This window comes from Bdellovibrio bacteriovorus (genome assembly GCF_001592755.1).
In the GTDB taxonomy this organism is placed as follows: domain Bacteria; phylum Bdellovibrionota; class Bdellovibrionia; order Bdellovibrionales; family Bdellovibrionaceae; genus Bdellovibrio; species Bdellovibrio bacteriovorus_E.
Genome location: NZ_LUKF01000019.1, coordinates 115,344 through 172,641 on the forward strand (window position 1 = coordinate 115,344; position 57,298 = coordinate 172,641).

Annotated in this window: 57 protein-coding genes and 2 pseudogenes (1 of these 59 running past the window's edge); 24 read left to right on the top strand and 35 right to left on the bottom strand. The window is 44.9% G+C overall.

The features are described 5' to 3' along the window. Positions 1-61, bottom strand: the start of a protein-coding gene (locus AZI85_RS15215) for a phosphate/phosphite/phosphonate ABC transporter substrate-binding protein (protein WP_172795345.1). It extends 833 nt beyond the left edge of the window; 61 of the gene's 894 nt are visible here — the first part of the coding sequence; it begins with the start codon at positions 59-61; its stop codon lies beyond the left edge, outside the window. 123 nt (positions 62-184) lie between these two features. Here AZI85_RS15215 and AZI85_RS15220 point away from each other — a divergent pair, with 123 nt between their 5' ends. From AZI85_RS15220 to AZI85_RS15235, 4 genes are read left to right on the top strand one after another with little or no spacing between them, the layout of a single operon-like run. Next, entirely contained in the window at positions 185-490 is a 306-nt protein-coding gene (locus AZI85_RS15220; protein WP_253721025.1) for an Hpt domain-containing protein, read from the top strand. Between the two features lie 5 nt (positions 491-495). Next, positions 496-3,897: an ATP-binding protein gene (locus AZI85_RS15225; protein ID WP_063244872.1), complete on the top strand. Its 3,402-nt coding sequence runs from the start codon at positions 496-498 to the stop codon at positions 3,895-3,897. An 11-nt stretch (positions 3,898-3,908) separates the two neighbouring features. Further along, on the top strand, positions 3,909-4,406 hold the full coding sequence (locus AZI85_RS15230; protein ID WP_063206104.1) for a response regulator: 498 nt from the start codon (positions 3,909-3,911) through the stop codon (positions 4,404-4,406). 9 nt (positions 4,407-4,415) lie between these two features. Then, a complete protein-coding gene (locus AZI85_RS15235; protein ID WP_063244873.1) occupies positions 4,416-4,823 on the top strand; it encodes an OsmC family protein in 408 nt (135 codons plus the stop codon). Between the two features lies 1 nt (position 4,824). On the opposite strand, the gene pbpC is transcribed toward AZI85_RS15235, so the two are convergent. Together pbpC and AZI85_RS15245 are read right to left on the bottom strand one after the other, a co-directional pair. Continuing rightward, positions 4,825-6,840 (bottom strand): penicillin-binding protein 1C, encoded by a 2,016-nt coding sequence (gene pbpC / locus AZI85_RS15240; protein ID WP_063245069.1) that lies wholly within the window; start codon positions 6,838-6,840, stop codon positions 4,825-4,827. Further along, entirely contained in the window at positions 6,837-12,287 is a 5,451-nt protein-coding gene (locus AZI85_RS15245) for an alpha-2-macroglobulin family protein (protein WP_063244874.1), read from the bottom strand. The genes pbpC and AZI85_RS15245 overlap by 4 nt, the downstream gene beginning before the upstream one ends. Before the next feature lie 190 nt (positions 12,288-12,477). On the opposite strand from AZI85_RS15245, the gene AZI85_RS17970 reads away from it, so the two are divergent. After that, on the top strand, positions 12,478-12,600 hold the full coding sequence (locus tag AZI85_RS17970) for a hypothetical protein (protein ID WP_301335693.1): 123 nt from the start codon (positions 12,478-12,480) through the stop codon (positions 12,598-12,600). Positions 12,601-12,659: 59 nt separating this feature from the next. Beyond that, on the top strand, positions 12,660-13,241 hold the full coding sequence (locus AZI85_RS15250; RefSeq protein WP_063244875.1) for a superoxide dismutase family protein: 582 nt from the start codon (positions 12,660-12,662) through the stop codon (positions 13,239-13,241). An 8-nt stretch (positions 13,242-13,249) separates the two neighbouring features. Here AZI85_RS15250 and AZI85_RS15255 read toward each other — a convergent pair whose 3' ends face one another. The 3 genes from AZI85_RS15255 to AZI85_RS15265 are packed head-to-tail and all read right to left on the bottom strand — an operon-like array spanning position 13,250 to position 15,520. Continuing rightward, positions 13,250-14,230 (bottom strand): fumarylacetoacetate hydrolase family protein, encoded by a 981-nt coding sequence (locus AZI85_RS15255; protein ID WP_063244876.1) that lies wholly within the window; start codon positions 14,228-14,230, stop codon positions 13,250-13,252. A gap of 9 nt (positions 14,231-14,239) precedes the next feature. Continuing rightward, positions 14,240-14,785, bottom strand: coding sequence for an outer membrane beta-barrel protein (locus tag AZI85_RS15260; RefSeq protein ID WP_063244877.1), 546 nt, complete (start codon positions 14,783-14,785; stop codon positions 14,240-14,242). A 57-nt stretch (positions 14,786-14,842) separates the two neighbouring features. Next, positions 14,843-15,520 (bottom strand): hypothetical protein, encoded by a 678-nt coding sequence (locus tag AZI85_RS15265; protein ID WP_253721026.1) that lies wholly within the window; start codon positions 15,518-15,520, stop codon positions 14,843-14,845. A 113-nt stretch (positions 15,521-15,633) separates the two neighbouring features. Between AZI85_RS15265 and maiA the strand changes: the two genes are divergently transcribed. After that, on the top strand, positions 15,634-16,293 hold the full coding sequence (gene maiA / locus AZI85_RS15270) for a maleylacetoacetate isomerase (RefSeq protein WP_063244879.1): 660 nt from the start codon (positions 15,634-15,636) through the stop codon (positions 16,291-16,293). Between the two features lie 310 nt (positions 16,294-16,603). On the opposite strand, the gene AZI85_RS15275 is transcribed toward maiA, so the two are convergent. The 10 genes from AZI85_RS15275 to fabG form a co-directional block, all read right to left on the bottom strand. After that, positions 16,604-17,482, bottom strand: coding sequence for a protoheme IX farnesyltransferase (locus AZI85_RS15275; protein ID WP_063244880.1), 879 nt, complete (start codon positions 17,480-17,482; stop codon positions 16,604-16,606). Positions 17,483-17,486: 4 nt separating this feature from the next. Beyond that, positions 17,487-17,822 (bottom strand): cytochrome C oxidase subunit IV family protein, encoded by a 336-nt coding sequence (locus tag AZI85_RS15280; protein ID WP_063244881.1) that lies wholly within the window; start codon positions 17,820-17,822, stop codon positions 17,487-17,489. 6 nt (positions 17,823-17,828) lie between these two features. Further along, entirely contained in the window at positions 17,829-18,497 is a 669-nt protein-coding gene (locus AZI85_RS15285) for a cytochrome c oxidase subunit 3 family protein (protein WP_063206094.1), read from the bottom strand. Beyond that, positions 18,484-20,094, bottom strand: a complete 1,611-nt coding sequence (ctaD, locus tag AZI85_RS15290) for a cytochrome c oxidase subunit I (protein WP_063244882.1) — start codon at positions 20,092-20,094, stop codon at positions 18,484-18,486. The genes AZI85_RS15285 and ctaD overlap by 14 nt, the downstream gene beginning before the upstream one ends. 11 nt (positions 20,095-20,105) lie before the next feature. Continuing rightward, positions 20,106-21,062 (bottom strand): cytochrome c oxidase subunit II, encoded by a 957-nt coding sequence (gene coxB / locus AZI85_RS15295; protein WP_063244883.1) that lies wholly within the window; start codon positions 21,060-21,062, stop codon positions 20,106-20,108. A 6-nt stretch (positions 21,063-21,068) separates the two neighbouring features. Beyond that, complete coding sequence (locus AZI85_RS15300) at positions 21,069-21,944, bottom strand: SCO family protein (protein ID WP_063244884.1); 876 nt, start codon at positions 21,942-21,944, stop codon at positions 21,069-21,071. A gap of 14 nt (positions 21,945-21,958) precedes the next feature. Continuing rightward, complete coding sequence (locus AZI85_RS15305) at positions 21,959-22,495, bottom strand: c-type cytochrome (RefSeq protein ID WP_063206090.1); 537 nt, start codon at positions 22,493-22,495, stop codon at positions 21,959-21,961. A gap of 136 nt (positions 22,496-22,631) precedes the next feature. Continuing rightward, a complete protein-coding gene (locus tag AZI85_RS15310; RefSeq protein WP_063244885.1) occupies positions 22,632-23,417 on the bottom strand; it encodes an alpha/beta fold hydrolase in 786 nt (261 codons plus the stop codon). After that, positions 23,414-24,415, bottom strand: coding sequence for an alpha/beta hydrolase (locus AZI85_RS15315; protein WP_063244886.1), 1,002 nt, complete (start codon positions 24,413-24,415; stop codon positions 23,414-23,416). The genes AZI85_RS15310 and AZI85_RS15315 overlap by 4 nt, the downstream gene beginning before the upstream one ends. A 48-nt stretch (positions 24,416-24,463) precedes the next feature. Continuing rightward, positions 24,464-25,213: a 3-oxoacyl-ACP reductase FabG gene (fabG, locus tag AZI85_RS15320; RefSeq protein WP_063244887.1), complete on the bottom strand. Its 750-nt coding sequence runs from the start codon at positions 25,211-25,213 to the stop codon at positions 24,464-24,466. 145 nt (positions 25,214-25,358) lie between these two features. Here fabG and AZI85_RS15325 point away from each other — a divergent pair, with 145 nt between their 5' ends. From AZI85_RS15325 to AZI85_RS15350, 6 genes are all read left to right on the top strand, one after another. Further along, positions 25,359-26,363 carry a ketoacyl-ACP synthase III gene (locus tag AZI85_RS15325; RefSeq protein ID WP_063244888.1) on the top strand — a complete coding sequence of 335 codons (1,005 nt, stop codon included), beginning with the start codon at positions 25,359-25,361 and terminating at the stop codon, positions 26,361-26,363. Beyond that, the gene (gene menE / locus AZI85_RS15330) at positions 26,363-27,862 is read left to right on the top strand and encodes an o-succinylbenzoate--CoA ligase (RefSeq protein ID WP_081111040.1); all 1,500 of its coding nucleotides are present in this window, start codon (positions 26,363-26,365) and stop codon (positions 27,860-27,862) included. The genes AZI85_RS15325 and menE overlap by 1 nt, the downstream gene beginning before the upstream one ends. An 82-nt stretch (positions 27,863-27,944) precedes the next feature. Then, positions 27,945-28,466 (top strand): hypothetical protein, encoded by a 522-nt coding sequence (locus AZI85_RS15335; RefSeq protein ID WP_063244890.1) that lies wholly within the window; start codon positions 27,945-27,947, stop codon positions 28,464-28,466. Positions 28,467-28,609: 143 nt separating this feature from the next. Continuing rightward, on the top strand, positions 28,610-30,820 hold the full coding sequence (locus AZI85_RS15340; protein WP_063244891.1) for a phospholipase D-like domain-containing protein: 2,211 nt from the start codon (positions 28,610-28,612) through the stop codon (positions 30,818-30,820). Between the two features lie 94 nt (positions 30,821-30,914). Continuing rightward, entirely contained in the window at positions 30,915-31,553 is a 639-nt protein-coding gene (locus AZI85_RS15345) for a matrixin family metalloprotease (RefSeq protein ID WP_063244892.1), read from the top strand. A 1-nt stretch (position 31,554) separates the two neighbouring features. After that, on the top strand, positions 31,555-32,247 hold the full coding sequence (locus AZI85_RS15350; RefSeq protein WP_063244893.1) for a hypothetical protein: 693 nt from the start codon (positions 31,555-31,557) through the stop codon (positions 32,245-32,247). On the opposite strand, the gene bamE is transcribed toward AZI85_RS15350, so the two are convergent. From bamE to AZI85_RS15390, 8 genes and pseudogenes are all read right to left on the bottom strand, one after another. Then, positions 32,237-32,680: an outer membrane protein assembly factor BamE domain-containing protein gene (gene bamE / locus AZI85_RS15355; protein ID WP_063244894.1), complete on the bottom strand. Its 444-nt coding sequence runs from the start codon at positions 32,678-32,680 to the stop codon at positions 32,237-32,239. The two genes, AZI85_RS15350 and bamE, sit on opposite strands and share 11 nt — an antisense overlap. Positions 32,681-32,783: 103 nt before the next feature. Further along, entirely contained in the window at positions 32,784-33,872 is a 1,089-nt protein-coding gene (rsgA, locus tag AZI85_RS15360) for a ribosome small subunit-dependent GTPase A (RefSeq protein WP_063244895.1), read from the bottom strand. Between the two features lie 214 nt (positions 33,873-34,086). Beyond that, positions 34,087-35,049 (bottom strand): hypothetical protein, encoded by a 963-nt coding sequence (locus tag AZI85_RS15365; RefSeq protein WP_063244896.1) that lies wholly within the window; start codon positions 35,047-35,049, stop codon positions 34,087-34,089. Positions 35,050-35,115: 66 nt separating this feature from the next. Then, positions 35,116-35,715, bottom strand: a complete 600-nt coding sequence (locus AZI85_RS15370; RefSeq protein WP_063244897.1) for a hypothetical protein — start codon at positions 35,713-35,715, stop codon at positions 35,116-35,118. Further along, a complete protein-coding gene (locus AZI85_RS15375) occupies positions 35,696-36,451 on the bottom strand; it encodes a hypothetical protein (protein ID WP_253721027.1) in 756 nt (251 codons plus the stop codon). The genes AZI85_RS15370 and AZI85_RS15375 overlap by 20 nt, the downstream gene beginning before the upstream one ends. 327 nt (positions 36,452-36,778) lie before the next feature. Further along, a pseudogene (gene secA, locus AZI85_RS15380) lies at positions 36,779-39,247 on the bottom strand (preprotein translocase subunit SecA); the annotation flags it as partial. Positions 39,248-39,988: 741 nt separating this feature from the next. Beyond that, on the bottom strand, positions 39,989-40,474 hold the full coding sequence (locus tag AZI85_RS15385; protein ID WP_063244899.1) for a tRNA (cytidine(34)-2'-O)-methyltransferase: 486 nt from the start codon (positions 40,472-40,474) through the stop codon (positions 39,989-39,991). Then, complete coding sequence (locus AZI85_RS15390; RefSeq protein ID WP_081111041.1) at positions 40,467-41,069, bottom strand: gamma-glutamylcyclotransferase family protein; 603 nt, start codon at positions 41,067-41,069, stop codon at positions 40,467-40,469. Before AZI85_RS15390 ends, AZI85_RS15385 begins: the two co-directional genes overlap by 8 nt. 234 nt (positions 41,070-41,303) lie before the next feature. Between AZI85_RS15390 and AZI85_RS15395 the strand changes: the two genes are divergently transcribed. The 3 genes from AZI85_RS15395 to AZI85_RS15405 all read left to right on the top strand — a co-directional run bounded on the left by AZI85_RS15395 (position 41,304) and on the right by AZI85_RS15405 (position 43,605). Continuing rightward, complete coding sequence (locus AZI85_RS15395) at positions 41,304-41,642, top strand: P-II family nitrogen regulator (RefSeq protein WP_063206617.1); 339 nt, start codon at positions 41,304-41,306, stop codon at positions 41,640-41,642. Positions 41,643-41,684: 42 nt separating this feature from the next. Continuing rightward, positions 41,685-43,100: a type I glutamate--ammonia ligase gene (gene glnA, locus AZI85_RS15400; protein ID WP_063245071.1), complete on the top strand. Its 1,416-nt coding sequence runs from the start codon at positions 41,685-41,687 to the stop codon at positions 43,098-43,100. Between the two features lie 103 nt (positions 43,101-43,203). Then, the gene (locus tag AZI85_RS15405; RefSeq protein ID WP_063244900.1) at positions 43,204-43,605 is read left to right on the top strand and encodes a glycine cleavage system protein H; all 402 of its coding nucleotides are present in this window, start codon (positions 43,204-43,206) and stop codon (positions 43,603-43,605) included. A 66-nt stretch (positions 43,606-43,671) separates the two neighbouring features. Here AZI85_RS15405 and AZI85_RS17565 read toward each other — a convergent pair whose 3' ends face one another. Then, positions 43,672-43,848 (bottom strand): DUF1328 family protein, encoded by a 177-nt coding sequence (locus tag AZI85_RS17565; RefSeq protein ID WP_081111042.1) that lies wholly within the window; start codon positions 43,846-43,848, stop codon positions 43,672-43,674. A gap of 143 nt (positions 43,849-43,991) precedes the next feature. Here AZI85_RS17565 and AZI85_RS15410 point away from each other — a divergent pair, with 143 nt between their 5' ends. Continuing rightward, positions 43,992-44,882, top strand: coding sequence for a DMT family transporter (locus AZI85_RS15410; RefSeq protein WP_063206075.1), 891 nt, complete (start codon positions 43,992-43,994; stop codon positions 44,880-44,882). Here the strand turns inward: AZI85_RS15410 and AZI85_RS15415 are convergent. From AZI85_RS15415 to AZI85_RS15430, 5 genes and pseudogenes are all read right to left on the bottom strand, one after another. Then, positions 44,857-46,056, bottom strand: a complete 1,200-nt coding sequence (locus AZI85_RS15415) for a hypothetical protein (RefSeq protein WP_063244901.1) — start codon at positions 46,054-46,056, stop codon at positions 44,857-44,859. The genes AZI85_RS15410 and AZI85_RS15415 overlap by 26 nt on opposite strands. 75 nt (positions 46,057-46,131) lie before the next feature. Further along, complete coding sequence (locus AZI85_RS18015) at positions 46,132-47,001, bottom strand: methyl-accepting chemotaxis protein (protein ID WP_437435143.1); 870 nt, start codon at positions 46,999-47,001, stop codon at positions 46,132-46,134. Positions 47,002-47,025: 24 nt separating this feature from the next. Continuing rightward, positions 47,026-47,550, bottom strand: a pseudogene (locus AZI85_RS18020) (MCP four helix bundle domain-containing protein); the annotation flags it as partial. A 7-nt stretch (positions 47,551-47,557) separates the two neighbouring features. Then, a complete protein-coding gene (locus AZI85_RS15425; protein WP_063244903.1) occupies positions 47,558-48,364 on the bottom strand; it encodes a transporter in 807 nt (268 codons plus the stop codon). 102 nt (positions 48,365-48,466) lie between these two features. Continuing rightward, positions 48,467-48,739, bottom strand: coding sequence for a peptidylprolyl isomerase (locus AZI85_RS15430; RefSeq protein WP_063244904.1), 273 nt, complete (start codon positions 48,737-48,739; stop codon positions 48,467-48,469). 205 nt (positions 48,740-48,944) lie between these two features. On the opposite strand from AZI85_RS15430, the gene AZI85_RS15435 reads away from it, so the two are divergent. Continuing rightward, a complete protein-coding gene (locus AZI85_RS15435; protein ID WP_063244905.1) occupies positions 48,945-49,559 on the top strand; it encodes an ATP-dependent Clp protease proteolytic subunit in 615 nt (204 codons plus the stop codon). Positions 49,560-49,721: 162 nt separating this feature from the next. Beyond that, entirely contained in the window at positions 49,722-50,570 is an 849-nt protein-coding gene (locus tag AZI85_RS15440; RefSeq protein WP_063244906.1) for a PilZ domain-containing protein, read from the top strand. Here the strand turns inward: AZI85_RS15440 and AZI85_RS15445 are convergent, their stop codons facing one another. After that, positions 50,571-52,241 (bottom strand): PQQ-dependent sugar dehydrogenase, encoded by a 1,671-nt coding sequence (locus AZI85_RS15445; protein WP_063244907.1) that lies wholly within the window; start codon positions 52,239-52,241, stop codon positions 50,571-50,573. Between the two features lie 308 nt (positions 52,242-52,549). Here AZI85_RS15445 and AZI85_RS15450 point away from each other — a divergent pair, with 308 nt between their 5' ends. The 3 genes from AZI85_RS15450 (at position 52,550) to AZI85_RS17975 (ending at position 53,738) form a co-directional block, all read left to right on the top strand. Then, positions 52,550-53,002, top strand: a complete 453-nt coding sequence (locus tag AZI85_RS15450; protein WP_063244908.1) for a nuclear transport factor 2 family protein — start codon at positions 52,550-52,552, stop codon at positions 53,000-53,002. A gap of 20 nt (positions 53,003-53,022) precedes the next feature. After that, positions 53,023-53,421, top strand: a complete 399-nt coding sequence (locus tag AZI85_RS15455; protein WP_081111043.1) for a winged helix-turn-helix transcriptional regulator — start codon at positions 53,023-53,025, stop codon at positions 53,419-53,421. 182 nt (positions 53,422-53,603) lie between these two features. After that, positions 53,604-53,738, top strand: a complete 135-nt coding sequence (locus tag AZI85_RS17975; protein ID WP_301335611.1) for a hypothetical protein — start codon at positions 53,604-53,606, stop codon at positions 53,736-53,738. Positions 53,739-53,748: 10 nt separating this feature from the next. Here AZI85_RS17975 and infA read toward each other — a convergent pair whose 3' ends face one another. Beyond that, a complete protein-coding gene (infA, locus tag AZI85_RS15460) occupies positions 53,749-53,970 on the bottom strand; it encodes a translation initiation factor IF-1 (RefSeq protein ID WP_063206066.1) in 222 nt (73 codons plus the stop codon). A gap of 74 nt (positions 53,971-54,044) precedes the next feature. Next, positions 54,045-54,350, bottom strand: coding sequence for an RNA recognition motif domain-containing protein (locus AZI85_RS15465; protein WP_063206065.1), 306 nt, complete (start codon positions 54,348-54,350; stop codon positions 54,045-54,047). 296 nt (positions 54,351-54,646) lie between these two features. On the opposite strand from AZI85_RS15465, the gene AZI85_RS15470 reads away from it, so the two are divergent. Next, positions 54,647-55,759, top strand: a complete 1,113-nt coding sequence (locus AZI85_RS15470; protein WP_155724057.1) for a sensor histidine kinase — start codon at positions 54,647-54,649, stop codon at positions 55,757-55,759. Positions 55,760-55,869: 110 nt separating this feature from the next. After that, positions 55,870-56,109: a hypothetical protein gene (locus AZI85_RS15475; protein ID WP_063244910.1), complete on the top strand. Its 240-nt coding sequence runs from the start codon at positions 55,870-55,872 to the stop codon at positions 56,107-56,109. 56 nt (positions 56,110-56,165) lie between these two features. Here the strand turns inward: AZI85_RS15475 and AZI85_RS15480 are convergent, their stop codons facing one another. Next, positions 56,166-56,726 (bottom strand): YdeI/OmpD-associated family protein, encoded by a 561-nt coding sequence (locus tag AZI85_RS15480; protein ID WP_063244911.1) that lies wholly within the window; start codon positions 56,724-56,726, stop codon positions 56,166-56,168. Positions 56,727-56,731: 5 nt separating this feature from the next. Further along, entirely contained in the window at positions 56,732-57,271 is a 540-nt protein-coding gene (locus AZI85_RS15485) for a DUF1697 domain-containing protein (protein WP_063244912.1), read from the bottom strand. Between the last annotated feature and the right edge of the window lie 27 nt (positions 57,272-57,298).

Genomic DNA, 57,298 nt, shown 5'->3' on the forward strand with positions numbered 1-57,298 from the left:
CACGCGCAGTGCAAGAAAGTAAAAAGAATGAGAGGATGAGGGCGAAGATATTCTTCAACACAAGCTTTCTCCGTGAGGATTTCCAACGAAATTCCTCTCGTTATTAAATGTATGCAATAAACACTATTCTAAACTAAAATGCATTGTAAAGCAGAGTTCATTTCGGGATAAGGAGTGCATGGAAATGTCTAAAGTAACTGTCGAAATCGATGCCGATCTACAAGATCTCATCCCACAGTTTGTCGAGAATCGCAAAAAAGATATTGAGACTCTCGAGCAGCTTGTGGAAAAAAATGATCTTGTGACTATCGCTCAGCTTGCACACAAAATTAAAGGTGCAGCCGCGGGATATGGTTTCAATGAATTGAGCGAGCTTGCCGCACAAATGGAAAAAGCCGCTAAAGCCAATGACAGCACTCCACTTAAAGACCTCGTTAAAAAAATGAGAATTCATTTCCTAAACATCGAAATTCGCTACGTCACGATGTAGGGTTCATGACTCACAGAACGCGCCTTTTTCTTTTCACGACCGCTCTCGTTCTGGGTACTTTACTCATCGCGGGAAGCATCGGATATAAGGTGGGCGCTTCGGCCCTCATGCAATCGAGTGTCGATAAGTTAATTCAGGCTCGCATAGCCAAAACAAAAGAACTTACGCAAGACTTTCAGCATCTCAACAATATGCTGATGGTGATGGCCGAAACGCGACGTCTGCAAAACTTTTTGCAACAATCACCGGCGGACCAAGAAGAAATCCGTCGGTATTTGCAACGCTCCGGAAGTGAAAGTGGCTGGCGTCCTTTAATCGCTCGCCAATACGAATCTCCTCAAACAGGGGATATTCTTAAGTCCCTTTCACAAATGTCGCCTTCCAGTGTTTTTCTTCAGGCGCAGTTTCTTCAAGACGCGCTTCGAGAGAATAAAAATCCACGCGAAGTGGTAGAGCCGTCCCAAGCACCGAAGCTTTCGTATTTTAAAAACCACGCAGTCATTCATAATTTCATCTTAAATCAACTGGAGCGGAATCATTTAAGTGACATTCTTCTTATTGATAACGATGGAAACGTCGTTTACACCACCAATAAAAAGCTTAATTTAGGTGCGAATTTATTGACTGGAAGTTTTGCTAATACACGCCTATCGCAAGTTTACAAATGGTCCACAGAAGCACCCAACGCAACGACGAAGTTTTTTGATTTTTCAACTTTGGCGCATTTTTGGCCTGAAAACGTCGCGTTCCTTGCGGCGCCTATTTACTCTACTACAAACAACAAGCATCTTGGCGCCTTGGTGTTTCAGATTCCGGTAAAAAGAATTGATGAAATCCTTTCCAACAATCATGATTGGAAGTCTTTAGGTCTTGGAGCTTCCGGGGAAGTTGTCGCCTACGGCCCTGAAGGTCTTATGCGCAATACATCTCGGTTTTTTTTTGAGAATCCGAACAAGCTGATCGAAGATCTTCAAAAACGCCATCCTTCTACCAATGAAGGCGAACTGATTCTTCGCTCGCAGTCGACTTCTATGATTGTGGGACTACCGCAAACTTTACTTAAAGAATACTTGGAAATGTCCGAACTCGTGGACCAGGCCGATGACTATGCTGGACATCGTTCTTTAAAATCTATAGGCAAAGTTATTCTTCCGGGTGAAACAACCTGGATTCTGATGGCAAAAATGGGAATGCAAGATGCCGTGGGCCCTTTAAAAGACCACTTAGGTTCATTGGCTTTGGCATTGTTGTTAATCGTTATAGCTTCTTTCGCCGCGGCCTACTGGGTTTCTTTAAATCTTTTCCATCCTCTTAAAAAGCTTTCTTACGCTCTTCACCGCTTACGTTCTCACTCATTTGAAAAACTCTCCGTCCCGCGCAAAGGCGAATTCAAAGGAGTCTTTGAATCTTTCAACGAAGTTTCTGAACATTACAACAGCATTAAGTCGCAAAAAGATTTTTTGGAGAATGTTTTTTATTCTCTTCATGAAACATTTTTTATTCTTGAATATTCTGCACCTATTGAAGAGGTTCCCTCACAGCTGACGATTCAGACTTCCAACCCCGCCGCCGCGGAAGTCTTAGGCGTACCTTCTGCAACACTCAGAGGAACGGATTTACGAAATTGGATTGAGATGGATTATTCGGCCCTTGATAACAAAATCAAGGAGAGTGCTGACGATGCAGAAATCACTGTTGAAGGATCTCTAAAGCATACTTCGGGTAAGGAAATACCGATTGAGATTTCCTGGTCCCGAGTCAGAGGAGGCGGCAGCGATAAGATTCTTTTAATTGCGGCTGGTCGAGATATCAGCTGGAAGAAAGAAATCGGCAAAGAGCTTAAGCTCAAAGAAGATCTTTTGAAAGAGTCCCAATCCCTTTCAAAGACAGGTTCTTTCCGTTGGGAGATTAAAACCGGCGCTTGCGTCTGGTCCGAAGAAGAATACAACCTCCTTGGATTCCAAGCTGATAAAGTCCGTCCCACTTACAATCTTTTCCGTTCCATGATTATCCCGGAAGACCTGGCACTTTTTGATAATGCTTTAAAATCTTCGCGCGAAAGCATGCAACCGTTTGACGTCGACCTGCGCGTTAAGAAAAACGGAACCAATGAAATGATTTGGGTCCGCTGCCGGGGCCGCACGGAATATGATCAATATGGAAATCCTATTTACGTCTATGGCACAACTCAAGACATCACGGAACTTCGCCGAGTCGAGCAATCTTTAATTGCCGCTAAGAACGAAGCTTTAAAATCCTCTCAGGCGAAATCTGAGTTCTTGGCTCATATGAGTCATGAAATTCGCACTCCTATGAATGCCATCATGGGAATGGCCGATCTGCTTCAAGAGACCAAACTTGATGCCGATCAAAAGTATTACGTTAAAATTTTCGTGAAGGCGGGCGAAGTCTTGATGGCACTCATCAATGACATCCTAGATCTTTCGAAAATCGAAGCGGGTGAAGTCTCGATCGAGAATATTCCTTTTGATCTGAATAAACTGATGGTTGATGTGGAAGATATGATGAAGCCCCGAGCTTTGGAAAAAGCTCTGAGCTATTCCTTCGAAATTTCTCCGGGTATTTCGCCTTACGTGATGGGAGATCCCAACAAGCTTCGTCAAGTTTTGATCAATCTCGTTGGAAACTCATTAAAGTTCACTCAACACGGTCACATCCGAGTTTCCGTGGCAAAGAATCCTTCTAAAAAGGACACAGTACTTTTCAGTATCAGTGACTCCGGAGTCGGCATCCCCGCCTCGAAGCAGCATTTAATATTCCAAAAATTCTCTCAAGCCGACAGTTCGGTCACTCGCAAATATGGCGGAACAGGCCTGGGACTTGCGATTTCAAAAAGCTTGATTGAACTTATGGGCGGAAAAATTTGGTTTAAGAGCCGTGAAGGCAGTGGAACGACGTTCTTCTTTACCGTCCCCTACCGCGAGCAGGTTTACAATCCAGTGACACACCAGCCCCTGCCTCTGCAGGGTGGCGAGCTGGACTTTGCCACTCCGAAGCAGCGTGACCCTAATAAGAAAATTAAAATTCTGGTTGCGGATGATACTGAAGACAACCGCACTCTTTTTACGCACTATCTTAAAAACGGACCGTATGAAATTATTGAAGCCGAGAATGGACTTGAGGCCATAGATAAGATAAAGTCAGGACAGTTTGATATTGTCTTTATGGACGTGCAAATGCCTGAGCTTGATGGTTATGCGGCCACTGATGAAATCCGCAAATGGGAAAACGAGAATCACAAAACTCACACTCCTATCATTGCCTTAACAGCGCATGCACTTTCAGAGGACAGACAAAAGTCTTTACGAGCGGGTTGCGATGACCACATTGCAAAGCCCTTTAAAAAAGACACGTTGGTCGGTGTGATTAACAAATATTCTCTGTAAGGAGATTTCTCATGGGCACTGAAGAAAAAAGCCGTCTATTGATCGTTGAAGACGACTCCGATATCCGTGAGTTATTAAAACACTTTCTTAAAGAATTTGTGGACGAGATCGTCGAAGCTGAAAACGGCGCGGCGGCACTTGAACACGTAAAAACACAGGAATTCGATACCATTCTTTCTGATATCGAAATGCCCCAAATGAACGGACTTAAGTTTTTGGCTTATGTACGCTCTTTGGGTCAGATGACTCCATTTGTGGTACTGACAGCTCATGGAGACCACTCTCGGGCCCTCGAAGCGCTTTCGCTGGGCGCTTTTGACTTCATCACCAAAGATTCAAAAAGAAAATTAGTGATCGAAAGTGTGTGCGCGGCTTTGAAATTCGGTCGCGAAATGAAGTCTTCCAAAAACGATCCGGTTCGTTCAAATCATTTGCGCAAAGTTTACGCGGATATGTCTAAATCATCCGAAATGCGCTTAAGAAAAATCATCGAAGAAATGTCATCTTAGGAGTCCCTAATGGTTAAAATGGAAGCCCATTATCAAGGTGAAAAACACTGCGAACTGACGCATGTTCCTTCGGGAGCGCGTATCGGTACAGACGCACCTAAAGATAATAATGGGAAAGGAGAACTTTTCTCTCCCACAGATCTTTTAGGAGCCGCAACGGGTTCCTGCATGCTCACAGTCATGGCGATTGCCGCGGATAAAGATGGTGTTGAGCTTAAGGGTTCCCGCGTGACTGTGGAAAAAGAAATGGCTTTGAACCCTCGTCGTGTGGCTAAGCTGCACATTGTTCTGCATCTTCCACAAAGTGTTCCCCACGATTATCGTAAAAAATTAGAAGACATCGCCTTAAACTGCCCGGTGAAATTGAGCTTGCATCCGGATTTGCAAACTCCGATTTTATTCCATTACGACATATAGTTTACTTCACCAAAACTTGCACTTTCTGCGCAAGTTTTTGGTTCTGATAAAGTTCAAAGGTGTGACGTCCCGTTTCGGGCGTCCACAAGATAGACTTATTTCCTGCAACTTTTTTTCCGTTGATTTTCCACTGCAATCCCGCGGGATGTGGTCCTTCCGCCAATAAAGGCATTTTCTGATGACCGCGGGGAATAGCCGGATCCAGTGCCATGATCATACCGTCTTGAGGATACACAATGCGAGCTTGAGGATATTTTTCTGGAGGAGTGATTTCTTTCTGTGCCGATGCAAGAGACAGTTTGGCCGAGGGATAGTTGGCGTCTAAAAACGCCATCACCTTTTTCCAGATAGGGGCGGCGCCTGTTACTCCCATCACGTTCCACATGGGATCTCCTGAAAAATTTCCGACCCACACTCCGACAGTGAATCGAGAATTAAATCCAACACACCAATTATCGCGCATGTCTTTGCTAGTTCCAGTTTTTACAGAAGCCCCTTGGGTGGATAGCGCTGAATCCAATCCAAATCCAAGAGCACGATTTTCGCTTTGAGCCAGAATGTAAGCCACATCCTGGGCCGTCTGAGCTTTAAAAACTTGTCGTGCCTTAGGTTCGGGATCGTTGGAAGTAAAACGAAGATCCGTATAGATGCCATTGTTAGCTAAAGTTCGATAAGCCTGAGTAAGATCTTCAAGCGTGACGTCAGCAACTCCCAAAGCCAATGCAGGACCATAGTGTTCGGGCTCTTTAAGATTTTTAAATCCTAACATCTGAAGACGAGTCCAAAAACTTTCATCGTTAAGAAGTTTAAATACTTTCACGGCAGGGACATTTAAAGAGGAAGCCAATGCCGTCTTGACCTGCACCCAACCGTAAAACTGCTTATCGTGATTTTGCGGTTTGTAAATGCCTCTTTCAAAAACGATATCAACGGCAGAGTCTTCAATCCACGAGTTCGGTGTGAGAATATTGTTTTCAAAGGCGGTCGCGTAAAGAAAAGGTTTGAGCGTAGAACCTGCCTGGCGATATGAGCGAACTCCGTCTACAAACTTTTTATCCGAGATACCACTTCCTCCTATATACGCCCAAACATTTCCGGTGGCATTCTCAACCACAAGGACGGCGGCATCGTTCACATTCTGCGCTTGTAAATTTTGAATCTGCGACTTCACCACCTCTTGAGTATAAGTCTGGACATCCATGTGGACCGTGGACTTAATTTCTCCGCTGACAAAGTGGGGACTCAACCGCTGCGCCAAATGCAAAGCCACGTTATGTGTCGAGGACTCCAACGTCTTCTTCGCAAGCTCAGCGATAAAAGCCGGAAACTCAGAACATAAAGAAGGCTCTTGCCAGCACGCGCGATTTTTCCAGTCCTTCACTCCGGCATTAGGCGATCGAATTAAAACTGCTAGCGCCACGGCCTCTTTCAATGTCAGTCCTGAAGGAGACTTATTAAATAAAGCCCAAGAAGAAGAAGTGACACCTTTGTATTCACCCCGGAGCGGAATCAAATTTAAATAACTTTCTAGTATTTCTTTTTTGGTCCAAGATTTTTCAAGCCTGTAAGCCGAAAGTATTTGTCTCAGCTTGCCCGTCATTCCGGAATATTGAGCCCGATCTGGAGCGATGAGCTTTAAAAGCTGCATCGTGATTGTACTTCCTCCTCGAGAAGAATCTTTGAAAGATCTTTGATAAAGGCTGGCCACTAACGAAGTTATTGAGACTCCCGTATGCTCATAGAAAAATCGATCTTCCGATTTTAAAACTTCGGAGATTAGAACCGGGGAAATATCCGCTAGAGGCGTCCACTGAAAACTTCGATTGTCTTTGTTTTTACGCCACTGGTGTAAAAGCTTTCCGTCATGGCTTAAAATGTACAAATCTGAGCTTTGATACTGCGTCTTGACCTGCTCGTAGGAACGCAACTTAGGAAGGGAGTTATAAAAATAAACTCCACTTCCCAATAATACTAAAGCTGTGAAAAGCGCTCCTCCGGCTAGAAACTTTTTTTTCACTCTTGAACCACCCATTGGCTTTCCGGAAGCTCTGCAAAGATATCGGGACTATACATGGCCTCAACACGACTTGCAGGAAGTTTGTAGGTGCCTGCTTGGTTAAAACGAATAGTGTATTCTAAATTCTCTTCACCATTAAACCAGGCCTGATAGAAACGAACCAGCTCTTCTTTTCTTTCCACTGCTGTCGCCCAAGAACTTTGCAAAAGACTGCTGCTAGCTGGAATAGGATCTTCAATGACCACCCATGTTTGTGGCGCCGACGTCTTCACTTTAATTTGAATCTTCGCAACATCTCCTACACTCCACACACCTTTTTTCTTTTGTTCCACAGGTGTCACAGTTTTTTCCACATTAAATCCGGCGAACAGAGGTTTCGTGACCGGAGTTGAAACTTTCGCAGACACGGTGATCCACGGTTTGCCTTCGCCTTTTTGCTGCCACTGAACTTCGGACTCTTTTTTATTCCATGGAAGAGTCAAAGTTCCTGTGCGGCCCTTGCTCCAATCGTAAGAGGCTTTTTTTCCTTCAAGTTCGGCCTCGAAAATCCCTTGAACTTTTTCTTTTGAATAAGCCTCTTGAATTTTACGCAAGACTAAACTTCCCCACGCATTGTCCGTCGTTAACATCCAAGCGCCATTCGTTTGGCGAGCCAAAACACCCTGATACAGTCTTGGGGTGTCGCTTCGCCATTTTTCTGAAGGCAAGGTGGCAAGAATCAGACGCAAGATGGAGCTTTCTGAGTCCCGCATCAGCCACGACATAGATTCACGGCCTTCTTCTTTCAACTGAAGCCTTTTCGCCGAGAAGCTAAATCGACTGCGAAGAAGGTTTTCCAGATCCGTAATCTTTTTATCGCGTTGAGGAATATCCTTTTCCCATAAGTGGATTTGATACCATTCTACTAAGGTATAAAGTGGCCATTGGTTCGGCTGATAATCTATGGCCGTTAAAAGATCCAAATTCAAACGACGGTAACGAGACAGCGACTCGAAAGCTGAAATCTTTTTTAAAGTCTCATCACTGCGACTGAAGTTTTCTTCTTCTTTGAGGCGGCCTTCGGCATAGGCCGATAAGGCATCAAGAAGACGGCCTTCCGTTTCTTCACCCAGAGCAAAGCCTGACTCGTGCGCAATATTCAAAACATAAGAGGTCAGAATCACACTTCCGTGAGCATGAGACGTCGGGAAGTATTTTAATAAACCTTCTTCAGAAATATAGGTTGGCAGTTGATTCGCCAATTTCTGCCACAGCTTTTTATCATTTGTGGAAACGGCTCGAGAGATCTGCTGCTCTAAGCAGTTATAATCATAGTTCTTCCAGAAATCTTTAATACCCTCAAAAGAACCACCAAGACTCGCACTTGCCTCGATGACGATGGAACTCTTTTCCAGTTCTGCGTCTGCGGGTTGTTTGAGTGACAGTTTAGAAAACTCGGGCCAAGCTCCCCATTCGCTTTGATAGATTCTAGGCTCACGCAGATTTAAAATCTTTTGCGTTTTTTTCACCTCATCTAAAACTTTCCCTTGGGCATTTCGCGCCGTCATCACGTATTGGAGTGAACCGGAAGATGGGACTTTGATTCGCCACTGCACCTCTTTAGATTCACCCGAAGCTAACCTCAGCTTCTGAGGCGTAAAAGAATCTGTTAATGGACTGACCTTTAGGCTCAACTGCAATTCTTGAGTTTGCGTCGAAGCGTTTCTAACTGTGAAACCTGCAAGGAATTGATCGCCCTCACGCACGACGGTGGATAGTCCCGGCATTATGATAAGATCTTGTGAGGATTGAATTGATGTAAAACCCGTTCCAAACTGATCTTGTCCTTGAAGAGCGATAGCCACGATACGGAAGCTCGTCGTGGAGTCATTCAATGGAACATCAACCTTCGCCTCACCTTGCGCATTGAGTGTGATTGAAGGATTCCAATAAAGAAGTGTATCAAAAAGTTCACGCCTTAAAGCCCCGCCTCCATCACCGCCAATCGGCAAAGCCTTAAGACCGAAGTGACGTTTACCAATCACAAAGGTTTGAGACGTCGCGGTCTGCAGCGTGTGAGCACGCATTTTCATCATCGCTTTTAATAAATCCCAAGAGTTATTATCGCGAAGTTCTAGCAAACCTTCATCCACTGCTACCAATGCCACTTCACCTTGAGCGGCCAGCTTTCCGTTGGCGTCTTTAACTTGAACGCGCACCTGTGCTTTATCGCGAGCTTTATAGGATTTGCGGTCTGTCGTCACATCGACTTTTAAAGAATAATCTTTCCAGCCGACTTTGATATTAGTCATGCCCAGTTTAAATGCGGGCTTACCTAAATCAACCAGAGCCGTGGGCTTTGGATCATTAAGGCGTCCGCGAATGGCAAAGGCCGAAACCACAACATTAGGTGAATACTCCTTTTTGATAGGAAGACGAATCACGGGGTTCTCGCCTTTAACATCCACCACTTCAGAGTAAAGAACGGAGTCACGTTCCACCGTTAAAAGTACTTTGGCTGAGGGAAACGGAGTGCGCAATTGAAATTCTGCAGTTTCTCCCGGCTCGTAAGTTTTCTTAAACGGAATCAAATCGGCACGGTCATTGTCGTTTGAACCGAACCATTGAGTTTCTCCGGGTGCAACGATCCATTGGTTCACGTTTGCCAAGGCCTCTTTGCCGTTCGCATCTTTTGTTGAAACAACCGCTAAGACGGAACCGGTCGCTTTTGTTTTACCAGCGCAACTAAAAATGCCCTTGTTATTTGTTTCGCCACGACAAAGTTCGCCGATTTTTTTAAATTCTCTGAAATCTTCGTAAGCGTAGAAACCACCGACAAGACGTTTACGATGTGAATAGTACTGACTTGTATAAAGATCGACTTGAACCTTTTGTTTCTTAAGAGGTCGCTGTTGTAAATCCAAAGCCACGACATCGAACTCGACAAGATTTGGAGTCGCCCACCACGATTTTGCTTTAATACCCAGAATGACTGAAGAAGGCCACATACCAAAGGACCGAATGGCCGTCTGGATTTCTCCATTAGGGTCTTTAAATTCGACCTCCGTGCGAAGGCGCTGTGGTCCCCCGCCATACTTTAAGTTTTTAACCGGCACTTCCGCGCTTCCCTGAGGGTTGAGCTTGAATTCAATAACACCACTTTGTGGAATATGACGAGCCCCCTCGTCTTCACCGCTGCGAAAAAGGCCTTCTTTAACCGAACCATTTGCGAACGAAAAATCCTGGAAGTCATCGTCCTCTGGCAGGAAGGTGTCAGGCTCGACACTCCAACGCATCTTCATCGGAAGACCGGCCGCGGGGCCTCCAGAAAAATAAGTCCCGCTGACCTGTACTGGAACTTGGGACTCTAAAACATAGTTAGGTTGCGGACTTGATAGACGCACTTGCAAAAGAGGCACGCGGAAGCTCTCGATAGAAAATTCTCCTACGGACATCGAAATGAGCGGTGTCTCTTTTTCAGCTATCATCGTCCAGCGACCCATTTTTACACCCGAAGGAATGGGCCATTTAATTAAAGCCGTGCCATTTTTTTTATTCCACTTTAATGGAAGTTTGAAGGATTGCAGACCGGAGTCATGAGAAAGAACCAACGTCGTCGGCCACTCTTTTTCCGTTGGAAGCGACAAGCCCGACTGGTTTGGTTTTCTGATTACGATCTTTGAAGACAATGTTTCTTCAGGTTTAAATAGCGTACGGTCCAAGATAGCATGCGCGATAAGAGGCGATGCCGAAGTATTAAACCCTAGTTGGAAGCGCCAAGATTCGATACCGCGGTCCCAAGAAGAATGTGTGAAAGTGAAGTCATCACCCTTTTCCGCGACGGCAAAAAAGCCGTCATTGTAAAACGAATCGTACTTTTGGTTGGTCGGAAAAGATTTTTTGAACTTGAAATAGGCAAGGCCTTTTGAGTCGGTTTTACCTTCGGCCACAGCATTCCCGTGGATATCAAAGATTCGCACTGTCGCTTGAGAAACAACTTGGGTATTTTTCAACTCTGTCACCCACACCCAAGCCTCATCACCGGAATGCTTAATATGTGTCGCCATATTGGTTACTAAAGCAGATGTGCGCACAAAGAAGGGGGCCTTCTTATCTAAGAGACTTTGTCCCAGAAGAGCGCTTTGCATTTCGACGACGTAAAAACCTTTTTTCTTAAGAGGAATACCGACGACTTCCATGTCAGACGCCTTCAGCGGCTTTTGCACTTGGATCTTTTCAACAGAGGCCTTGCCAGCCAGAGATAGTGAAGTTTCACCTGTAGACTCTTTTTGAACTTTATTGAGGTTGGCAATCACCTCTTTAAACTGCGCCGCTGAAAGCTGTCCCGTCCAACCCACAAATTTCGTCTGAAGACTTTTTTCAACACGACGTAAAGTCACAGGCAAAACGGCTTGCTCAGCCTCAATCACTCCAAAGTCAGCGGCAAATTTCAATAAAGAAGGATCATCGCCGGTTTTAATTGTCAGTGGAAACTGTGACTTATTCGTCAAAGATCTGCCGTCTTCGTCTTTGATATCTGCAGGAACAATCAACTGAAATTGCGCGTTCTGCGGAAACGGACCTTTAAAGTTCAGATATCCAACTCTTTCTTTTTCCGCCGTTCCTTCAAGGCTTGAAGCAAATATCTTCTGTTTTTCTTTTGTCTCGATATAAATTCTTTTTGCATCGGCCACCGCAATCGACGCATTGAAGGTCACGCTCATACCTAAAAGAGGAATACACGGTTTTCCAGGGGCTTCTCGTTCACAAGAAAACTGGGCTTTAAAAGCTTCTGCTACCGTGAATTCAAATGTCTCTTCTTCCGGTGAAGAATATCCCGCAATAGATTGAACACCTCTTCCCCAAATCAGACTGACTTTTGCTCCCGCCGGGAAAGTGCGAGTCGCTTTAACGACAATGAAGTCACCTTTAAAGCTGTCTTTTTCGAATTTATATTCTTCTTCGGCAGAGGCCTTAATCTTTTTTGCCTCTCCGTCCGAAACCACTTCTGCAGGAATACGATCACCTAAACCCTCAACGACGAAGTAAGCTCCTGACGACACACTTTCTTTTTTTACCGGCGCATCCAGCATCAAGAGAAAACTCTGCTGTGGGTCAATATTGCGATACACACGAGGAAAAATTTCCGTCACGTGAGGGCCGCCTGTGTTGAACTGAAAATTTTGACCGGCCACTTCAATAGTACAAGCACTGCCGCCAGGAAGAGGTTTTTTAAAATCGAAGACCCAGTTTTTTGTGTCGATCCATCGACCTTGTCCATCCTTAAAGCATTCACTCCGTGCTGGTGCATCTAACTTGATTTCTCCGAAGCGCACCATAGGCTTTGCAAATTCAATTCGCACCTGATCCACAGACTTTACAAAGCCTTGAGGTGTCAGAGTTTTAATCTGGATTTTTTCTTGAGCATAAGAGGATGAAACGAGTGAAGCCAGAAGCAGGGCGAACATAGAAAATCTCCTTATCGCTTAAGCTTCGTTGGCGTGACTAAGCACTGTCACTCGATGATGCCCTCGGTTATATAGGACCTAGACTCTCGTATTGATACACCCAGAGTTTTTATCTATGTATGCATTAGCAATTATCTATTGGAGAACCCTTTTTGTCTCGTGAGACAATGAGGATACAAGGGAGGTCTATATGACCACACTCGCAACAAGAGCCCTTCTAGCCAATAAAATCCGCATAGGACGCGTGGTGCTTTTCATTTACCTTTCGACTTTTACTTTCGTCGGACTTCTGACTTACTTTGCGAATAGATAAATGACATTTTCATCGTCGCAGGTAAAAATGCTCCTGTAGAACTTTGCAAAGGAGATCCGATGAAAAAATTATTGCTTGTTGCACCCGTTGCTTTGATGTTTGCCGGCTGTGGCTTGTTTCAGAAAAAGACTTCAGATTCAACGACTTCGACAACCTCAGAACAGACTTCGTCTCAAGACGCCGCAGCGTTGGCGCCTACACGCGCGCAAGCTGTCCTCAAAGCTTCTCACGATTCAAAAGTGAAAGGCATCATCCACTTCACTGAAGATGGAAATTTGAAAATTGAAACTATGGCAGAAGGTTTAAAGCCAGGTCCCCATGGTTTTCATATTCATGAAGTTGGTGACTGCTCTAAGGGAGATTTCTCTTCTGCGGGTGGCCACTTCAATCCAACACAAGGACATCATGGGTCTACAGATTCTAAACACCGTCACGCCGGTGATTTGGGAAATCTAATGGCGAACGGCAAAGGAAAAGCCAACGTAACAATGACGGTAGAAGGCCTGACGTTAAAGCCAGGACCTAACAGCATCATTGGTAAGGCTGTCATTATTCACAAAGATAAAGATGATTTGAAATCTCAACCTGCGGGTAATTCCGGTCCACGTATCGCGTGCGGAGTTATTGAGGCTGTAAAATAAGTGAAGGCTTAAACAGCCTTCACCTTCTGAGAAATCTTTCCAAAGATACTTTGACCTTGAGCATCCGACATCTGCATTTCAATGGTGTCGCCTGCTTTCATAAACGGCGTCTTAATGGCGCCGTTTTCAATTTGTTCAATCATGCGCTTTTCAGCTAAACAGCTTGAACCACTGCTGTGATCATCGTTTGAAACAGTTCCACTGCCGATCAATGTGCCCGCTGCCAGATTGCGTGTCTTCGCCGCGTGAGCAATCAACTGACCAAAATGGAAGTGCATGGCACCTGCATTCGCTTTTCCGAAAAACTGACCATTGTAAGTCACATTCAACGGCAAATGAATTCGACCACCTTTATAGGCTTCACCCAACTCATCCGCTGTTACGGCAAACGGAGAAAGCGCCGAAGCGGGCTTACTTTGGAAGAAACCAAAACCGCCTGCGAGCTCTTCAGGGATCAAACCGCGTAAAGACACGTCGTTAATCAAAACAAACAAACGGATGTACTTTAAAGCTTCATCGGGAGTAACGCCCATTGGAACAAAATCTGTAACCACACCCACTTCGCCTTCGAAATCAGTGCCGTGCGCGAAATCACGCTGCGGAATATCTTCGGTCGGCGCTAGGAACTGACCACACTCCCCTTGATACATCAAAGGAACTGTTTCCAGTGTTTCAGGCAAAGCCGCTTTACGAGCCATGCGAACTAGTTTGATGTGATAGATAAAAGCAGAGCCGTCGGCAAAAAGCCATGTGCGTGGAAGCGCTGAATGGAAATCGCTTTCCTTTACAGGAAAGGCATTCGCGGCTTTCCCTTCATTCAAATCCGTATAAAGCTTCTGCAAAGAAGCTTCTTTGTCCTTCCACGACTCCAGCGCTTCTCGCAAATTCGGAGCAATGTGTGTCGCTTTGACCGCCATTTTTAAGTCACGGCTGACAACACACAATTCACCATCTTTACTTAGCGCTGATTTTAAAGAACCCAGTTTCACGATTCATCCTTAGTCAAAAGTAATCTGCAGATTCGCACCGACGGCACGATAGTCTTTCAAACCATCAGCCACTTCACCGCTTGCAGATTCATAGTACAATGCAATTCCGAAGTCAGGAGCAAACTTGAAGCTTGCACCGATCAAAAGTGGAACCAAAGGAGATTTGACTCCTGTCACGTTTCCGATGTCCGCGTTCTTATCCAAGTTCATACCCAAAGAAACGCCGGCAAAGACACCCGCATATTCTTCAAACTTATACATAAGCGCTACTGGGATATCCAAATAGTTCATAGTCACTTTGTTTTCAGGAGGACCGTCAACAGTTAAAGGTCTTTGAGTGTAAAGAAGACCTGTTCTTAGGTGCAAAGGGCCTGACAATGGAAAGTGCGCTGTTGCTCCGAATTGGAATCCTATTTGTGAGCTTGTAGAAGCGCCTGAATCCACATCACCAGATTGGCTACGAATACCCACTTCTAATCCATAATCGATATCGGCCAACGCTGAAGAGGACATCAATCCCACAACTGCCATCAATGAAAGAGCTAACTTTTTCATCCTTAAATCCTCCTAAAATTCTTCTTACGAAGTGGGAAAATCCTCCCACAACTTCAATTATTTATCAAAACACCACACAGCATTCAGCGCCATCTCATTTATAGCCGTATTCGAGGACACTTCGCTGTGCTCCAAAGCTAAATGATGAGGTTCCACTGTGCCTCGAGCGGCCAAAACGATAAGGACTAGTGGAAGCAAGATACGTAGAGCTGTCTCCAAGGTCGAACCTCTTTGCGGAGAATACTCATCCTTCCACTCGCCAAATTTAAGACTTTTAATCAGCATATAGCCTAAGCTAAATAACAAAACCGTAATAACTACGAAGATCCAAGTTTGATTCGGTTGAAGTCCTTGCGCTTGCTCGATAAAGACTTGCGGATGCCAAGACATGTATTCTTCAAAACGCATGCGGCGCCCGTGCTTAGCAAAATAAAAGAAATCAATAAAGCTCATCACGCAGATCAAAAACCAAATGACCGTAAAATAGCTTTTGTAAAAGACGAACATTCCACGCGGCCATTTCTCTGTGACGGCTTGAATCAGCAACAGGAAATAAAGTGGAATAAATAAAAAGCCAAAGATCAAAAGATCAAATCTTAAACCCGCAACGAAAGATTGAAGAACTTCCGTAAAAGGCACCTCTGCCGTCGCATGAAAGACGGAAAGGAAATATAAATTCATGCGGAACAAAGTCATGAAGACGATCATGGCTAAAGCCAGCATGCATAATTTCAAGAAAACTTTTGTGGAAAAACGCAGTGAAAAGATAAATCTATTAGGCACCGAAAAGTCCTTTGACTGATCTAAAAATCGGGAATGAAATAAGCCATCTCACTAGGAGTAAGTATATGTCCTCAATGACACTTTACAACTACTTTCGAAGTTCCACTTCGTACCGTGTTCGTCTGGCTTTGAATGTGAAAGGCCTGGATTTCGAATACAAGCCGATCAATCTTTTGAAGGCGGAACAAAGATCGGAAGCATACTTAAAGATCAATCCCCTAGGTGGTCTTCCAACTTTGGTTCACGGCGGAAAAAATATTCCTGAGTCCTTTGCGATCATGGAATACCTAGATGAGGTGTTTCCAGAGCCCGCACTCTTCCCCAAAGATGCTTACCTAAAAGCCCGCGTTCGCCAAGTCTGTGAAGTGATCAATTCTTTCATGCACCCTATGTGCAACTTAAAGACGTTAAATTATCTAGAAAAAACTCACGGCTATGACCAAGCCAAAAAGGAAGAATGGGCCGGATTCTGGTTGCCCCAAGGACTTGAGACTTTAGAAAAAACTTTGCAGGAATTTTCTGGTACTTACAGTTTCGGCGACACGATCACCATGGCGGATTTGTTCCTAGTGCCACAGCTACTTACTTGCCAACGCTTCAAGGTCGACATCACAAAGTATCCAACACTGATGAAGATCAACGAAAACTGCAAGAAACTTCCCGCATTTGAAAAGGCTCACCCTTTCAAACAAATCGACACGCCTGACGAATTCAAAAACAAATAGGCTTTAAAAATGCAAAAGAGGATCTCGCCTTCGCTAGATCCTCTTTTTTAGACTCCTTTGTCCGTTACCTTTCAAAGGAGTCCGATATGCGTAACAAAACCTTACGTACTATTCGGAAGATCTTAAAAGTTACTAAAGCTTTTTTGATAGTAGTTCTGCTCTTGCTAACTATTATCGCGAAGCTTAAGTCTTTGTAGGTGTCTCTATTTGAAGCGTTCCCAACGGTACAAGTGACTAAAGAACCAAGGTCGGGACTTAAAATCCAACGGCGAAGAAGTCACGGATGAGGCCCTCTAGCGAAGGCACTTCTTTAATTGGAATGAATGAACAGGAAGTTCCATTTATCGATCACCGGAATCACAATGAAGACCAGCATCGAAACATTCAGCCACATAAAGAAAGCCAACCAGCGCTCTGTGCCGTTTGATTTATAGTAGCGATAGAATTCTTGAAGAACTTTAAAGCAGAACGGGAATGTCAGAAGAACGAACATCCAGCTTGCATGCACAAACATCGGTGCCGCTAAAGCCACGCCCACATATACAAATGTATAAAGACCGATTTGAAAAAGAGTGCGTTCCATCCCTAGTGCCACCGGCAAAGTCGGAACTCCCCCGGCCGCATAATCGTCTTTGAACTTGATCGCCAAAACCCAGAAGTGCGGCATTTGCCACAAGAACATAATCAAGAATAGATACAGAGATTCAGGATTTAAGATGTCAGGATTAGCGACCGCATAACCAATCGTCACCGGCAATGCTCCAGGAATCGCACCCGGAACTGCGGCATAAACCCAGCGGCGCTTCCAGTACATGGTGTAGGCGACATTGTATAAGAATACACAAACCAAACCCACCCAACCTGCAACAGGCTCAAGGGTGAACAAGAAATTCAAACCAACAACTAAGAAACTGACAGCCAAAATTCCTGCTGCTGCTGGCTTAATTTTTCCAGCCGCAATCGGGCGCTTGGATGTGCGAGGCATTTTTTGATCGAGTTTCCACTCTTGAACTTGGTTTAAAGCCAAAGATCCAGAAGCCAGGAAGTAAATCCCCAACAGAGTTTCTAAGAACTCTTTCCAGCTAAATGTTTGTTCGATTTGAAAACCAGTGGCATAGCCGGCTAATCCCGCAAGAACCGAGAAGACGACTATGCCAAATTTGGTAAGATCGGCGTATGTTCTAAGCACGATCTTATAAAGGACTTACCTCAATCACACGTGTTGCGATATCAACAACGCTGAAGAGGAGAAGAACTACCAGGAAGAAGAAACCAGACGCGAAGATAGCGCGATTCATGTTTGTGTCGTCTTTCAAGTGCATGAAGTACAACAAAACCAGAGACGCCTTCACCGCCGCAATAGCAAACGCAACAAATGCTGCGAAAGCGCCAAGCTGAGCGTTGAATTGATGCGCGATCACGGTCAAGAAAGTCAAACCAAACAAAGCGCCGCCCACTTTAAGGTAAGTGGACATCGGCGTGATGTGTGGATGCAAAACATTTGGATCGTTTTGAGTGTTGCTAGCCATTTTTAATTACCCCACCAAATATAGAAGAGGGAACAAGAAGATCCAGATCAAGTCGACGATGTGCCAGAAGATTCCAACACCTTCTACTGGGATCCAGTATTGAGAGTGGAAATCGCCGCGAATCGTACGAATCAACAACCAAGCGATCAAGCCCATACCGATCAACACGTGAAGACCGTGAAGACCTGTCATGCAGTAGTAGAAACCGAAGTACATACCAAGGTTTGCGTGTTCTGCACCGACTTTTGCTACATCCAAGAAACGGCCTGGGTAAAGACCCAAGTGGAATTTATGGCTGTATTCAAAGTACTTGATACACATGAAGATCGCACCGCAAAGGATCGTCGTTGCCAAAGCAATCGCCGCCTTTTTCTGTTCATTTCTTTGCACGTAAGAGATCGAGATCGCCATTGTGAAAGAAGAGAAGATCAGAACCAGCGTATTTACGAATCCCATTCTCCAGTCCAAAGTTTTCGCGCCTTCAGCGAACATCTCAGGATAGATATTGTGGAAAATCGCGTAACCAACCAAGATCGCCCCGAACATCAGGATCTCAGTTACCATGAACAACCAAATACCTTGCTTACCGCTATCGTACTCTTGTTCCGCTGTTTTAAAGTGGTGAGATACGTGAGCTGAACGGACTCCGCCGTGTGTAGTGCTATCTGTACTCATATGGCCCCGCTGTTACAATTGGTTCAACTGCAAAGTTATCGTGTGGAGGAGGAGACGAAGTCTGCCATTCCAAAGTTTTTGAGTTCCAAGGATTCATAGAAGCTTTTGGACCTTTTCTGATACCTTGAACGATCGCATAGAGACCAAACAAGAAACCAGTCAGGATCAACCAAGAGCCCACTGTTGAAACCTTATTCAAAGTTTCATACGCCGGGATGTAGTCGAAATAACGACGTGGCATACCCATCGCACCCAAGATGAATTGAGGGAAGAACGTCACGTTGAAACCGATGAAGATGAAAACGAAAGAAAGGCGAGCCAAGTTTTCGTTGAACATCTTTCCGAACATTTTTGGGAACCAGTAGTAGAAGCCACCCATCAACGCCATCAAAGTACCACCCACCATCACGTAGTGGAAATGCGCCACTACGAAGTAAGTATCGTGGAAGTGAACGTCGATTGGAAGAGTTGCAAGCATGATACCTGTCACACCACCGATAGCGAACAAGAACAAGAAGCCCAGTGCGAACAACATCGGAGAATCAAAAGAGATGGAACCTTTGTAAAGTGTCGCAACCCAGTTGAACATCTTGATCGCTGTTGGAACCCCAACCAGCATCGTTATGAATGAGAAGAGGATGCCCGCAGTTTCAGATTGACCAGATACGAACATGTGGTGACCCCAAACGAAGAAGGACACCGCTGCGATACCTAGTGAAGAGTACGCAATCGCTGTGTAACCGAAGATCACTTTGCGAGAGAATGTTGTGATCAATTCAGAAACCACACCCATCGCTGGGATGATCATGATGTAAACCGCTGGATGCGAATAGAACCAGAAGAAGTGTTGGAACAAGACCGGGTCACCACCCAGTGCCGGATCGAAGATACCCACACCGAAAAGTTTTTCCGCTGCCAACAACAACAAAGTGATCGCAAGTACTGGAGTCGCCAACATTTGTAGGATCGCTGTTGAATAAAGAGCCCATACGAACAATGGCATTCTGTGCATTGTCATGCCTGGAGCTCTTAGTTTGTGAACTGTCACGATGAAGTTCAAACCCGTAAGAACTGAAGACATACCCATGACGAACGCACCTAAAACCATCAACACTGTCGCAGTGCCAGTTCTGATGGAGTATGGAGTATAGAACGTCCAACCAGTGTCGATTTTATTAAAGAAGAAAGTCAAAATAGCCAAAGCCGCACCCGCCATGAAGCAGTACCAGCTCAACAAATTGATTTTCGGGAAGGCCACGTCTTTTGCGCCCAAGTGAAGAGGCAAGAAGAAGTTACCCAAGATCGCCGGGATACCAGGAACGATAACCATGAAGACCATGATCGCGCCGTGATAAGTAAGGACTTGGTTGTAAACGTCTCCGTTTTTTAAAACTTGTCCTACGTTCGCTGTCGCGTTCGGAGCAAAAAGTTCCAAACGAAGAAGCAAGGCCATAACCCCGCCCACGAAGAAGAAGAACATAACAGAGATCATGTACATAAGACCGATACGTTTATGGTCAACAGTCGTTAACCAAGACCATAGGCCTTTTTCAAAATTAATGTAGTTGTCACCGTGATGAGCTGATTTTGTAGCCATAGGTGCGCTCCTTATTTCAATTCCTTGATGTACTCAACAAGTGCGCTGAGTTCATTTTCATTCAACTGACCCTGGAAGGTAGGCATAACACCTTTAGGGAAACCTTTAACGATGTGCTTGTTCGGCTCTAAGATAGATTCACGAATATAGTTTTCGTCGAACTTAAGCTTTTCACCGTTATCCATCTCTTCTTCATGACCAAACTTTTGGAACAAAGAAGGACCGACTTTAACCGCTGGAGAATCTACAGAGTGGCAAGAGGCACAAGCTTTAACGGCAAAAAGTTTTTCACCTTTTTTAGCAAGTGGAAGGTTTCTTTCTTCCTGCCCTTGTTCCAAGTAACGATCAAAATCTTCACGAGAAACAACTTTCAGCTTACCGATCATGCCTGAGTGAGAAGTACCGCAGTACTCAGTACAGAAGATGTGGAAGTCACCCAATTTTTCAGCGCGGAACCACAAAGCTGTGTAACGACCTGGAACCGCATCTTGTTTAATACGGAAAGAAGGCACGAAGAAAGAGTGGATCACGTCGCTAGAAGTAAGAAGAATTTTGACGTCTTGACCGATAGGTACAACGACTTCATTTACGGTTTTATAACCGTTTTTGTATTCAACTTCCCAAGCCCATTGCTTACCTAATACGTTAATCTCTAACGCATTCTTCGGCATTGCGCGCATGTTGTGGTAAATGTACCAACCCCAAACAAACACCGCCAAGAAGATCACAAGTGGAATGAATGACCACAAGAACTCCAAGAAAGTATTGTGAGAGATATAGGCTGTTTTATCGTTAGGAGTTTTACGTCTGTATTTCCAAACGAAATAAATCATCCCACCGATAACAAGAACGCAGGCGATGAAACTTGTAATCAGCAAGAAACCGTACAGATTGTCCACCTGCTTTGCAATCTCGGTCCCCTGCGTTGGCATGAAGGATTGGGCCTTCGCAATATTAAACCACATCATGTACCTTTATCTCCCCGCCGTCTTGTTCTTCGATCTGCGAGAACGAATATAAAACGGCAATAACCATAATACCATCACCAGAACCATCACGGCTCCGCCGACCTTCATAAGATTGAAAGCCGCCAAAGTGTACTTGCTCTGATGTGGGTCATACTTAAAACAATAGAGCACTAAGTTGTCGACGATGCTTCCGATTTTACCTTCGGTCGCTTCGTTCAATGCCAACTTGATATCTTGAGGATTGAACATAATCCCCGGAAGATAGCGAGAGATTGTTCCGTCAGGCGTGATAATCACGGCTGCAGAAGCATGTGCCCATTCTTTCGCTGCCTCATCCCATTTAAATTTAAAACCTAAAGACTGAGTGATCGCCTGAACCGCAGATTCATCTGCCGTCACAAAGTGCCAGCCCGAAGCTGCTTCAGGACGCTCATAAAGCTTGATGTAAGTCTCTTTTTTCTTCGCGGCCAAGTCGGGAGTTTCTTTTGAGTCAAAACTCATAGAAAGAATTTTGTACTTCTTCCCCACCGTCCAATTCTTATCCATCAATTTCAATGCATCTGTAAGACCATTCAAATGGAAGTTACAAAGACCCGGACAAGAAAAATAAACCGGAGAAATAATCACCGGATGTTTGCCATCAAAGAAAGATCCTAGAGTAACTTCCTGACCGTTGTCGTCTTTCACTTTTAAAGACAGGTCAATCTTGCCACCTAGTTTCTCGTCGATACCAACGCCCTCCAACTCTTTCGGCGCTTCACTTGCGACCTTCGGAGCTGGTTTGCCATCGTAAGCGCGTGCCGTTGAAAACAAAACGAGAACGCTTGCAGAGAGCAGCATTCCCATTGTTTTCATTTTAAAAACACGCGCGTTCGTTAGCATTTATAAACCTTTAATTACTGTGCAGTTTTTGCGAACTCAGCAACTTTAGCAGGATCGTCTTTAGATTTATTTTGAGTGATAGAATCAATGTAATGAACTAGAGCCCAACGATCTGCTGGCTTGAAGTGAGCGTAAGCAGCCATGGAAGTTCCTTTGATACCAACAGTAAGAACTTTAAAGTGAGCGATAGCGCCTTCACCTTGTGTCCATTTACCTTCAACAAGGTTGCGAGGTTTTGGATTCAAGCCTGCACCCGCAGCACCGTCACCTTTACCTTCATTACCGTGGCACATTGCACAGTTCGTCATGAATACCTTTTGGCCGTAAGCCACAAGCTCAGGAGAAGACACCCAAGGTTCTTTAACTTTAGTGATATCAAAGACTGGAGCTGCGCCCTCTGCTGCTGGAGCATTAGGATCGATTACGTTCTCAGCCAAATCGACACCTTTGTTGATAGCAACTAGGTAGAAGAAGAAAGCAAAGCAAAACGCCATTGAAAAGGCGAACGCAAGCAAACCGGCACGATTATACTCATCTCTATTTTCAGACATAGGTGGGCACTCCCTAGGAGACGCAAAATAGTTTTGTCACAATATTGTAATGTATTGTTCTAAGTATCTTAAAAGACTAAGGTCGGCAACTAATTAAGCCGACCCAGTCGAGGTTCTACTGATGCGACACTAGGCATCAAAGAGGGTGAAACAAAAAGTTGCGGGTGATACTCACAAACTTTTCTGGAGATTCGATGTTGGGACAGTGGCCCAAACCTTCAATAACTTGAAATTTTCCTCGCGAAAACAAAGAAGCTAGAGCTTCAGAATCCGACATCGGTAAAAGCTTATCGTGCTCTCCGTGAAGAACGAGCACTTCATTCTTAATTTTTTGAATTTCTTCGCGAATATCCAATCCATCTAAGGCTTGAAGAACCCAGTGACCGACGGTTTTTACCGCGTGAAAAGCATCCTCCACCAAGACGTCTTTAAAGAATTTCGACTCGGGATTATTATTATGAATCGTAGATCCCAGAACGACGCCCGTTAAATTTCGATCCTGCTTCATTTGTTCAAAAGCAGAGATCATCGATGTGTCGAATGTCACACCTTGCGCACCCACGGAGTCTAAAAGAACCGCTTTTCCAAAAAGTTCTGGAGCTTTAGCCATCATCAAAGAGGCAATCAGCCCCCCCGTTGAGTGACCAACCAAATGAACAGGCCCCTTTTTTAAAGAGCGAACGACTTCAATAAAGTCTTCCGCAAAAAGATGCATGTTCACTTCATCAGAACTTTGCGGAGCCGTACTTCCGCCACAACCGCGAAACTCAGCGTAAATCAAAGATCCTTGATAGTTCTTACCTTGAGCTTCTTTTTTCCAGATCTCTTCAGAAGGCAGCCACCAGCGATTTGAAGCCAGGTTGCCGTGGATAAAGAAAACATCTTCAGGAGCTAAGCCGGGTTTTACTTCAACGTGAATCATTCGCGACCCACTTTGATATTTTCCTGGCCCGCACGAACTTCGCCACGGAAAGGATAACCTTCAAAGTCGTCACCTTTATAAAGACGTTTATTCCCCGTCACAATTTCATAAACCCAAGCCGCTGTGAAGTAAGGAACCGCTTCCACCATTTTGTGTTCAGAACCGTTGATGTAAAGACGGCTGGCACGCGCCTCTTCAGGGACTGCATCCCAATACTCATCAAGAACACTTGTATTGATGTACTGATCTTGACGAGCAATCATCAAATGCAAAGCACGATGGGGAATCGTGTGAGTGAAATCAATCGGACGAGCTTTACGAATTCCCTGCACCAGACGATAAGTGGCTTCAAGCTTAAACGGATTTTCTAAAACAATCGGCTCGGCTTGCGGGTAAGTCGCGTAAACGATTTGATGAAGATAGTAATCATACAAATCATCATCCGACATTTTATTGAATGGGAAAATCTGGCGAGTCGCCCAGATCTGTGCCTTAATCCAATTGTCTGTTCCATCCAAAGGACGTGTGAATGGCGCCATCAACACCAAGTTTTTAACGAGCGTTGGATAAGCAGCGGCAAAACCTGCGGCAATGCCGCCACCGTAAGACAGCCCAACTAAATTATAAGGGCCTTTAATTTTCATTTTTTCTAAAAGAGCTTTCAGGTCAACGATCTGATCCTGATAAGAAATCGGAGCAAGAATCGGCGCATACTTCAAAAGCGTCTGACCCTGTCCAATCGGATCGTAACGAAGAACGCCAACACCCTTCGCCACAAGATTGTCAGTAAAGTTATCCCACTGACGAGTGCTGTAAGTAAGGCCATTGATCAAAATAACCGTCGGCTGCTTTGCTTCGGCAGGAACATAATCAACATAAAGTTCCTTCGTCGCCGAAAGTGCCACAAACCCTTTATAAGCTTTCGACTGAGCCACAGACTCCATCGAAACAAACAAAGCAGAGACCACTACAAAAACCGCTAACAAAACTGATTTCATAATTCCCCCAGAACAGTTTCAAGCCAGATCAAAAAAGGGCCTAATTACTTACAATACAATTCCACCATCAACGCTCAAGACCGTGCCGTTAATATAGCTCGCTTGTTCACTTGCCAAGAACAAACATGCGTTTGCAATATCTTCAGTTTCACCAAGGCGAGTTACAGGAACTTTGGCAGCCATACCTTCAAGAACTTCTTTCGGCATTGCTTTCGTCATCGCTGTCATAATGAAGCCTGGAGCGATGGCATTCGAAGTGAAGCCCTTACGGCCCAATTCTTTTCCCCAAGTTTTTGTCATACCGATCACGCCCGCTTTTGCCGCCGCGTAATTCGTTTGACCGAAGTTTCCATAAAGTCCAACCACGGAGGAGATATTGATGATGCGTTTGTGGTTAGAGCTTGCGTTGAATTTTTCTAATAACGTTTTTGTAACGTTGAAAAGACCTGTCAGATTTGTACTGATAACAGCGTCCCAATCTTCCGGTCCCATTTTCGCAAAAGATTTATCGCGCGTGATACCGGCGTTATTCACAAGGATATCCACAGCCCATGGCAATGAAGACGCCGCTTTTGCGACAGAGTCACGATTCGTCACATCGACTTGTGCAACGTGAACTTGCGCTCCGTATTTAGCGAATTCAGTTTTTGCCGTTTGCAAAGCTTGTTCAGAATAATCCCAGATAGAAACGTTGCCGCCGGCTTCTAGGAATTTTTGTGTGATTTGAAAACCGATACCGGCAGCGCCACCAGTAACGATTGCATTTATATTTTTAAAATCAAAATTAATATTTGTCATTCAATGGGCTTAACTCAATAAGCCCCCATCCCGTCAAAGAAAATCGCACTTTTTCGCTCTGTGAATAGAGCAAATGCACTAAATTTCTTTTCTTGCCAAATCGATAAAATGGTTTGTAGTTAAGCGAATTCGCAAAGGAAAAACAATGAGCAAAAGAACAGCGACAATTGTAGGAACAGGGATGTACGCGCCTGAGCGTGTGATTACAAATCAGTACTTTAATGATTTGTATAAAAAAGATATCGGCACTTTCTTAAGCGAAAGCCGCAATATACGCGAGCGCCGCTGGATGGAAAAAGATCAGCGCACTTCAGATCTCATTATTCCCGCAGCGGAAGAGGCGATGAAAAATGCCGGTATTACGGCGAAAGATTTAGATCTTATCATCGTATCCACCGACACTCCCGACTATCTTTCTCCTTCCACCGCTTCGGTTGTTGCTTATCGCATGGGTGCCGTGAATTCAGGAACTTATGACATCAATACGGCGTGTGCTGGTTTTGTTGTGGGTTGTGATATTGCTTCAAAATACATTGCCGCTGACGAAAAATATAAAAACGTTCTGGTCGTTGGTGCTTACGGCATGAGTAAGTATTTGAACTTTGACGATTACAAAATTGCTTCGTTGTTTGCCGACGGAGCAGGTGCTGTTGTTATCCAACCCGCAAAAGACACGCGTGGTTTTATCGATAGTCAAATGTACACCGATGGGCAATATCACGACTACATGGGAATCTACGCCGGTGGTACAGCTCAACCTGTGACTCATGAAGTGGTTGAAAACAAAGGCCACTTGCTTGCTTTCCCGAAACGCATTCCTCCAGAAACAAATGGCATTCACTGGCCGCGTTTGACGAACATGCTTTTAGATCGTCAGCGCATGAAACCTGAAGACATTAAGCATTTCTTTATCACTCAGTTTAACGTTCAGAGCATTTACGAAACGATGGATAAGTTAAACCTTTCTCGTGAACGCGCGCATTACGTGATGGATCGTTTTGGCTATACCGGTTCAGCCTCTATTGGAATGGCTTTGGCCGATGCCGCCCGCCAAAAGAAGATGAAAAAAGGTGATATGGTCTTTATGTTGGGCTCTGGCGGTGGTATGAGCATGGCCGCCCTCGCACTTGAATGGGGATACGACACATAATGGAACTGGATTGGCTGAAACGCTGGAAACTTTATTCGCCTCATAATATCGCTATCAAAGATGGCGATACGGGCCGTGAATTTTCTTACGCCAAGCTTTTTGATTTAGCCAATCGCGGAGCTCATTACCTGCACAATCAGTTTGGCATTCGCAAAGGGGATCGCGTTGCGGTCCTTGCCACAAATGAACTGGAATACGTTTTCCTTTTCTTTGCTTTGCAACGCCTGGGCGCCATCATGGTGCCGGTGAACTTCCGTCTGACTCAGCGAGAAGTGGATCACATCATCTCTGATTCATCTCCAAAGTTAGTTCTATTTCAAGAAGCCTATCGTGAAGTCGTTGAAAACCTGCCTTCGTCGTTAAAGCCCGAGCTTTTAAAACTTCAAGGCGATAATAGCTTTGCAAGTTTTTTGGAATCTAGCGGTTCTGCCGAAGAGTATTCTTTCACATCACAGGAAAATGACCCTGTGATGATTATGTACACTTCGGGTACGACGGGTTCTCCTAAAGGCGCCATCTTGACTTACAAGATGATCTTTTGGAACTCGATCAACACGACCCTGCGCCTGAATATCTCGCAAAATGATTGCACAGTGATCTTCCTCCCCTTCTTCCACACGGGAGGCTGGAATGTTCTGACGACACCATTCATTCATCGCGGCGCTAAAGTGGTTTTCTTGAAAAAGTTTGAGGCGGACCAAATCCTTCATTTGAGTGCCCAAGAAAAAGCGACTTTGCTTTTCGGTGTACCAACGACCATGGATATGATGGCTCGCTCTGACCTTTTTAATAAAGTAAATCTTTCTAATATTCGCTATGCCATCGTGGGCGGCGAGCCAATGCCCATCGAGTTGATTCGCGTCTGGGATAAAAAAGGAATTCCAGTTCGTCAAGGTTACGGCCTGACTGAGTTTGGCCCGAACGTCTTTTCTTTAAATGAAGAAGATGCGCTTAGAAAAATCGGCTCTATTGGGTTCCCGAACTTTTATATCGAAGCCAAGGTGGTCGATATGGAAGGAAAAGAGCTTAAAGACAATGAGGTCGGTGAACTAATTCTGCGTGGACCGATGTGTATGCAAGGGTATTGGCATAATGAAAAAGCCACCAATGAAACCATCAAAGAGGGTTGGCTTTACACGGGCGATTTAGTACGCCGTGATTCTGAGGGCTATTACTACGTGGTCGGACGCAAAAAAGACATGTTCATCTCAGGCGGAGAAAATGTATATCCTCCGGAGATTGAACAAATTCTGCGCACTCATCCTTCGGTATTGGAAGCGGCCGTCATTGGCGTTCCTGACGAAAAATGGGGCGAGGTGGGTAAAGCTTTTATTGTGGCAGGCCAAGGAAGCCTGACCGCGGATGAGCTGCACCAACACTGCGTTCGAAATCTGGCAAAATTCAAAATCCCTAAGCATTTTGTGTTTTTACCGTCCTTACCTAAGGGCGATAGCGGCAAGATTCTGAAGCGCAAATTGATGGAATTGGCTCCCAACTAGCTTTCCGTTGATAATATCATTCCAATTTTGCATTGCACTTTTCGATGTGATGGCGTTTATATTCGGCCATCTCGGAGGATATATGAAGAAGTTTTTAGGCTTCCTGGTTATCGCGACTCTTTCTTTGACGGCTCAAGCTGACGAGTACTTCGTTGGTGGCCGCGATTTCTACGATACGATGGAACAATACAACCAGGCTTGCGACGATGTTTGCGAAAAACCTTTTTTCCACACGGTTGTTTACTCAAACGGAAAATCATCTGGTTTATTGACGAAGTACGACCTGGATCGTTTGAATAAGATCATGATCCACCAATCCAATATCTGGGCGGACACTATTCTTGAAGGCGACTATCAATCCGAAGGTGACACGCGTTTAGACGAAGTGGTTGCGATCTTTAAGTCTTCAAATCTTATTGGCTACAAAATCACATATTCTGAAAAAGCCTGGGATACGGCTTCTTGTGACTTCGACTATGAAGATGAAAGCGAAGACAAGTACCAGGATTGTACTGAAGGTCGTATTGTAGAAAGTTCTTTCGTCAGCAAGGATTTCAAAACTTACTTCCGCGACGACAATGCCATGGCAGAGTTCTTTGAATAAGACTCGACTTTAGAAGGAGGCTGAAAAACCTCCTTTTCTGTTCTCAGCCCCTTCTGAAAATTTAATCTAAAATCACTGTCTCAATTTTAGAATTCCCTCCTGAAAACCTAAACTTTTTCGAATAGATAACCGAATTACAAAGAATGAAACGTCTCTCCGTTTTATTCGCAATAATTTTGGTAGTGTCGGCATGTACTAGCGCTCAGCGAACACCGAGTTCTGTCGTCTATGATGATCAACGTGTGAATCGCATCCAAGAAATCGATTTGGAGCTTTCTAAGTTCTGGAACAATGATTGGAGAGCGAATCAAGAGTTCTTCCAGACACAAACAGGTCTGAACGCGCCTCAAGCTTTTGATGGTCGTATGTATCAGGATCCGCATGTGCGCGATCAAGTCGAGCGTCTTTGGAAAGAACGCCAACAAGAAGTCGATGTGCTGTCATCAAAACTTTCTCTGCGAGAATGGGACGGCTTAGGGCCTTGGTTTTCAGCGTCTTTCCGTTCCCCGCTCTTTGAAAAAGAAGAGATCGTTGAAATCACGAACATGAACGAATTTAAGAGCGAGGATATTAAAGAGACAAACGCTTTCCCGCTTGAGCATCGCTTTTATTCCAACTATTCACTGCGCCTGATGAACAACTTGCCGGTCGAAACGACACCGTTTGCTGGCGACAGACAGGACCAGCGTCAAAAGTATCTGAAGGCTCGATTAGATTGCGATGGCGATATTATCTATAAGTCAGGTTTTCTCTTCTTCCAAAACGAAACGCGCGGTCGTGTTTATGAATTCAATTGGTATTTCAATAAAGAAAACGGCCAGCGAGTTTCGGTAAAACTTTCTTCGGGCGTAAGAAGCTGTCAGCTTAGATACTATGATCCAGATAAAGATCGTAAGTGGACTCACACGATCAAGCTTGTCGACATTGCGATGACGACACCAGAGTGGATTAAGCTCACAAATCAGATCGACGTCTGTGCTCGTCCTGTTGGAAATTTTGGCGGCAACAATGTCACAAATTTCTTCTGGCAGCAGGATTATCTGTTTACGACTTGCCCACAAAGCTTTGATAAGTTGATCAACTTGCGCGATCCGTATCTTTCGATGAATCGTCGTGTGCTTTCATTGACCGGATCACCTTTAGCCCGCAAAGATTTTAATGAAAAGAATCCCATGGCGGCTTTGAATTTCGATAAAGCTCCCAAGTTTGATATTATTTGGGTTTCTTCTTTGAATTTCTCTGCTGACTTCTATGGAATGGTTCTGGCGCGGGCCCTTCGTCATCACGCAGAGCGCGGCACACAGATTCGGGTTCTAGTGCCTGAAGTGACCATGACCAAAAAGGATAAGCGTATTCTTGAGTGGTTGGCGTTTGGAATGCCTAACGTCAAGGTTCAATACTACAAGTATCGTTTGTCGGAAGCGAAAGATGGTTCATGGCTTGATAAATTTCATCGCGTGAACCACACGAAGATTGTTATGGGTTATTCTTCAACGAACTGGAAGGACAGCTTCTTGATCACGGGTGGAAGAAACATTCGTGACTCTTATATCTTCAGCGATACTCCGTTTTACAAAGCCTATAAGTATTTAAAAAACTACGGTGAAGGCGAAGAGCCTTACATTTACTATAACGACTTCGAAGTTGAAATGCGCGGTCACCCGTTCATTCAATCCGTAATGGCACAGATGCTGTCATTCTGGATGCGTGATCCGGTTTCAAATCGCTTTCGCTCTACGAACGTGAATATTCCACAAGCGGCTTCGCAAAGTCAGGTCTTGCGTTTGACGGCTTTACCAAATTTATATCCTTTGGTTCGCCATGTGATGTCGCTTCCTTTCTTTGATGGCTTCCAGCTCGAGAAGTTCTACATCAATATGATTGATTCCGCTCAATCCGAACTGTTATTGACGACACCTTATTTCCGTCCTTCTGTGGCGATCAGTGCGGCTTTGGATCGTGCCGTCCAACGTGGAGTCAAAGTGAAGATTTTGACTCGCATCCACTTGGCGGGTGACGGTACTCCTCAGATCGCGGAAGACGTAAATAAAGAAGGAATCAATCGTCACTTAAAGAATGTCGAAATCTACGAGTGGACGGATTCGCGCTCAATTATGCACGCGAAGATTTTGGTGATTGATAAAAAGCTGAGCTTTATCAGCAGCGTGAATTTGAATCGTCGAAGCTTTATTCACGACACCGAAAGTGGAGCTTTGATTTTGCACGAACCTACCGCGCTTGATATGCGTAAAGAAGTCTTAGACTTCCTGAAAGGTGGTCGTCGCATCACTCAGACGGAAAAAATTTCTTGGATCAATGGCACCTTGATCGACTGGGCGGATTCGTACTTCTAAGTTCCACCGCTCGGCCTAGGGCCTAGGTCGAGCTTTTCTTTTCAGCACTTTCTATTCACAGATTTGAAAATAAAGTTCGTGTAAACTGAGGACTATGTATAAATTGTTTTTCCTCATTTCCGCTGCCATCGCCCTTGTGTCTTGCCAGCAAGGTCCTTCGTTGGGACCCGGAGATGATGATCATTTGGCCAGTGCCGCCGAAACCGATTGCGGCTTCATTCAAAATAGTTATGGTCAACGCGTATCCTGGAAACTCAATATTCCCGTCGTTTTACAACTTCATAGCGAATACCCGCCCGAGTATGACGAGGTGATTAAGCGGGCCGCTCAGCATTGGAATGATGCTGCCGGCATGACGCTTTTCCGCTTTGATAGAACAGGGGCTAATCTTGGCGCCGAAGTTACTCGGAACGCCACGAATACTGTTCACTGGATGAAGACGTGGCCGGAAACCCAAAAGACCCTGCAAGCCGTGACGAATCTTTATTGGCGGGGAAATCAAATTTATGAATCTGATATTGCTGTTGATCATAAGTATTTTAACTTCTTCGTAGACAACGCCACAACACCCTATGATGTTCATTTGGAAAGTCTTTTGATCCATGAATTAGGGCACGTGCTCGGATTAAAACATCGCACTGTACCTAGTGTAATGTGGTCTACATTAAACGGCGCCGTGAAACGAGATTCATTAACTACAGCCGATCGTGAAACGATCAAGTGCGAGTATTAAGATGAAAAAAGAAAAAACGAATCTGCAAAAAATGTCGCGCATGATAAGCCTGGTGCTTTTAATGGCCGCATTGCCTTTCGGTGTTTTACTTCTTAATAAAAAAGTGAATCAGCTCCGTGGTGTCGCCTCTTCGGAAGAGGGTGCCGCTGTCAACGTTACGACGTTTGATTATGATTTGACTGAAGCGTCCCCTGAACAATTTAAAAAAGCGTTTAAGTACCAAGTTTTAAAAGAGGCTTCGGTCATTTCAACGCCCCAAGGACCGGCAATGCGTCTGGGACTTTTCTTGATGAAGAATGAATCCGGAAGCAAGGTTTTTGCCTGCGAACAATATCCTACCGTGGATTTGATTTTCGCCGCTGAAGGAATCGCGTTTTCTGGAGAAATTCCGCAAATGATCGTGCGTGTGCCCTGCACGGTCGCCGCCGACCAACGCCACATTGATACTTTGCCGATTCCTTTTGCAAAGATCATTAAAAGTCCGACCTCGCAGTATGAGTTTTCAACTTCTGCCGAAGGTTCCCGAGAAGAAGGAAAGATTTTTTTCCGCCACGTTGTCGAGTTTTGGCCGACGGAATGGACCTGGACAGGTGTGAAGTTTTATGGAGTGAATCCCGAAGATACTTTGCAGATCAACGGGTACGAAGTCATTTCGGTTCTGGGCGAACCACTTATCTTAAAAGTTAGCGAATAGATTCAAATTCAGGTACGTAGCGGACCTTGTCTTCACCGCGAGCTTTCGCTTCGTAATCGCTATACTCTTTGCGGTGTTGTTCCACTTCTTTAGCGATTTGCTCATCGATTTCTTTATTCTTCTGATCATTGATAGCGTCAACGGCCATCGCCGTTTTCGTGACTTCGGGTTGAGAGATATCACCTACATAAATGGCGTTGCCGTTAAAGAATTGAACTTCTTTTTCAAAGCGGATGCGATCGTCATAGAAAACATAGGTCCAACGATCTTTGCCATGATAGCGTTGGGTGCGAGAGGGACTTCCCATTAAATCAAGAACGTCATCTTTTTCCATGCCGGGTTTTACTTCGCCAAACTGCTTTAGCATTGACGTCTGACAGGCTGTCGTCAAAAGACCGATTATCACGACAGGAATAGCCAAATAACGGAGCATAGTTCCCCCATCCTTCTATGCTACTAGTTTACTAAGAAGCTTGAAAGGCCGCCACTTTCTTTTGTCTCATTTTAATACAAAAAGAAGCGGCCGAAGCCGGGGGTTAGATTTCCCCCCGGCTCTTTCTTGCCATATGAACTTTGGCGTCCAGATGTATTTTCTTCCATCTTTTCTTTTCCTCCGCCATTTTCGCGGGATCCAATCGACGCTCCTGATAAGACGCTTCCTTTTGCAGTTTCAAATAGCTTTCCCATCGGTCGGGATCTAAATCTCCGTTGGATAAAGCATTTTGAATAGCGCAACCGGGTTCTTGATTATGGGCGCAGTCCCGGAATTTACATTGCGCTGAAAGGGACAGGATATCCGAAAATAATTCCTGCACGCCTTCTTCTTGATCATGCAATCCCAACTGCCTCATACCCGGAGTGTCCATCAAAACAGCGCCTTCTTTCAGTCGAAACAAAGCACGAGATGTGGTGGTATGGCGGCCGCGATCGTCGTCTTCCCTAGCGCTTTGAGTTTTAAGAACTTCTTCACCCAGAAAGAAGTTCGTTAATGTGGATTTTCCAACCCCGGAAGATCCCATAAGAACGGCCGTTTTTCCTGGTTTAAGATATTTTCTTAAGCCCTCACACGTCTGCGGTTCAAAAACACTGACGGCGTAAATCGGAACGCCGATATAAGTATTTTCAAGATCATGCAAAATACTTTCGGCATCTTCCACCAAGTCCGCTTTGCTTAAAACAATCACCGGCGAAGCCCCGCTATCCCACGCAATACTCAAGTATCGATCCAAACGATTGACGTTCAGATCGCGATTGAGCGACGTCACGATGAAGACAACATCGACATTGGCCGCGACGACTTGCACCCCCTGCCCCGGATCGCGACGATAGAAACACGTGCGACGATCTAAGACTTTTTGGATAAGTGCTTTATCTTGATGCTCTTCCATACGGCAAAGCACCCAGTCACCCACTGCGGGAAATGCGCCGGGCGCATGGGCGAAATCATGACGAAAGCGTCCTGATACTTGCGCCAGAAGACTGGTCGATTCACCGAATGTCACACGGTAAAGGTCTCTTTCCTGACCGATCACACGCGCCAGCTTCAGTTCGTCTTCTTTGTTTTCAATTTGTAGTTCAAAAAATAAATCCCATCCCCAAGAATTGAGGTGTGAGTACGAATTCACGCAAAAACTCCAATAGTTTTTCAAGTTAATAGAAAAATGGAGCTCTCGTGGATTTGAATTGTCTTAGGAATTTAAAACTAAGCGAATAGACCCAGAGAGCTGTTGTTTGATTTATTGAATTTTACAATCATAGGCCCTCCTGGTTCGTGAATATGAATCTATCTTGCGGGAAGACGGCCTCTTCGTCAAGCGGGCGTCCCATTCTATGTCATAATTACTTCAATAAAGAATAAAACCTGCGGAAGGCCTGAGGTGCTTGGACCAGACCCTTTTTGGGATTGATGGCATCGCCAAACTCCGCTGGATCAGCTTTTTCTCCATTAATGTAAAGTTCTGTCTGCGTGTTCGTAGTGACCGCGACAATGCGAAGAGCTCCCCGCAAGGTTTGCAGATCCATTAAATACTGCATCTGCATTTCGCCAGTGGCACTATTTACACTCATCTGTAGTTTCAACGGACCACTGACTGTGTCGCCATCAGCAAGTTTCACGGCCACTCGTCCCGCGCCGCTGATCTTCATCACCATCGACATTTTTTCTTTTTCAATTTTAACATCGGCATTACCTACGGAGATCAGCTCTAAAACATACTGATCCACCTTTGTGGATTCGCGTAGCACAGGATCTTGAATAACACTGGACACTTTCTGTTTGAGGGTCACTTGATTAGAGATCTCCGCAGTTTGCGATGACTTATCAGCGCGTACGCTATTGACTCGGGTGATAGCTTCACCTTCTTCGACAAAACTAAGAGGACATCCTTTTGCTGCAATCGACATTTGCGCACGCTCGCCAGAAACTGATCCCTCGCGAATTTGTGTATCTCCCCACTGCGCTCCGAAAGCAGGAAAGACTTCACATTCTTTTTTTATTTTCTTTAAAAGAGCCACACCTTCTGGTGAAAGCTTCTCGATGGATTTCTGTCTTTGTTCGACTTCCACTGTTTTTGCGGAAGCTCCACTGACAACGGAAGTGAAGATAGCATTGGGCGCTGGAATGATTTTGACTAAAGCTTTGTTGAGATCTGTGTAGTAAGTGACATCCGCCGCCGTCATCGCATTGGCGGGCTTTTCAAAAGGGCGAAACTGATCGACAGGTGTATCGGGTCCGTCACCGCCTCCGCCTGAACAAGCTGTGATTGTTAACGCCGATACAATTAAAAGAGTAAATTGTTTCATTGAAACCCCTCAGTGTCCCTGAGGAGTATTAAATAACGTCTAAAACCAGAGTCAATATGGGAACTATTACTTCTTTAGGATGACGGGATCGACGATGCTGGGCGCGGACTCTTGGGACTTTTTCTTTTCTTCGGCAACCGTGTGTCCCATTTCATTTTTGTTAGGCTTCTCGTACTGAATGCGCACCTTTTGCAAAGTCTTTTTCACTGAATTTCCTAAGCTCATCTGAGTTTCCATTTCTTCAATGGATTTCACTTCGATGCGCTCGTATTCGCGCTTTTCAGTTTGGCCTTTTTCAGGATAGCGGTATTTCAAAAGCGCCCGCTGCTGATCGTATTCTTTAACATTTGTGTTCAGATCTTTATGCAAAGCTTTCATCTGATTGATGATCTCGGCAACACGAGCAGAGTCTTTTGTTTGTTGTTTCTCAGTGATGAGCTTTTGAATTTCTGTTTCGGCGGAACGCACTTTGGCTTCTAAAGCCTGCACGCGCGCTTGTACAACGGCATAAGAATCTTCGCTGGATTTGATTTCTTTGGGAGGAGCTTCGGCCTTCGCACCCTCTTTAGGGGCTTCGCCATGTTCAGCCGCCGGAGCTTCATTAGCCACCGCCACTGACGAAAGTGTCAAAAAGCTCAACGAAATTTTAAGAACCAGAGAGTACATCTTGCCTCCAAGAAATTTTAAAAGGCAGATATTTAATTCGGTTGATTAAGACGCTGGCTTTAGCCGGAGACAGCCCTTTTAGGACCAGTCTTCCTTGCCCGATTTGATTTAGAAGTTCTGTCACATCCCAACCAAAACGGGAGTCCGTCATAGCTTCTTTAAGCTGCATAACCAGGTGACTGGACTCAATACCTTCGATGATCACCGCATAGGTCATTGGACCAGCTAAAGTGTCGGCATTTGCAAATTCAGTCACATCTGAAAAGTCCGCCGTATCGGGGGTCGCCACATTCGTCGTCGATTCCGGCATGCGATCTAAAGTCTGAGAAAAGTCGTAGGGAGCTTCTTCAAGAGGTACGGAAGGTTCTTCTAAAGCTGTCTCGACAGGTGCATCCACAGGCGTATCGTAAGAAGAGTCCGATGTTTGATAATGATCACCACCGGGAACTTCAAATTCACTGCCCGGTGGAATCTCATCCGCGGGAGTTAAATAAGGATCTTCCTGAGGCGTATTTTCTTCGGGAACTTCTTGAGGAATTTGCCCTTGATAAACAGTCGGCTCAGCGCCGGCAGAAAAATCTTGAGCAGGCTCGACGGGATTTACACCATAGGCATTAAAATCTTGCGGCGTCGGATTTTCGAAAGAAGTGCCCGCTTGAAAATCAGCGCCACCTTCGAATTCTGTACCAGATTGTATTTCAGGTTCCGGCGGAGCTTCAGGTTCATGCTCCGCCATTTCAGGCTGTCCGTTCCAATCGATAAAGTAAACTGCGTTGCAATGGGGGCACGTAAATAACGTCCCCAAATGCTTATCAAGAATCTCTACCGGTGACTGGCAACTCGGACAAGGGATCAACTATCTTTTTCCTTTACCTTGTTTTTCAAGGCGACGACGTTCTTCACGATTCATCGGACGATCATCACGAGGTCCGCTTTGGAAAGTCATCTTGCGTGTGGGCGCATCCGCCGAAGCTTCCACTTCTGGAAGAGTGTGACCAATGTCAGTTTCTGAAGGAGAGGAATAATCCAACTCATCCAGATCCGCTTCCTCCGGGCGCAAGCTCTCAAGAACTTGCTCTTCAGATTGCTGCGCTACCAATTGAACACGCATGATTTTTTCAATCGCATCGCTCTTAATTGTGTTGTTCAAAGTTTCAAAAGCTTTGAAGGCTTCTTTTTTATACTCGATCAAAGGATCTTTCTGAGCATAACCACGAAGACCGATACCTTCTTTTAACTTGTCGATCACGTAAAGATGGTTCTTCCAGTGATGGTCGATGCTTTGAAGAAGAATCATTTTTTGAACTTGTTCAAAGAAAGGACCCATTGAAGATTTTTGTTTTTCAAAAACTTCTTTGACACCGTTTTTCACAGCCTCTGTCACTGTCTCTGAATTGATGGGCATGTTCGCGAAATCAATTTTGAAACCGAAGCTTTGAACAAGAGAATTGTTCAAGCCGTCCATACTCCAATCTTCTTTCTTACCGCCCTCTGGAGCATAAGTATCAAGAAGATTAGAAACGACGTCACCCAACCAGTCCAAAGTAGTTCTTTCGATCTCTTGACCTTCAAGAACTTTGCGGCGCATACCGTAGATCGCGTTTCTTTGCGCGTTCATGACAGAGTCGTACTCCATCAAGTTTTTACGAATATCAAAGTTGTGACCTTCGACTTTGCGTTGCGCACCTTCAATGGCGTTTGTCACCATTTTCGCTGTGATAGGTTCATCTTCAGGGATGTTCAGCATTTCCATGATTTTCTGGATGCGCTCACCATTGAAGATTCTCATCAATTTATCTTCTAGAGATAAGTAAAAACGAGACTCACCTGGGTCCCCTTGACGACCGGCACGACCACGAAGCTGATTGTCGATACGACGAGATTCATGTCTTTCAGTACCGATGATGTAAAGACCACCAAGCTCACGCACTTCCGCGCGCTCTTTTTCAACCTGAGGTTTTACTTTTGCCAAAGCTTCTTGGAATTCTGGAGAGTCATCATTACCAACAGCCGCTTTTGCTAACATTTCCGCGTTACCACCCAGCATGATGTCGGTACCACGACCGGCCATGTTGGTAGCGATAGTGACAGCGCCCTTACGACCCGCTTGCGCTACGATCTCGGCTTCGCGTTCGTGTTGTTTCGCATTAAGTACTTCATGCTTGATACCTTCTTTACGAAGATACGCACTTAAAGATTCAGATTTTTCAATCGACTCGGTACCAACAAGGATCGGCTGACCTTTAGCGATACGTTCTTTGATATCGGCAGTGATTGCTTTGTATTTTGCTTTTTCAGACTTGTAGACAACGTCTTCTTGGTCTTTACGCTGAATCGGTCTGTTTGTTGGAATCACATTCACATCAAGGTTGTAGATTTTTTTGAACTCAACCGCTTCAGTGTCCGCCGTACCCGTCATACCCGAAAGTTTCGTGTACATACGGAAGTAGTTTTGGAAAGTGATTGTCGCCAAAGTTTGGTTTTCAGATTTAACTTCAACGCCTTCTTTAGCTTCGATCGCTTGGTGAAGACCATCACTCCAACGACGACCTGGCATCAAACGACCTGTGAACTCATCCACGATCACGATTTCGCCGTCTTTGATCATGTATTCTACGTCACGACGGTAAAGGTAGTAAGCCTTCAAACCTTGGTAAACGTGGTGAAGAATTTCGATGTTTTGTGGATCGTAAAGATTTGAAAGACCCATCAACTCTTCAACTTTCGCGTTACCTTCGTCAGTCAAAGAAGCTGTTTTCGTTTTTTCTTCCATCGTGAAGTGCACATCACGCTTCAAGTGAGGGATGATCGCGTTCACCGCGTAGTATTTATCCGTTGAAGATTCTGCAGGACCTGAAATGATCAGCGGCGTACGAGCTTCGTCGACCAAGATAGAGTCACACTCATCCACGATCGCGAAGTTATGACCACGTTGAACGTAGTCATTCAAATCAAACTTCATGTTGTCACGAAGATAGTCGAAGCCCAATTCATTGTTCGTGCAGTAAGTGATATCACAAGCATACATTTGCTTACGTTGTTGGTCGTTCAAACCATGAACGATAATACCTGTCGTAAGACCCAACCAACCGTAAAGACGACCCATCCACTCAGCGTCACGACGGACAAGGTAGTCATTCACTGTCACAAGGTGAACACCTTTACCAGTAAGCGCATTCAAGTAAACCGGTAAAGTCGCCACAAGCGTCTTACCTTCACCCGTTCTCATCTCGGCAATGTTACCGCGATTAAGAACGATACCACCGATCATCTGAACATCGTAATGGCGCATTCCCAAAACACGCTTCGAAGCTTCACGACAAACCGCAAACGCCTCGGGCAAAATATCATCAACAGTTTCGCCTTTTCGAAGACGCTCTTGGAACTCTGGAGTCTTTGCTTTAAGTTGTTCATCCGTGAGAGCCGCCATCTTTGGCTCTAGGGCATTGATACGATCCACTGTAGGCTGGATCTTCTTCATTTCACGATCATGCTTCGTACCGAAAATTTTTGTAAGCGCTTGTGTAATCATAGTCTTAGAGAATAGACCCAAATCCATTAAGGCGGCAAGGTAACGTGCCATAACTAGTCTGCGTCATTCATTCGGAAAAGATACATTTCCTCGACGAAAGGTTGGCTTCGGACGACGCCTTCTTGGAGGGGAATTTAGGTGGTGTTTCTCGCTTCGTTCGGCACGCCATCCGGGCTCAGTTGCCGCCGCACTTCGTGCGGTTCGCGCCATCGTGGCGCCGGCAAAGGCCTCTCTTCGGAGACACACCACCTAAATTCCCCTCCAAGAAGGCTCGCATAAGCTAACTTTGTGGAACTTTATTTTTCCTCTTCATTCCCCGTCTTCGTCTTTGCGTCAGAGGTAGCAGCAAATAAATCATGGGATATTTTGATGACTAAAATTAAGTTGGTTTCGTCTTTTAAAAATTTTTAATTAATACTCATAGCGCTTTTTAGAAAACGCCGAAGGCCAGAAAAACCACACACGGAAGCTTTCAAAAAACTCCTACGCATTTCTTAATTTCCGCATACAAGTACATCAGTTCTTTTCCGAACAAGATTTTCTTTACACCAGATTTGCGCTTGGAAGTGGGCTTAGCCTTAAGCGATGAGTCCGAAGAAGGGCCTTCGGTGGCGCCACGATGGCGCGAACCGAGCCAAAGGCTCGGCACCGACTGAGCCTGGAAGGCGTGCCCGCCGAAGCGACTCAGCGGTTAAGGCTAAGCCCACTTCCAAGCGCAAATCCGTCGTGCGAAGGACAACTCTATGTCGAGTAATTAACCTGACGAACCCCTTCGTAAGCGGCAATAGCAACGCTCGTAGCGAGGTTTAGGCTGCGCGCTCCTTGGCCTATCATTGGGATTGTTACTGTTTGGTTTGGGTATTTTAGTAAGAGGTCGGGATCTAGGCCCTTGGTTTCTTTTCCGAAGACGAACCAGTCGCCTGGTTGGAATTTGGGTTCGAAATACGTGCGTTTTGTTTTTGTTGTGAAGAGCCAGATGCGGGATGTGTCTTCGACTTTGCTCCACCAATCTTCGAATGTGGCGTGGCGGTGCCAGGAAAGATGGGGCCAGTAATCAAGGCCGGCGCGTTTTAAGTTGGTGTCGTTGATTTCAAAACCCATTTTGCCGACCAAGTGCAGTTCGCAGTTGGTGGCAACACAGGTGCGCCCGATGTTTCCGGTGTTTTGCGGAATTTCGGGCTCGATCAGAACAATGCGGAAAAGTTTTTGCGAATCAGAACTAGGCAAGATGCTTATAAACCTCTTGGCCAAGTTTGGATAAAGCTAAACGACGACCTTTATCGACGATCAGCTCTAAGTTCATGAGTTCGCGATACAAAGTCAGGTCAATAGGAACAATCTCTCGGCCAGTCGATTTTCCTAGCTTTTGAATGTACGTGACTTGCTTTTCTGAAAGCTTCGACGTCAAAGATGGATGTTCTTCCAGAGAACGTTTCCAATCTCCGCCAGGAATCACAGCGGCATTCACCGGAAGTTTTAATGGATTTAGGAAGTAAATCCAAGCGCGGACTGGAGCCGATGAGCCTTCTGGATACACATCCACTTCTTCTCTAGAATAAAGACTCTGATCTGGATCGTGGCGGTTGTAGCCGTGGAACTCATCCATGAGGCTCAAAAGCAACTCTGAGCTTTTCAGTTCCACAAGCTGACCTGGAACCAGGTCACTGCCGGCTTTAACGATAGCCGGAAAGCCTACTTTTAAACGGTAGGCCGTCGCTTTAACGCGCGCAAGTACTGAAGATTCCAAGAAATTTTGGATCTTGTTGAAGTGAACCATGCCTTCACAAAAAGATCCGTAGACGAAAAAACGTGTTGTAGTCATTATCCCCCCCGAGTACGACAACAATAGTGGCTTTTCCTAAAAGAGGTCCCGTGTGTACCAAAAACCACAGGGCACCGCAAGCCGCTTTCTGAGCAGTTGCTCTTTTTTTCCAAGAAGTGACAGTTTCTGTTTTGCGTTATTAGCAATTAAAAAAATTAAATGACTTTAACAGTTTTTGCATTCTTGCGTGAACTTGCTATCCTCTTCACAACGTTTTCCCGAACAAAAGGTTCAATGAAAAAAATTGAGGCGATCATAAAACCCTTCAAGCTCGATGATGTCGTCGACGCACTAGCAGAAGTCGGCGTAGAAGGTATCACTGTCTCAGAAGTTCGCGGGTTCGGAAGACAAAAAGGACGTACCGAAGTCTACAAAGGCGCCGAATACGTTGTCGATTTTCTACCAAAAATAAAAATAGAAGTAGTTTTACCTGACGCTTTGATTGATAGCGCAGTGGAAGCTATTCGTAAGACTGCACACACAGGAAAAATTGGTGACGGAAAAATCTTCGTGATCCCTGTGGAGTCTGTTCTTCGCATTCGCACCGGTGAGAAGGACGAGCAGGCACTTTAGGATTGTTTTTTTAAGCAAGGCTCGGAGGCCCAAATGACCCAGATGACTGGTAAAGACGTACTGAAGTTCGCCAATGAAAAAGGCGCGAAGATGGTAGATCTCAAGTTCTGTGACATGATCGGAACTTGGCAACATTTAACTGTTCCCCTTCATCAATTGACTGATGAGACTTTCGAAAACGGCTTTGGCTTTGACGGAAGCTCCATTCGCGGATGGAGAGGCATCGAAGAATCTGACATGATCATCTTGCCGGATCCAAACACGGCGATGATGGATCCTTTCATGCAGGTTCCGACACTTTCAATCATCTGTGACGTTTGTTTGCCAGAAACTCTTCAGCCTTATAACCGCGATCCACGTCAGCTAGTTAAAAAAGCCATTGCTTATATGCAATCAACTGGAATTGCTGACACTGCTTATTTCGGTCCAGAAGCTGAGTTCTTCATCTTTGATGATGTTCGTTACGAACAAACTAGCAACTCTGCTTTTTACATGATTGATAGCGAAGAGGCTGCTTGGAATACGGGCCGCGATGAAGGTGGCCGTAACTTGGGTTACAAAGTACGTAGTAAAGAAGGTTACTTCCCTGCTCTTCCGACAGACACGCAACAAGATCTGCGCACAGAAATCTGCTTGGAACTAGAAAGATGCGGAATGCAAGTGGAGCGTCATCACCACGAAGTCGCTTCTGCGGGTCAAGGCGAAATCAATTTCCGATTCGATACCGCTTTGAACATGGGCGACAAAATGATGTGGTTCAAATACATCGTTAAGAACGTGGCAAAACGCTACGGTAAAACAGCGACGTTCATGCCAAAACCTGTTTTCGGCGATAACGGATCTGGAATGCACATTCATATGTCATTATGGAAAGATGGAAAAAATCTTTTCGCGGGTAACAAGTATGCGGGTCTTTCTGAAATGGCGCTTTATTATATCGGCGGCGTTTTGAAACATGCTCCTGCTCTTTGCGGTATCATCAATCCAACGACAAACTCTTACAAACGTTTGGTTCCTGGATTTGAAGCGCCAACAAAATTGGCTTACAGCTTTAAGAACCGTTCTGCAGCAATGCGTATCCCGAACTCGGGACCAAATCCTAAAGCACGTCGTATCGAGTTCCGTACTCCAGATCCAACAGCAAATATCTATCTTGCTGAGGCAGCGATCTTGATGGCGGGTCTTGATGGTATCATCAACAAGATTCATCCAGGTGATCCGCTTGATAAAGATATCTACGGTCTTCCTCCCCAAGAGGCGGCGGCTATCCCGTCAGTTCCAGGAACTTTGGAAGAAAGCTTGAATAATCTTCGCGATAACTGCAGCTTCTTGAAAAAGGGTGATGTCTTCAGTGAAGATCTGATCGAAACTTGGATCCAGTACAAAATCGACAAAGAGGTGCGTCCGGTACAGCAAAGACCTGTTCCGTACGAATTCCACTTGTACTACGACTGTTAATTGCGCTATTCAAAAGAAGTGGGGGCAAGCTTGCTTGCTCCCACTGGACATCTTTCCGTGGTTAGGGAATAATCTCTAAAAATACACAACTTAGGAAAAGACAATGGCATCAGACGACGTAAGAAATTTTATGGGTTATCTTTGGATCCGTCAGGAAGATGGTGTGATCACTATCGGCATCAACGAAGACGGTTTAGAAGATTTTGAAGAAATCTCTTCGGTAGAACTTCCGGCTGAACAAGAAAAAATCGACGCTGACGTTGTCATTGGTACTTTAGAGACAGACGATGGTCCATTGGATATTTATTCTCCTGTTTCTGGAACCGTGATCGAAGTGAACACTCAAGTCGTTGAAGATCCCTCTATCATTGTTGAAGATCCCTATGAAGAGGGTTGGTTGATCCGCATCGAGGCTGATGAAGACTACGATGACGAGGATGAAGACGAAGATGATGATGACGACGACGATGAGGATGATGAAGATTACGAGGACGATGAAGACTAAAAACCTTCGTTAAAAAGAAAAAGCCCCATTCCTGGGGCTTTTTTAATTTTTAAGCTAACAGCTTCGTCACCTGTGTCCCCGTTTCCCACCAATAAGGTTGATAAGGAAAGTGATTACCGCCAAAGCCAGGAATACCATCAATAGAAGGCGGCCGATTTCCATCGACATACCTGCGATTCCTGAAGCTCCGAAGATAAAAGCGACGATTGCGATGATGAAGAAGATAATCGCGGCTCTAAGCATTGGGACCTCCTTTTAATATTTCTACAAACGAAACTCACTTACATTATGGCTTGAGTAAATACCCAGTTAAAGATCGATTGAACGCGTGTGTTCACATACAAATGCGAAGTGACCCCGAAGTCCGTTTTTGTTACATATAGTTCATGAAGACCGCACGATTCGATAACTTAATTCTGTATACCATCTGCACGTTGATCTGGGGCTCTACGTACCTAGTGATCACATTCCAAGTCGATGCGGCCTCTCCGATAACTTCGGTCTTCTGGCGATTCTTATTAGCCGCGGCTCTGCTCTTTGGTTTTTGCTTCTTTAAAAAACAGAATCTTAAGTATCAGCGTCGAGAACATGTTCTTTTCGCCCTTCAGGGAATTTTCATGTTTTCCGTGAACTACATGCTGACCTATATCGCGGAAACAATGATCAGCTCTGGGATGGTGGCGCTGACCTTCACGCTTTTGATTTATTATAACATGTTCGGCATGAGGGTTTTCTTCAAAAAACCCATTAATCGCAGTGTGATTGTGGGCTCACTCTTAGGTGGCCTAGGAATTGTTTTTATTTTTCTTAACGAGATTCTGCATTTTGATACGAATTCAAAAACCATTCTTGGTCTTGTGATCGGATTTTTTGCGACCATGTCCGCTTCGATTGGAAACATGGTCGCGCAAAAAAGTTATCAATTGCGTATTCCCGTCTTAATCACAAACACCTGGGGAATGCTTTACGGAAGCATTTTCACGTTACTCGTAGCACTTATTCATGGCGATAGCTTAGCTATACCACTGAACGCACGTTTCTTAAGTGCGCTTCTTTACTTGGCGCTATTCGGCTCAGTCATCGCTTTTGGGGCTTATTTATCTTTGGCAGGAAAAATCGGTGCTGAAAAAGCGGCCTACACCAGCGTTATTTCTCCGGTGATCGCGATCACTCTTTCCAGTTTTTTTGAAAACTTTGTGTGGACGCCGTATATTATTACCGGCGTCGTTCTTTGTCTTTTAGGAAATATTCTTACTCTGACCAAGCGGGCGGGTTGATTCCCGGCGGTAAAAAGAAAACGCCTGACTGATACATCATAGACAGCACACGAGCACTGGATTTGCGAAGATCCTTTCCCTGAGGTGAACCATTATCAACGACAATCATTCCGTCTTCACCTGCGGATATGTATGTGTGGCCTGGTGATTTTCCAACTTGGTGCATGATAAAGCTACCAGTGATGGGACGATAAACAGAAGCATCCCAAGGAATCCAGCCAGCTCGATAAAGTGCTGCGGAGAAGTGCACCACCGCCGCCGTGTGATGCCAGATCAAAGGATTCTTTTTGTTTTCATTAAAGTCATCAGTGACCCGATAACCTGCGCGTTGATAAGCCTGTCTTAAAACTTCGGATTGAAACTCGGCACACGGAACACTTTCAAAACCATGACGAACAGCCGTGGCTCGAGTGGCGATGGTCCAAGCCCCCCGCGTAGAGATGGCACCCGTTTTTTCAAACTGGGCTGAAAGACGCTGAGCCAGTTTAGAATCAATCATCATATAGGACTTTTCTGAAGGCTCTGTACGTGTCGCCGCTCTTTTTAGTTCAGAGTAAATGCTGCGCCACTTTTCTCTTTCTTCGGAAGATAACGATTTGCCATCCACCATGTGATTCAGTCGTGAGCCAAATCTTTTACGAATGGATTTTGAATAGCGAAATTTCGGCCTCCCGTCGGCATGAAAGTACTCAAGAAATGCTTCATTAGGTTCTGACGTGGTATGAATGGCGAAGTGGCCTTCGGTCCCTTCAATATCTTCAATAATAGAAGCAAAGATAGATAAACCACCGGCCGTGGTATTGAAGTCATTGATCTTTTCTACGGTGAACTCATCTTGATAATCTGCGGGCACAGAAAGAATGCGAATGGGATGGATGAAACCCGTGCTAGATCTTTCTAGGTTTCCTTTAGAATTTCGAAAAGGCAGATACTTCTTTGTGTACTCTAGCGGAATTTCAATTTGCGCGCCGGCAGGGAGTTCCGCCTTTGCTTCAAGAATGCCATTCACCTCATAACGAATCATTTTTCCTTCGCTAAGAATAATTTTTTTCGTCGGAATGCTCTGGCTCGATTCCGGAATGGGAAGCAGTATCTGTGGCTTAACTTCAACTGCATGGACGGCATTTGAGTTGAAAAGAAAAAATGCGGTCACAAGAATGGATTGTGCTGGCATGGGCTCCTCCGAAAAGATCCATACTGAAGAAGCTTTTCGGAGGGGTCATCTTAAGGACTGTTAATTTGTGCAAACTCAAGTTTGCTGACCGACTAAATCCTTCAACTCAACCACTAAGTCCTGCATACCTTGGGACAAGTGTGACATTTGATCGCTGGTCTGCGCGACCTCCTGAGCCACTTGAGCATTTTTCTGCGAAGCCTGATCTAGTTTATTCATAGCTTCACTGATTAATGAGATACCGCGGGCTTGTTCATGACTGGCGCCAGCAATTTCATTGTTAATTTCTAAAACTTTTTGAGCCGAAGCTAAAAATTTATTTAAAAGCTCACCACTTTGATTCGCGATCTCGCCGCCTTCATGAATCTGGCGCACGCTTTCTTGAATCATCTTTGAAATATTTTTTGCAGAATCCGCACTTCTTTGCGCAAGGCTGCGAACCGCATCCGCAACAACGGCAAATCCTTTTCCCATTTCTCCGGCACGGGCGGCCTCCACAGAGGCATTCAAGGCTAAAAGATTTGTTTGGAAAGCAATGTCGTCAATGACTTGGCTGACTTCCTCGATCTTGGTTGCTGAAGCTCTTAATGCATCCATCGAAGTGATAAGCTTTTGCACGGATTCAGCTCCCGCTTTGGAAGCATCAAAGCTTTCTTGAGATAATCCCGAAGCCGCTTTGGCATTTTCAGAGTTTGACTTCACCATGCTGGACAGTTCTTCAAGCGAAGCGACTGTTTCTTCAAGTGAAGCTGCCGACTGGGTCGCCCCTGAAGCCAGATCCTGGCTGGCTTTATTCAAATGCGTGCTCGTGTTTTCTAAAGAATTCCCCGTGCCTTCAATGCGTGTAGCAAAGCCGGTCATTCGGCGCACCAAGCTCACTGTCACCCAAACACCCATCACCAAACAAAACAAACCGCCGACAATCGAAATCATTAAGTTGATCATACGAAAGGCTGCACCCGATTCATGCGCCGTGGCTGCGTCTTTTTCAATGAGCTCACCCAAAGTTTCCATTTTCCCTTCGAGAACTTTGAACGAGGCTTCGAACTTGGGCAGCTCTGCCAACGCTGCACGATAACCTTCGGCAATGGCTAGATCCACAATCTTATTTGTGGATGCAATGTAGTTCACCATTTCGGGCTTGGTTTCTAGAATCGCATTTCGCGTGTTATTATTTAACGGAAGCTTTTCTAGTGCTTCGAGATATTGTTGAAATTCCTCGGACTTTTCCTGCGCTTCTGTTTTGATCTCTTTCAACTGCTCCGGATTGTTTTCAGCGGCAAGCAATGACGCCAAAACTACAGACCTCAATCCATCATGCATCATATCCGCTAACGTCATATTGCGAACTGCAGGCAGTTGCACATTGGCGACGTTATCAAACTGATTCATCAGCTTGGTGGAGTTAACGAAAGAAAGTGTAGCGACGCCAGATAGTACAATCAAAAATCCGCCACACAGCAACCAAAGTTGTTTTTTAAGGGTTAAACCCATATCACCCTTACCAGAGTTTTGATTCGATTGATAAATAAACAATCACACCAGTTTCGTGTTCTTCCGCGGAAGGGCCAATTCCCAACAAAGCACCGATGCCAGGAACGATTTCAGTTTCTTCTCCAGCCTCAAAAGCTGTACGGATGCCCGGCACCACGTAATATGTTGATGCGGCGGCTTTCATATCAGGACCGATCACAGATTCATTGCTGTTAAATACAAACTCACAAAGCAGGTTTGTTTTTGGAGTGTAATTGTAAACTACGCTGGATCCAAAGTTGAACCCAAAGGTCGTTGCCGTGTCTCCGTTGACGTCTTTAGCATCAGGAGTGAAGGTGAAACCCGCATTCCAATGATTTGTCCAGCGATCATTGATCGTGATCGAAACGGCCTGGTTGAACTGTAATCCTGCAACGCCTGTCCCGAATCCCTTTTTGTAATCACCTGTTGGCGCAATTAAAGTAAAGCGCGGAGCCATAGCAAGAGTCGGCGTGTTCAAAAGTTGATAGCGATAGTTCAGTAGAATGTCGCCGACCTGAGTTTGATCGCTTTCACCCGCCTCGCCCGTTTGTTTCATCACTGGAACAACAAAAGAGAATTGATGAGTTTCATCCGTTATAGGGATTTCACTTGTGAAGTTATAAGTCCAATCATGCGAAGGATTTAGATACTGATAAGTTTGAATAAATTGAACAACACCCGGCTCTTGATTGTAAGCCTCTTCCATAAGAAAAGAGTTGTCCTTCACGACCTCTGCTTGCGCAAAAGACGCCATCATTAAAACCAAAACGTTCAAAATTCCGAATTTATGCATGTATCCCCCGAGAGTGTTTCGAATATCTTTTCTCGAACCTCGGCGAAAATCTACGGAGTACGTATTTCCCAACAAAGAACAAAACTTTGGGAGGGGTTTTCTTTAGGCAGTGCGCTTAATTATATGAAAGCCAAAACGTGTGCGCACAGGCTTAGACGATATTTCCCCGACCTTTAGAGCAAAGGCCGCATCTTCGAAGTCTTCATCCATGCGACCTGGACCAAAAGTTCCAAGGTCTCCACCCTGGGCCGCAGAAGGGCACGTCGAATAACGTTTCGCCAATTCCTCAAAACTTTTTCCGGAACTCAAGGCGCGAAGAACATCTTCGGCTTCATACTGATGCTTCACAAGAATGTGGCTGGCGCGGATTTTCATGGTCACACACTACTTGTCGTTTTCAAAAATGTCACCCGAAAGCTTTTTTTCGCCTTATCCAAAGTATAAGAATTTTTTTGGAAGATCATCACCCTTCGTTATTTGCGACTTGGGTTTGTGCTTGTTTCAGGCTGAAACAGGCTCTTCGGACTGAATGTTCGGCCCCAGTTCTGCAAAAGAAATTTAAAAAAAGAAGGGAAATACTATGCCTATCAATCCGTACGTAATCGAACAAACATCCGCTGGAGAACGCAGTTACGATATTTATTCTCGCCTGCTCAAAGACCGTATCATCATCTTGGGCTCGGCTGTCACCGACGAGGTCGCAACCTCTTTGATCGCCCAGATTTTATTTCTGGAGGTGAACGATCCAGATAAGGATATCCATCTTTATATTAATTCCCCGGGTGGATCCGTCACTGCTGGGATGGCCATCTACGACATCATGCAATTCGTAAAATGCGACATTGCCACATATTGTTTGGGTTTGGCGGCAAGCATGGGTTCTTTGCTCTTAACGGCAGGCACCCCAGGGAAACGCTTTGCGATGCCCAACAGCCGAATTTTACTGCATCAACCGCATCTGGGTGATGGAGGGTTGGGCGGACAAGTGACCGATATCGAGATCCACGCAAAAGAGTTGGTCCGTACGAAGAAAAGGATGACCGAGATATACTCCCTTCACACCGGTAAGAAGGCAGATTTCCTGGCAAAGACGATGGAGCGAGATCATTATATGAGTGCGGAAGAATCCAAAGTCTTTGGAGTCATCGATCACGTCATCCCTGCCCGAAAAAAGCTTTTAAAAGAAGCTGGCTAATCTCATGTTCGCAAGGAGAGCTTCGGCTCTTCTTGCTTCCAACTTTGGGCCTGCCGCCGTCTCAGAAAAAGAAAGCGCTTGTGAATTAACAGGAAGATGCCTCAAACTTAAAGATAGCGACACTCCACTTAATTTGAATGTCTTGGGACTGGGGGAAGCGTCTTGGCAGCCAACTACTACCTAACTACAGGTAAACAAAAACTAGGGCCGTTATCAGAGAAGAATATCATTGATGGCGTTCGCTCTGGAAAAATCAGTTTGTTTGATATGATTTTGAATAATCAGACGGGCGAATGGATGATGCTAGCCCAGCATCCTGATTTTTCCGACTTAGATCCTTCAAATGAATCTAACACTTCATCTGAGTATGGCGATCATCTCGCGGTTGGCTTAATATCGGATCAAGAATCGAACGAGAAATTAGATCTCCCTGAATTTATCACTCCCGATAATTTTCCAATTTTAACTCCCGTTTACTGGTACGAAAAAGACCACTCAGACCAGCGTTTAAAATACTTGGATGTGCTTGAACTTATTCGTTCTCAAAAGCTTTCTGAACAGAGCTTGATCTCGAAGAATCCGCACGGCCCTTGGCAGCCCGTTATCAATTGGGACGAGTTCTCGCCGAAATCATTAGAAGATTATAAAAGAGCTTCAAATGAAGATCTTCCCGATGTCCATATTCGTCGAAAATCGCAACGCTTTAACTGTGGAAAGGTTTTCGTCGCCCTTTCAAAAAAGGGAACAGGTTTCCAGGTCTTCTGTGCCGATATCTCTAAAACCGGCTTAGGCTTTTTGGTTCGCGCCGCTAAGTGTGACTTAAATGACGAGCTAATGATTAAATTTGACGACAAACTGCAAGACAGTAAGTTTGACGCCAAAGGCATTGTGGTTTCAGTTCGAAAAGTAAAACTGCCGGGCGCCAACGATATTTATATCCGCTACGGCGTGCGTTTCACTGCACTTTCCGAAGCGGGTAAAAAATTTATCTTGTCTGTCACGAAATCCTAATTACTTTTGCAACGTATTGATGAAGGCCTCTACCTTGGGAAGAACTTCATCAAAGTCTTTATCGTGAAAGTTCAGCGTGGGACGAATCATTTCTGGTGGCATCTCTTTGGCCTTCATTCTGAGCCAGAAAGAACTTTCCGCAGGGCTTGAAAGATTGAGCATGGTGCCCTTCATCTCAAGGACCATTTCTTTTGCGGTCGCCTTCTGAAATTGCGAGTGGCACATAGCACAGTTCTTTTTCACAAAGGGGACAAGTGGCTCAAAAGCCTGCAAAGTTTTTTCGGAAATATGCGACTTAGACGGATCTTCAGAAATCTCATCTGCTTTTTTACCAGAGGAAATTCTTAAGAGAGCTCCGTTTTTATCATCCAAAACAAGAACCGAACCGTCATTCAAGGCAGTTAGGCCTGTGGGGGCTCCGCGAGGACGAACTCCCTCTTGTGCCTTCCAACCAAATACCACCTCTTGGTATTGGCTATCGGTCGGCGTTCCCAATTCATCAACGGGATAAGCGACGATTCGCTGACCGTATTTCTGATATCCGTGCCATCCGACTAAAAGTTTGTTCTTCAATTGAGGCAGCAGTTCCCCTTTGTAGTAAAGAAGACCCAGAGGAGCCGTGTGGGCAGGCATAAAGATTTTTGGTAAAGCGAAATTCTTCGCACACATTTCACCAGTAACTTTATTTTTAAATCCTGGAGCGACTTCCCCGCGCGAATGGCAATAAGGCCAACCGTAGTGTTTTCCTTCTTCTAGAATATTTAACTCTTCATAAGGGCGTTCTTCATCCGGAAGATCCAAGCCGTTTTCACCTTGAAGGACCAGGCCTGAAATTGGATGCACGGTTAACGCCATTGAGTTTCTTAAGCCGCGCGAAAAAGGAACGACCTTCACCGCTTTTCTTTGAGTGTCGTTACTGAGTGTTACTTTCCAAACGGCGGCACTCGCAAGGGCACTTTCAGACTGAATACATTTTCCATTTTCGTCGATGGTTTTTATACCAGAACCGCAGTCATCTGAAGGGGCACCGACATTTATATACATTTCCGTGAAGTCCCGATTGGCGGCCATTTGAATAAGAGGATGTTTGTTCTTCAAGCGATTTTCCAAAGCGTTATAGCTGCCCGCACTTGCGTATTCTCCTTTACGGAAAATAGACTGAGCAAAGTCATTCACGACAACTTCAGTTGCGGTATCAATATTAAATTGTCCCGTCTTTGGGTCTCTGGGTTGAAAGCGCACCACGGCTGTCGGCGTTCCAACATAAAGGCGTCCCTCGGGATCAATAATGATCCCATTAGGCATCGTGAGTTTCTTTGTAGGAAAAAGATTAACCACCCCTGTTTTTTCGACGCCAGAAGAATCTTTTCCACGATAAACAGCATACACAGTTCCGCGACCGAAAGCCCAGCCACCCATTTCAGTGACATAGATCACGCCTTCTTTAGATTGCACGGCGTAACGAGGCATTTTAAATCCCTCTTTTTTTCCAGCTAGAACACCAACACACAATCCCTCTAGAGTCGCCACCGGGGCTTGGGGAAGACCGTCACAGAGCACAGAAGTATCAAGACGGTATCCCGAATTTTCAAAAACTTCCGCGTTCGCTTGAACCGCCGTCAGTGCTGAAAAAACTATGATCCATTTTGAGACAACCGCTTTTGCTTTCATAAGTCTTCCTTTCAAAGGAATATCCAGCTTATGAAAGAGCAAAAGGTACGCCCTGTTATCTGCAACTCCATCGGTATTAGCGAACCAAGATGAGAATCAAAATGGCCAAGGACAAATTTGGCTGACACCTTTTGTACAGCTATTCGTCCTGTAAATTTAACGCAGGCGCTCTTGGGTTTTAGCTTCAGATCGAAATGGCCTCATTACTTTCCTTTTCGTAACCAAAGCACAAAAAGGTGCGTACTTCCAATATTTTAGATTTCAACTATCCTTCAGAAAGCGACTCACTAAAAGAAAGGATACCGCACATGAAAACAAAAAACGAATCAATCAGAACAAAAGCGCAAGAGACTTTCGAAAAGCATCTTGAGTATCTTTCTACAGGGAATATCAGTGCCTGGATGGCTCTATGGAACGAAGGCGGCGTCTTGGAATTTCCCTTCGGCCTTAAGGAATACCCAGCCCAGGTCAGCGGCAATGAAGCAATTCACGAATACATCCGCCACTTCCCGAATTACTTGAAGATTGAGTTTACAAAACCCACATATCATCTGACTGAAGATCCAAACCTTGTGATTGCTGAATTTAAAGGTTTTGGTAAGATGGTCACGAACGGACGCCCGTACAATCAGACGTATATTTCCGTCGTGAAAACAACAAACGGAAAGATCGACACCTACAAGGATTTTTGGAATCCACTGGTTTTACAAACGGCGCTCGGAGAGAACAATAAATACGACGGGGCTACAGCAAATATGTAGCGTGCCCAGGGGTTTTTTAAATGAACAAAAGAACTGAAAAAGAAGTGCTTAACCATAAGGTTGAAACGACCTTAGAGCGTGTCATTAAAAAACCTCTGTTCGATGAAACATGTATCTTTAGCGTAGCGGCACGATTCCTGGGCGACAAATGGACAATGATTGTTCTTGTCGCCCTTCTTGAACGGACCAAACGCTATAATGAGCTTCAAAAGCAAATACCGACCATCTCGCCAAAGATGCTCGCTCAAACTTTAAAGTCTTTAGAAGAGTGGGGCTTTATTTCACGAGAGGTCTATCCCGAAATCCCTCCCCGAGTGGAGTACTCGCTCACACCGTTCGGTCGAAGCCTTATGCCCACACTTTCCGTGCTGTTTGATTGGGCCATAGAAAATGAGAGCAAGCTGCGCAAAATTAAGTGATTTGCGCCATTCTAATTGCGAGACACCCTAAAGACGGATAAGTCCTTAGCAAAACTAAGAAAAAATCTTTCGTGAAACCCCGACTCAAGATGAGGCTATTCACTTTTTTTACGAGTAGAAAATCTCATTCTTTGCAAAAATAAAAATAGATCTTTGCAGAACTGAGCCAGGGAGTTCATGGAATGAAAAATAATAAGATAAGAGGCTTTCTGGCTCTATCCGTGATTTATTTGGTTCTTTGCTTTTTCTATTCAAATTGCGCCCGCACCGAAGAAGCCCGTTCGCCGGCCTCTATGGGTATTATCGGAACTCAATAGAATTTCACCACTAGAATTTGTGACGGTGAAGAATCAGCCCGTGACTAGGATCGTAAGGCGACACCCCGACACTGACGCGATCGCCTACGACAACCTTGATATTGAATTTTTTCATTTTTCCACAAAGGCGTGCCTTGACCAAGACTCCATTTTCCAGAGTCACTGAATAAACACCACCGCCAGAAAGATCGACGACTTTACCTTCGACATTTACTAAATCATCTTTTGCCATAGTACCTTGCTTTACGAATAGAAAACTAGCCGGTGGCAACACCGACTAGGAAATTAATTTTGAAATTTCCGTGACTAATAAGAACGGCGAGACCCGAAGGCGCCACCACGTCTATTAGACGAGAAACGATTTTCTTGAGGGCGCGCTTCAGAAACATTCAAGGGACGACCTGACAAGGCAATACCGTTTAATTTATGAATCGCGTCCTGTGCTTCTTCATCTGTCGACATCTCGACAAACGCAAAACCTTTGCTTCGACCTGTTTCACGATCGGTCAGTACATTGACCGAAGCCACGCTTCCGGCCTCTGAAAAGACAGTGCCTAGTTGCTCTGAATCCACTGTGAATGAAAGGTTTCCGACGTATAATTTTCTTCCCATAATTGCCTCCATAAAAAGCTAGGGGCCATTCGCAAAAGACAAAAGGGAATCTAATGAAGGATGTGAACGACTTGTTGCCGTTAGTAGAACACACTCCCCCTCAATTAGATATAACCAAAATCGAAACGTTCAAATCGAGCTCAGATCGAAGAGGACGTGTTTGAGACGAAAAATATTCAGTCTCATGTTATTTGTGCGAAAACAAAGTCGAGTCCGGCACTAAGTCTTTTCGCAACCCCTCTGTTTCTGAAGATTTCATGATGTTATAAAAAAGTGTGAAAGGGAGACATGATCAGGTGAGAGAGACTGAAACAATTAAGAAGAATGTAACGAACCGACTGACGGAGATGCTTTCAAAAGAATCATCTGTGATGAACAACTCTGATGCTCTTCTGGATGCTGTTCCTCCCTTTCTGGATGATCTACTTAGCTACATAAACTCAGACAGTCGTTTCACATTCCGTCATTTAGAAACCGATGGCATGTCGGCACCCTACGGAAGAGCGAAAGCCGCACTGACTAGTTTTCCTCTTCCACAACTTTTAAAAGAATTCAGTCTGCTACGCAAAGCCGTTAATGAAGAACTGCAAAAACAAAATGAGCTCAGCTATGAGGCTAGAAATAAAGTCGATGAAGCCATCGACGCCGTGATCTCGCTGGCAGTCACAGAGTTTGTGACCACAAAAGGCCAAAGAACCGAAGATGCCCTGACGAAGGCCGAAACCAGTAATAGAAGTCTAGAACAGTTTGCTGGTGTTGCAGCTCATGATCTTAAGTCTCCGCTAGCGACAATTTCAGGGTACTTAAGTTTGTTGGAAGAAGAGTTAGGACAGGCTTTGCCTGGTAACGAATATATTCCAATTATTGAGGGTGCCGCAGAAAGAATGCGCAAGCTTATCGACCGCTTGTTAAGCTATGCTCGCCTTTCGGGAAAAAACATTCCTTTTGAGAAAGTGGATCTCAACGATGTCCTAAAAATTTCAATTCAAAACTTACACAGCGCCATTCTAGAGACACAAACTCAGATAGAATCTGATGAGCTTCCTTCTGTGTATGGTGATTTTGAACTTCTGGTGCAGGTATTCCAGAATATTTTTTCTAACTCGATCAAGTTTCGAGGTACAAAGCCTTCACGTATCAAAGTCACAGTGCAAAGCCGACCTGAACAAAGTTCGTGGGTATTTTGCATTAAAGATCAGGGAATCGGATTCGACCCAAAGGAAAAGGACACTATTTTTGGTCTGTACACGACATTGAACTCGGGCAAACAGCTCTCTGGCTCAGGAATTGGACTGGCCACGTGTCGCAAAGTCGTCGAGCTGCACGGAGGCCAAATATGGGCCGATTCCAAACCTGATCACGGAACATCGATCTTCTTTTCTTTGCCCGTAATTAACGCAGAAAACTAATACGGGTTTTCTCAGACTGTAAATTTTATTCTCTCTGCCCCAAATCTTGCGCTTTCAGAGGGCTCTGAGTAAGTTCCCCAGGGCATTATAAACACAATTAAGGAGATCCCATGAAAGCTCTTATCGCTTTGGCTTTGGTTTTGTCTGTATCCACTTCTCACGCTTACGGCCTTTCTTGCGGCCAACTAGTAGACTACAAAAGCAATCTTGCAAAAGAATTGAACTGGTTGAGAGAGAAAATGAGAGCAACAAGAAACTCTGACACTCTTGAGCTTTACATGGGCCAATACGAAGAGCTTTACGCTAAATACCAAAACGCAGAAAAAGCTATCAACAGCGACTGCAAATAGTTCTTTCCTAAAAAATGGAATGAAATAAAAAAGGCTGCGCGCTCCGCAGCCTTTTTTTATACGATAGGCTCGCCCTGTTCTAGCTTCTCTATAAACCTTTGAATCATTCGATCGCGGGTTTCCTGCTTTTTGGCGTTCTGCAGGCGATACGCAATGGAAAAAAGATTTCTTCTATCTAACTTTTTGAATGTCGCACTCGCCTTCTTATTCTTTTTGAGTTGTTTAAGAAACTCTTCAGGCACTTCGGAATTTTTCGGAGAAGCATAGGCCGCATCCCAACGACCATCTGCTTTCGCCGCATTCACCGCCGCTAAGCCTGCAGGCTGTATCAGGCCGTCTTTCATCAACCTTTGTACATGTTCGGTATTAATCTTAGACCACTTACTGCGCGTCGTACGCGGAGTGTATCGATTGCAGTAGCTGATCTCGTCGACGGCCTTGCGAATCCCATCAATCCATCCGAAACAAAGCGCTTCATCCAAAGCCTCTTGATTCGTAATGCCTTTCTTGCCGGAATCCTTTTTATAAAAACCAATCCAAACCTCAGAAGCCTTGTCGTGATTCTTCTGAAGCCACTTATGAAATTCATTTTTGCTTTTAAAGAATTTAATCTGCATCGGGTCTATCCAACCAACTCGCGCGCCATTTCAAGAAGCTTCGACATCGTATTAAAATTCCGAGTCGTCGCCCGCACCGAAAGTTTCTTTTCGAAATAGTTGTTATTAAATTTAGATTCACTGATCAGAGTGCGATACTCCGCATAGACCACTTTTTTCTTAAGCACGATCTTATCTGGAGAGAAATCAATTTCAGAAAACGCTTTCTGAGCCGAAGCACTAGGCACATCCGAAAGCAAAGTATAGTAGTGAGTCTTTCCATCCGGCTTTTTAAAAGGACTGCCCTTAAGAACCAGCGCCAACTCGTCAGGAGTCAGAGCAAAAGTATCCAAATCCCCACCAAAATTCTTTTTGATAAGAGCCCGAACCGTTTTCTCAACTTCACGAGCACCCAAAGAGGTCTTAAGAATGACATTCCCACTAGCAATATAAGTTCGAACATCAGAAAACTTATTCTGCTCAAGAAGCTTGCGAAGCTCCGCCATAGGAACTTTATTTTTCCCGGTAGGAGTCACCGCTCGTAAAAAGACTACGTAATATCCCATACTTCAGTTGTAAGAAGTTTAAGAAGG

Excerpts from the sequence above, each read along its gene's own strand:
- AZI85_RS15455 (WP_081111043.1), top strand. The coding sequence starts at position 53,023 with ATGAACAAAAGAACTGAAAAAGAAGTGCTTAACCATAAGGTTGAAACG.
- AZI85_RS15480 (WP_063244911.1), bottom strand. The coding sequence starts at position 56,726 with ATGCAGATTAAATTCTTTAAAAGCAAAAATGAATTTCATAAGTGGCTT.
- bamE (WP_063244894.1), bottom strand. The coding sequence starts at position 32,680 with ATGCTCCGTTATTTGGCTATTCCTGTCGTGATAATCGGTCTTTTGACG.
- glnA (WP_063245071.1), top strand. The coding sequence starts at position 41,685 with ATGACTGGTAAAGACGTACTGAAGTTCGCCAATGAAAAAGGCGCGAAG.
- AZI85_RS17565 (WP_081111042.1), bottom strand. The coding sequence starts at position 43,848 with ATGCTTAGAGCCGCGATTATCTTCTTCATCATCGCAATCGTCGCTTTT.
- AZI85_RS15425 (WP_063244903.1), bottom strand. The coding sequence starts at position 48,364 with ATGCATAAATTCGGAATTTTGAACGTTTTGGTTTTAATGATGGCGTCT.
- AZI85_RS18015 (WP_437435143.1), bottom strand. The coding sequence starts at position 47,001 with ATGATCAACTTAATGATTTCGATTGTCGGCGGTTTGTTTTGTTTGGTG.
- AZI85_RS15405 (WP_063244900.1), top strand. The coding sequence starts at position 43,204 with ATGGCATCAGACGACGTAAGAAATTTTATGGGTTATCTTTGGATCCGT.
- AZI85_RS15375 (WP_253721027.1), bottom strand. The coding sequence starts at position 36,451 with ATGGCGGAGCATGAACCTGAAGCTCCGCCGGAACCTGAAATACAATCT.
- AZI85_RS15345 (WP_063244892.1), top strand. The coding sequence starts at position 30,915 with ATGTATAAATTGTTTTTCCTCATTTCCGCTGCCATCGCCCTTGTGTCT.
- AZI85_RS15430 (WP_063244904.1), bottom strand. The coding sequence starts at position 48,739 with ATGAAAATCCGCGCCAGCCACATTCTTGTGAAGCATCAGTATGAAGCC.
- fabG (WP_063244887.1), bottom strand. The coding sequence starts at position 25,213 with ATGACAAATATTAATTTTGATTTTAAAAATATAAATGCAATCGTTACT.
- AZI85_RS15250 (WP_063244875.1), top strand. The coding sequence starts at position 12,660 with ATGAAAAAATTATTGCTTGTTGCACCCGTTGCTTTGATGTTTGCCGGC.
- AZI85_RS15335 (WP_063244890.1), top strand. The coding sequence starts at position 27,945 with ATGAAGAAGTTTTTAGGCTTCCTGGTTATCGCGACTCTTTCTTTGACG.
- AZI85_RS15220 (WP_253721025.1), top strand. The coding sequence starts at position 185 with ATGTCTAAAGTAACTGTCGAAATCGATGCCGATCTACAAGATCTCATC.
- AZI85_RS15485 (WP_063244912.1), bottom strand. The coding sequence starts at position 57,271 with ATGGGATATTACGTAGTCTTTTTACGAGCGGTGACTCCTACCGGGAAA.
- AZI85_RS15315 (WP_063244886.1), bottom strand. The coding sequence starts at position 24,415 with ATGAAATCAGTTTTGTTAGCGGTTTTTGTAGTGGTCTCTGCTTTGTTT.
- AZI85_RS15365 (WP_063244896.1), bottom strand. The coding sequence starts at position 35,049 with ATGAAACAATTTACTCTTTTAATTGTATCGGCGTTAACAATCACAGCT.
- maiA (WP_063244879.1), top strand. The coding sequence starts at position 15,634 with ATGTCCTCAATGACACTTTACAACTACTTTCGAAGTTCCACTTCGTAC.
- AZI85_RS15340 (WP_063244891.1), top strand. The coding sequence starts at position 28,610 with ATGAAACGTCTCTCCGTTTTATTCGCAATAATTTTGGTAGTGTCGGCA.
- AZI85_RS15235 (WP_063244873.1), top strand. The coding sequence starts at position 4,416 with ATGGTTAAAATGGAAGCCCATTATCAAGGTGAAAAACACTGCGAACTG.
- AZI85_RS15300 (WP_063244884.1), bottom strand. The coding sequence starts at position 21,944 with ATGCTAACGAACGCGCGTGTTTTTAAAATGAAAACAATGGGAATGCTG.
- AZI85_RS15450 (WP_063244908.1), top strand. The coding sequence starts at position 52,550 with ATGAAAACAAAAAACGAATCAATCAGAACAAAAGCGCAAGAGACTTTC.
- AZI85_RS15285 (WP_063206094.1), bottom strand. The coding sequence starts at position 18,497 with ATGAGTACAGATAGCACTACACACGGCGGAGTCCGTTCAGCTCACGTA.
- AZI85_RS15325 (WP_063244888.1), top strand. The coding sequence starts at position 25,359 with ATGAGCAAAAGAACAGCGACAATTGTAGGAACAGGGATGTACGCGCCT.
- AZI85_RS15415 (WP_063244901.1), bottom strand. The coding sequence starts at position 46,056 with ATGCCAGCACAATCCATTCTTGTGACCGCATTTTTTCTTTTCAACTCA.
- AZI85_RS15465 (WP_063206065.1), bottom strand. The coding sequence starts at position 54,350 with ATGGGAAGAAAATTATACGTCGGAAACCTTTCATTCACAGTGGATTCA.
- AZI85_RS15305 (WP_063206090.1), bottom strand. The coding sequence starts at position 22,495 with ATGTCTGAAAATAGAGATGAGTATAATCGTGCCGGTTTGCTTGCGTTC.
- AZI85_RS17975 (WP_301335611.1), top strand. The coding sequence starts at position 53,604 with ATGAAAAATAATAAGATAAGAGGCTTTCTGGCTCTATCCGTGATTTAT.
- infA (WP_063206066.1), bottom strand. The coding sequence starts at position 53,970 with ATGGCAAAAGATGATTTAGTAAATGTCGAAGGTAAAGTCGTCGATCTT.
- AZI85_RS15310 (WP_063244885.1), bottom strand. The coding sequence starts at position 23,417 with ATGATTCACGTTGAAGTAAAACCCGGCTTAGCTCCTGAAGATGTTTTC.
- AZI85_RS15475 (WP_063244910.1), top strand. The coding sequence starts at position 55,870 with ATGAAAGCTCTTATCGCTTTGGCTTTGGTTTTGTCTGTATCCACTTCT.
- AZI85_RS15230 (WP_063206104.1), top strand. The coding sequence starts at position 3,909 with ATGGGCACTGAAGAAAAAAGCCGTCTATTGATCGTTGAAGACGACTCC.
- AZI85_RS15370 (WP_063244897.1), bottom strand. The coding sequence starts at position 35,715 with ATGTACTCTCTGGTTCTTAAAATTTCGTTGAGCTTTTTGACACTTTCG.
- AZI85_RS15280 (WP_063244881.1), bottom strand. The coding sequence starts at position 17,822 with ATGGCTAGCAACACTCAAAACGATCCAAATGTTTTGCATCCACACATC.
- AZI85_RS15395 (WP_063206617.1), top strand. The coding sequence starts at position 41,304 with ATGAAAAAAATTGAGGCGATCATAAAACCCTTCAAGCTCGATGATGTC.
- AZI85_RS15225 (WP_063244872.1), top strand. The coding sequence starts at position 496 with ATGACTCACAGAACGCGCCTTTTTCTTTTCACGACCGCTCTCGTTCTG.
- AZI85_RS15445 (WP_063244907.1), bottom strand. The coding sequence starts at position 52,241 with ATGAAAGCAAAAGCGGTTGTCTCAAAATGGATCATAGTTTTTTCAGCA.
- AZI85_RS15435 (WP_063244905.1), top strand. The coding sequence starts at position 48,945 with ATGCCTATCAATCCGTACGTAATCGAACAAACATCCGCTGGAGAACGC.
- coxB (WP_063244883.1), bottom strand. The coding sequence starts at position 21,062 with ATGATGTGGTTTAATATTGCGAAGGCCCAATCCTTCATGCCAACGCAG.
- AZI85_RS15350 (WP_063244893.1), top strand. The coding sequence starts at position 31,555 with ATGAAAAAAGAAAAAACGAATCTGCAAAAAATGTCGCGCATGATAAGC.
- AZI85_RS17970 (WP_301335693.1), top strand. The coding sequence starts at position 12,478 with ATGACCACACTCGCAACAAGAGCCCTTCTAGCCAATAAAATCCGCATA.
- AZI85_RS15260 (WP_063244877.1), bottom strand. The coding sequence starts at position 14,785 with ATGAAAAAGTTAGCTCTTTCATTGATGGCAGTTGTGGGATTGATGTCC.
- AZI85_RS15390 (WP_081111041.1), bottom strand. The coding sequence starts at position 41,069 with ATGACTACAACACGTTTTTTCGTCTACGGATCTTTTTGTGAAGGCATG.
- AZI85_RS15245 (WP_063244874.1), bottom strand. The coding sequence starts at position 12,287 with ATGTTCGCCCTGCTTCTGGCTTCACTCGTTTCATCCTCTTATGCTCAA.
- ctaD (WP_063244882.1), bottom strand. The coding sequence starts at position 20,094 with ATGGCTACAAAATCAGCTCATCACGGTGACAACTACATTAATTTTGAA.
- menE (WP_081111040.1), top strand. The coding sequence starts at position 26,363 with ATGGAACTGGATTGGCTGAAACGCTGGAAACTTTATTCGCCTCATAAT.
- AZI85_RS15410 (WP_063206075.1), top strand. The coding sequence starts at position 43,992 with ATGAAGACCGCACGATTCGATAACTTAATTCTGTATACCATCTGCACG.